The organism is Brachyspira intermedia PWS/A, assembly GCF_000223215.1.
Taxonomy (GTDB): Bacteria; Spirochaetota; Brachyspiria; order Brachyspirales; family Brachyspiraceae; genus Brachyspira; species Brachyspira intermedia.
Genome location: NC_017243.1, coordinates 1,730,141 through 1,787,811, shown reverse-complemented (window position 1 = coordinate 1,787,811; position 57,671 = coordinate 1,730,141). Strand labels below are relative to the sequence as shown.

Annotated in this window: 64 protein-coding genes and 2 pseudogenes (2 of these 66 running past the window's edge); 56 read left to right on the top strand and 10 right to left on the bottom strand. The window is 26.7% G+C overall.

What is annotated here, in order from left to right; all coding sequences use genetic code 11:
• The 3 genes in view from BINT_RS07755 to BINT_RS07745 are tightly spaced (at most 30 nt apart) and all read left to right on the top strand, a layout consistent with a single transcriptional unit that may run on beyond the window.
• Positions 1-662, top strand: the 3' portion of a protein-coding gene (locus tag BINT_RS07755; RefSeq protein ID WP_014488018.1) for a class I SAM-dependent methyltransferase. The gene continues 142 nt to the left of window position 1, outside the view; only the last 662 of its 804 coding nucleotides appear in the window; the start codon falls outside the window, past its left edge; its stop codon occupies positions 660-662.
• 30 nt (positions 663-692) lie between these two features.
• Positions 693-2,429 (top strand): DUF342 domain-containing protein, encoded by a 1,737-nt coding sequence (locus tag BINT_RS07750; protein WP_014488017.1) that lies wholly within the window; start codon positions 693-695, stop codon positions 2,427-2,429.
• 21 nt (positions 2,430-2,450) lie between these two features.
• Complete coding sequence (locus BINT_RS07745) at positions 2,451-3,146, top strand: flavodoxin family protein (protein WP_014488016.1); 696 nt, start codon at positions 2,451-2,453, stop codon at positions 3,144-3,146.
• A gap of 90 nt (positions 3,147-3,236) precedes the next feature.
• Here BINT_RS07745 and BINT_RS07740 read toward each other — a convergent pair whose 3' ends face one another.
• Positions 3,237-4,520 carry a galactokinase gene (locus tag BINT_RS07740; RefSeq protein WP_014488015.1) on the bottom strand — a complete coding sequence of 428 codons (1,284 nt, stop codon included), beginning with the start codon at positions 4,518-4,520 and terminating at the stop codon, positions 3,237-3,239.
• Between the two features lie 252 nt (positions 4,521-4,772).
• On the opposite strand from BINT_RS07740, the gene BINT_RS07735 reads away from it, so the two are divergent.
• Positions 4,773-6,626, top strand: coding sequence for a methyl-accepting chemotaxis protein (locus BINT_RS07735; protein ID WP_041177339.1), 1,854 nt, complete (start codon positions 4,773-4,775; stop codon positions 6,624-6,626).
• A 67-nt stretch (positions 6,627-6,693) separates the two neighbouring features.
• Here BINT_RS07735 and BINT_RS07730 read toward each other — a convergent pair whose 3' ends face one another.
• The 3 genes from BINT_RS07730 to cls are packed head-to-tail and all read right to left on the bottom strand — an operon-like array spanning position 6,694 to position 9,946.
• Positions 6,694-7,485, bottom strand: a complete 792-nt coding sequence (locus BINT_RS07730; protein ID WP_014488013.1) for a carbon-nitrogen hydrolase family protein — start codon at positions 7,483-7,485, stop codon at positions 6,694-6,696.
• Entirely contained in the window at positions 7,475-8,428 is a 954-nt protein-coding gene (locus tag BINT_RS07725) for a leucine-rich repeat domain-containing protein (RefSeq protein WP_014488012.1), read from the bottom strand. Before BINT_RS07725 ends, BINT_RS07730 begins: the two co-directional genes overlap by 11 nt.
• A gap of 30 nt (positions 8,429-8,458) precedes the next feature.
• Positions 8,459-9,946, bottom strand: coding sequence for a cardiolipin synthase (cls, locus tag BINT_RS07720; protein ID WP_014488011.1), 1,488 nt, complete (start codon positions 9,944-9,946; stop codon positions 8,459-8,461).
• A gap of 285 nt (positions 9,947-10,231) precedes the next feature.
• Between cls and BINT_RS07715 the strand changes: the two genes are divergently transcribed.
• The 4 genes from BINT_RS07715 (at position 10,232) to BINT_RS07700 (ending at position 15,177) form a co-directional block, all read left to right on the top strand.
• A complete protein-coding gene (locus tag BINT_RS07715; protein WP_234944304.1) occupies positions 10,232-10,780 on the top strand; it encodes a ribosome assembly cofactor RimP in 549 nt (182 codons plus the stop codon).
• Between the two features lie 73 nt (positions 10,781-10,853).
• Positions 10,854-12,344, top strand: a complete 1,491-nt coding sequence (nusA, locus tag BINT_RS07710; RefSeq protein WP_014488009.1) for a transcription termination factor NusA — start codon at positions 10,854-10,856, stop codon at positions 12,342-12,344.
• Positions 12,345-12,367: 23 nt separating this feature from the next.
• The gene (locus tag BINT_RS07705) at positions 12,368-13,264 is read left to right on the top strand and encodes a class I SAM-dependent methyltransferase (RefSeq protein ID WP_014488008.1); all 897 of its coding nucleotides are present in this window, start codon (positions 12,368-12,370) and stop codon (positions 13,262-13,264) included.
• Between the two features lie 95 nt (positions 13,265-13,359).
• Entirely contained in the window at positions 13,360-15,177 is a 1,818-nt protein-coding gene (locus BINT_RS07700; protein WP_014488007.1) for a methyl-accepting chemotaxis protein, read from the top strand.
• Positions 15,178-15,300: 123 nt separating this feature from the next.
• Here the strand turns inward: BINT_RS07700 and BINT_RS07695 are convergent, their stop codons facing one another.
• Positions 15,301-16,323 carry a threonine aldolase family protein gene (locus BINT_RS07695; protein WP_014488006.1) on the bottom strand — a complete coding sequence of 341 codons (1,023 nt, stop codon included), beginning with the start codon at positions 16,321-16,323 and terminating at the stop codon, positions 15,301-15,303.
• 146 nt (positions 16,324-16,469) lie between these two features.
• Between BINT_RS07695 and purB the strand changes: the two genes are divergently transcribed.
• Entirely contained in the window at positions 16,470-17,762 is a 1,293-nt protein-coding gene (purB, locus tag BINT_RS07690; RefSeq protein WP_014488005.1) for an adenylosuccinate lyase, read from the top strand.
• Between the two features lie 715 nt (positions 17,763-18,477).
• On the opposite strand, the gene tsaD is transcribed toward purB, so the two are convergent.
• Positions 18,478-19,476 (bottom strand): tRNA (adenosine(37)-N6)-threonylcarbamoyltransferase complex transferase subunit TsaD, encoded by a 999-nt coding sequence (gene tsaD / locus BINT_RS07685; protein WP_014488004.1) that lies wholly within the window; start codon positions 19,474-19,476, stop codon positions 18,478-18,480.
• 133 nt (positions 19,477-19,609) lie between these two features.
• On the opposite strand from tsaD, the gene BINT_RS07680 reads away from it, so the two are divergent.
• The 21 genes and pseudogenes from BINT_RS07680 (at position 19,610) to BINT_RS07585 (ending at position 34,708) form a co-directional block, all read left to right on the top strand.
• The gene (locus BINT_RS07680; protein WP_014488003.1) at positions 19,610-20,482 is read left to right on the top strand and encodes an SAVED domain-containing protein; all 873 of its coding nucleotides are present in this window, start codon (positions 19,610-19,612) and stop codon (positions 20,480-20,482) included.
• Between the two features lie 562 nt (positions 20,483-21,044).
• Positions 21,045-21,953 (top strand): hypothetical protein, encoded by a 909-nt coding sequence (locus BINT_RS07675; protein ID WP_014488002.1) that lies wholly within the window; start codon positions 21,045-21,047, stop codon positions 21,951-21,953.
• Positions 21,919-22,779, top strand: a complete 861-nt coding sequence (locus tag BINT_RS07670) for an AAA family ATPase (RefSeq protein WP_041177338.1) — start codon at positions 21,919-21,921, stop codon at positions 22,777-22,779. Before BINT_RS07675 ends, BINT_RS07670 begins: the two co-directional genes overlap by 35 nt.
• Before the next feature lie 16 nt (positions 22,780-22,795).
• Positions 22,796-23,242 (top strand): hypothetical protein, encoded by a 447-nt coding sequence (locus tag BINT_RS07665; RefSeq protein ID WP_148258785.1) that lies wholly within the window; start codon positions 22,796-22,798, stop codon positions 23,240-23,242.
• A 50-nt stretch (positions 23,243-23,292) separates the two neighbouring features.
• Positions 23,293-23,463 carry a hypothetical protein gene (locus BINT_RS15130; protein ID WP_014487999.1) on the top strand — a complete coding sequence of 57 codons (171 nt, stop codon included), beginning with the start codon at positions 23,293-23,295 and terminating at the stop codon, positions 23,461-23,463.
• Positions 23,464-23,765: 302 nt separating this feature from the next.
• Entirely contained in the window at positions 23,766-24,173 is a 408-nt protein-coding gene (locus BINT_RS15125; RefSeq protein WP_014487998.1) for a hypothetical protein, read from the top strand.
• A 9-nt stretch (positions 24,174-24,182) separates the two neighbouring features.
• Complete coding sequence (locus BINT_RS07655) at positions 24,183-24,914, top strand: N-6 DNA methylase (protein ID WP_014487997.1); 732 nt, start codon at positions 24,183-24,185, stop codon at positions 24,912-24,914.
• 18 nt (positions 24,915-24,932) lie between these two features.
• Positions 24,933-25,159: pseudogene (locus BINT_RS07650) on the top strand (hypothetical protein).
• Positions 25,160-25,327, top strand: a complete 168-nt coding sequence (locus BINT_RS07645; protein WP_041177336.1) for a hypothetical protein — start codon at positions 25,160-25,162, stop codon at positions 25,325-25,327.
• An 8-nt stretch (positions 25,328-25,335) separates the two neighbouring features.
• Positions 25,336-25,781, top strand: a pseudogene (locus tag BINT_RS07640) (single-stranded DNA-binding protein).
• Between the two features lie 39 nt (positions 25,782-25,820).
• Complete coding sequence (locus BINT_RS07635) at positions 25,821-26,048, top strand: hypothetical protein (protein ID WP_014487994.1); 228 nt, start codon at positions 25,821-25,823, stop codon at positions 26,046-26,048.
• An 11-nt stretch (positions 26,049-26,059) separates the two neighbouring features.
• Positions 26,060-26,341, top strand: a complete 282-nt coding sequence (locus BINT_RS07630; RefSeq protein ID WP_014487993.1) for a hypothetical protein — start codon at positions 26,060-26,062, stop codon at positions 26,339-26,341.
• Between the two features lie 278 nt (positions 26,342-26,619).
• Positions 26,620-27,549 (top strand): tyrosine-type recombinase/integrase, encoded by a 930-nt coding sequence (locus tag BINT_RS07625; RefSeq protein WP_014487992.1) that lies wholly within the window; start codon positions 26,620-26,622, stop codon positions 27,547-27,549.
• Between the two features lie 190 nt (positions 27,550-27,739).
• Positions 27,740-28,126, top strand: coding sequence for a type II toxin-antitoxin system RelE/ParE family toxin (locus BINT_RS07620; RefSeq protein ID WP_041177335.1), 387 nt, complete (start codon positions 27,740-27,742; stop codon positions 28,124-28,126).
• 28 nt (positions 28,127-28,154) lie between these two features.
• On the top strand, positions 28,155-28,499 hold the full coding sequence (locus BINT_RS07615; RefSeq protein WP_014487990.1) for a helix-turn-helix domain-containing protein: 345 nt from the start codon (positions 28,155-28,157) through the stop codon (positions 28,497-28,499).
• A gap of 37 nt (positions 28,500-28,536) precedes the next feature.
• Entirely contained in the window at positions 28,537-30,033 is a 1,497-nt protein-coding gene (locus BINT_RS07610; RefSeq protein ID WP_014487989.1) for a hypothetical protein, read from the top strand.
• Positions 30,034-30,089: 56 nt separating this feature from the next.
• On the top strand, positions 30,090-31,700 hold the full coding sequence (locus BINT_RS07605; protein WP_014487988.1) for an N-6 DNA methylase: 1,611 nt from the start codon (positions 30,090-30,092) through the stop codon (positions 31,698-31,700).
• A gap of 252 nt (positions 31,701-31,952) precedes the next feature.
• Complete coding sequence (locus BINT_RS07600; protein ID WP_148258784.1) at positions 31,953-32,927, top strand: hypothetical protein; 975 nt, start codon at positions 31,953-31,955, stop codon at positions 32,925-32,927.
• 4 nt (positions 32,928-32,931) lie between these two features.
• The gene (locus BINT_RS07595) at positions 32,932-33,597 is read left to right on the top strand and encodes a hypothetical protein (RefSeq protein ID WP_014487986.1); all 666 of its coding nucleotides are present in this window, start codon (positions 32,932-32,934) and stop codon (positions 33,595-33,597) included.
• Positions 33,598-33,680: 83 nt separating this feature from the next.
• Positions 33,681-34,007, top strand: coding sequence for a hypothetical protein (locus tag BINT_RS07590; protein ID WP_014487985.1), 327 nt, complete (start codon positions 33,681-33,683; stop codon positions 34,005-34,007).
• A gap of 5 nt (positions 34,008-34,012) precedes the next feature.
• On the top strand, positions 34,013-34,708 hold the full coding sequence (locus BINT_RS07585; RefSeq protein WP_014487984.1) for a hypothetical protein: 696 nt from the start codon (positions 34,013-34,015) through the stop codon (positions 34,706-34,708).
• Here the strand turns inward: BINT_RS07585 and BINT_RS07580 are convergent, their stop codons facing one another.
• Positions 34,709-35,044, bottom strand: a complete 336-nt coding sequence (locus tag BINT_RS07580; protein WP_014487983.1) for a hypothetical protein — start codon at positions 35,042-35,044, stop codon at positions 34,709-34,711.
• On the bottom strand, positions 35,037-35,627 hold the full coding sequence (locus BINT_RS07575; protein WP_014487982.1) for a glycoside hydrolase family 19 protein: 591 nt from the start codon (positions 35,625-35,627) through the stop codon (positions 35,037-35,039). Before BINT_RS07575 ends, BINT_RS07580 begins: the two co-directional genes overlap by 8 nt.
• Before the next feature lie 169 nt (positions 35,628-35,796).
• Here BINT_RS07575 and BINT_RS07570 point away from each other — a divergent pair, with 169 nt between their 5' ends.
• From BINT_RS07570 to BINT_RS14875, 26 genes are all read left to right on the top strand, one after another.
• Positions 35,797-36,519 (top strand): hypothetical protein, encoded by a 723-nt coding sequence (locus tag BINT_RS07570; protein ID WP_014487981.1) that lies wholly within the window; start codon positions 35,797-35,799, stop codon positions 36,517-36,519.
• Positions 36,512-38,473 (top strand): terminase gpA endonuclease subunit, encoded by a 1,962-nt coding sequence (locus tag BINT_RS07565; RefSeq protein ID WP_041177334.1) that lies wholly within the window; start codon positions 36,512-36,514, stop codon positions 38,471-38,473. The genes BINT_RS07570 and BINT_RS07565 overlap by 8 nt, the downstream gene beginning before the upstream one ends.
• Before the next feature lie 82 nt (positions 38,474-38,555).
• Entirely contained in the window at positions 38,556-38,852 is a 297-nt protein-coding gene (locus tag BINT_RS07560; RefSeq protein ID WP_014487979.1) for a hypothetical protein, read from the top strand.
• Positions 38,853-38,875: 23 nt separating this feature from the next.
• Positions 38,876-40,495 carry a phage portal protein gene (locus BINT_RS07555; protein ID WP_014487978.1) on the top strand — a complete coding sequence of 540 codons (1,620 nt, stop codon included), beginning with the start codon at positions 38,876-38,878 and terminating at the stop codon, positions 40,493-40,495.
• 59 nt (positions 40,496-40,554) lie between these two features.
• Entirely contained in the window at positions 40,555-40,809 is a 255-nt protein-coding gene (locus tag BINT_RS07550; protein WP_014487977.1) for a hypothetical protein, read from the top strand.
• Positions 40,810-40,850: 41 nt separating this feature from the next.
• On the top strand, positions 40,851-41,048 hold the full coding sequence (locus BINT_RS07545; RefSeq protein WP_014487976.1) for a hypothetical protein: 198 nt from the start codon (positions 40,851-40,853) through the stop codon (positions 41,046-41,048).
• A gap of 512 nt (positions 41,049-41,560) precedes the next feature.
• Entirely contained in the window at positions 41,561-42,043 is a 483-nt protein-coding gene (locus BINT_RS07540) for a glycoside hydrolase family 19 protein (RefSeq protein ID WP_014487975.1), read from the top strand.
• A gap of 13 nt (positions 42,044-42,056) precedes the next feature.
• Entirely contained in the window at positions 42,057-42,467 is a 411-nt protein-coding gene (locus BINT_RS07535; protein WP_014487974.1) for a hypothetical protein, read from the top strand.
• A 1-nt stretch (position 42,468) separates the two neighbouring features.
• Complete coding sequence (locus BINT_RS07530) at positions 42,469-42,762, top strand: hypothetical protein (RefSeq protein ID WP_014487973.1); 294 nt, start codon at positions 42,469-42,471, stop codon at positions 42,760-42,762.
• A gap of 91 nt (positions 42,763-42,853) precedes the next feature.
• The gene (locus BINT_RS07525; protein ID WP_234944303.1) at positions 42,854-43,114 is read left to right on the top strand and encodes a hypothetical protein; all 261 of its coding nucleotides are present in this window, start codon (positions 42,854-42,856) and stop codon (positions 43,112-43,114) included.
• A 16-nt stretch (positions 43,115-43,130) separates the two neighbouring features.
• A complete protein-coding gene (locus BINT_RS07520) occupies positions 43,131-43,358 on the top strand; it encodes a hypothetical protein (RefSeq protein ID WP_049783499.1) in 228 nt (75 codons plus the stop codon).
• Between the two features lie 208 nt (positions 43,359-43,566).
• Positions 43,567-44,643: a head maturation protease, ClpP-related gene (locus BINT_RS07515; protein ID WP_014487970.1), complete on the top strand. Its 1,077-nt coding sequence runs from the start codon at positions 43,567-43,569 to the stop codon at positions 44,641-44,643.
• An 11-nt stretch (positions 44,644-44,654) separates the two neighbouring features.
• Positions 44,655-45,023, top strand: a complete 369-nt coding sequence (locus BINT_RS07510; protein ID WP_014487969.1) for a hypothetical protein — start codon at positions 44,655-44,657, stop codon at positions 45,021-45,023.
• Positions 45,024-45,115: 92 nt separating this feature from the next.
• On the top strand, positions 45,116-46,204 hold the full coding sequence (locus tag BINT_RS07505; protein WP_014487968.1) for a major capsid protein: 1,089 nt from the start codon (positions 45,116-45,118) through the stop codon (positions 46,202-46,204).
• Positions 46,205-46,228: 24 nt separating this feature from the next.
• On the top strand, positions 46,229-46,471 hold the full coding sequence (locus tag BINT_RS07500) for a hypothetical protein (protein WP_014487967.1): 243 nt from the start codon (positions 46,229-46,231) through the stop codon (positions 46,469-46,471).
• Positions 46,468-46,611, top strand: a complete 144-nt coding sequence (locus tag BINT_RS14800) for a hypothetical protein (protein WP_014487966.1) — start codon at positions 46,468-46,470, stop codon at positions 46,609-46,611. The genes BINT_RS07500 and BINT_RS14800 overlap by 4 nt, the downstream gene beginning before the upstream one ends.
• Positions 46,612-46,622: 11 nt before the next feature.
• Complete coding sequence (locus BINT_RS07495; protein WP_014487965.1) at positions 46,623-46,847, top strand: hypothetical protein; 225 nt, start codon at positions 46,623-46,625, stop codon at positions 46,845-46,847.
• Between the two features lie 19 nt (positions 46,848-46,866).
• Positions 46,867-47,550 carry a hypothetical protein gene (locus BINT_RS07490; protein WP_014487964.1) on the top strand — a complete coding sequence of 228 codons (684 nt, stop codon included), beginning with the start codon at positions 46,867-46,869 and terminating at the stop codon, positions 47,548-47,550.
• A 269-nt stretch (positions 47,551-47,819) separates the two neighbouring features.
• Positions 47,820-49,292 (top strand): tail protein, encoded by a 1,473-nt coding sequence (locus BINT_RS07485; protein ID WP_014487963.1) that lies wholly within the window; start codon positions 47,820-47,822, stop codon positions 49,290-49,292.
• Between the two features lie 241 nt (positions 49,293-49,533).
• Positions 49,534-49,914 (top strand): hypothetical protein, encoded by a 381-nt coding sequence (locus BINT_RS07480; protein WP_014487962.1) that lies wholly within the window; start codon positions 49,534-49,536, stop codon positions 49,912-49,914.
• A 3-nt stretch (positions 49,915-49,917) separates the two neighbouring features.
• Positions 49,918-50,205 (top strand): hypothetical protein, encoded by a 288-nt coding sequence (locus BINT_RS07475; protein ID WP_014487961.1) that lies wholly within the window; start codon positions 49,918-49,920, stop codon positions 50,203-50,205.
• A gap of 194 nt (positions 50,206-50,399) precedes the next feature.
• On the top strand, positions 50,400-50,540 hold the full coding sequence (locus BINT_RS14880) for a hypothetical protein (protein ID WP_014487959.1): 141 nt from the start codon (positions 50,400-50,402) through the stop codon (positions 50,538-50,540).
• Positions 50,541-50,550: 10 nt separating this feature from the next.
• Positions 50,551-50,976 carry a hypothetical protein gene (locus BINT_RS07470; RefSeq protein ID WP_014487958.1) on the top strand — a complete coding sequence of 142 codons (426 nt, stop codon included), beginning with the start codon at positions 50,551-50,553 and terminating at the stop codon, positions 50,974-50,976.
• Between the two features lie 5 nt (positions 50,977-50,981).
• Positions 50,982-52,382: a hypothetical protein gene (locus BINT_RS07465; RefSeq protein WP_014487957.1), complete on the top strand. Its 1,401-nt coding sequence runs from the start codon at positions 50,982-50,984 to the stop codon at positions 52,380-52,382.
• On the top strand, positions 52,383-53,633 hold the full coding sequence (locus BINT_RS07460; RefSeq protein WP_014487956.1) for a DNA circularization N-terminal domain-containing protein: 1,251 nt from the start codon (positions 52,383-52,385) through the stop codon (positions 53,631-53,633).
• A 27-nt stretch (positions 53,634-53,660) separates the two neighbouring features.
• Positions 53,661-53,837 (top strand): hypothetical protein, encoded by a 177-nt coding sequence (locus BINT_RS14875; protein WP_014487955.1) that lies wholly within the window; start codon positions 53,661-53,663, stop codon positions 53,835-53,837.
• A 61-nt stretch (positions 53,838-53,898) separates the two neighbouring features.
• Here the strand turns inward: BINT_RS14875 and BINT_RS07455 are convergent, their stop codons facing one another.
• Entirely contained in the window at positions 53,899-57,069 is a 3,171-nt protein-coding gene (locus BINT_RS07455; protein ID WP_014487954.1) for an efflux RND transporter permease subunit, read from the bottom strand.
• Between the two features lie 20 nt (positions 57,070-57,089).
• A protein-coding gene (locus tag BINT_RS07450; RefSeq protein WP_041177604.1) for a TolC family protein crosses the window boundary here: on the bottom strand, positions 57,090-57,671 show its 3' end. It continues 819 nt past the right edge of the window; only the last 582 of its 1,401 coding nucleotides appear in the window; its start codon lies off the right edge, out of view; the stop codon is at positions 57,090-57,092.

The following is a 57,671-nucleotide window of genomic DNA, read 5'->3' as shown; positions in this document are numbered from 1 at the left end:
TATATAGTGATAATTATTTTGAATATGAGGTAGCCAATCAGGAAAATTTTTTTGGTCTTATGAAGCTCGCTATGAAAGATATAGGCTTTGACAAAATAGAAAGCGAACTTCCTAATAAAAATGTTCTTGATATAGGCTGTGCTACAGGTATGATGTTAAATTATTTGAAGACTAAAGGTTATAATGCACAAGGTATTGAAATATGCTCATCATCTGCTGAGTATGCTAGAAAAAATTATGGTATAACAGTGCATGAAAAACCTTTGCTTGATGTAGGATTTGAAAGTGATTATTTTTCTTTCATACATTTTTCACATGTTATAGAACATGTTCCTAATCCAGCAGACACTCTTAAAGAAATTTACAGAATACTTGCAAAAGGCGGATATTTAGCAATCACAACACCAAATGCTGATGGTATGTTTGCTAAAAAATATGGAGGAGCTTGGAGAGCTGTAATGCCGCAGCATCTATGGCTATTTTCAAAGACTACATTGTCTAAATATATGAAAAGTATAGGTTTTAATATAATCAGTGATTTTTCTTGGGGGTCTATACCTATAGAGAAGAAACCCAATAAAATTATTAAAACTTTTTTTGATAAATATGTTAAATTATTTAATAGAGGAGATGTTATGCTCTTCTTATGTAAAAAAGTTTGAATATGCTGATTCGTTTTGTAAGGAGAATATATGGCTAAAGAAGTTACAACACAAACATTATCAATTGATCCTAATAATTATGAATTTTATTATGATAATCTTGTAAATACAAGAGAAATTTACGATCAAATTGTTGATGTTGATAGCAATGATCAAAATTTATATGAGGAACTTTTAAAAAATTATGTTCGTCCTGGAGATGCCGTATTAAAATCAATTTCAAAACGAGAAGGTGTAAAAGCTAGTAAAAATGTAAAATTTGATAAAATGACAGGACTTTATAAAAGTACTGTTTATGGATATGTATTTTATGATGAGCTTAAATCTGTTTCTGTTATACCTGTTATCAATGTAGCTGATAAATGGAGAGGGGTAATGGTTCTTCCTCCTCAAAAGCGTCAGAAAAAACAGCTTGTACTTGAGGAAATACAAACTATTATATCTCAAATACCTATCAAATTAATGGTTAATTATGATAAAATAACTGAACTTGTAGAGTATAATTTGAAATATGATGAAGGCGTTATGTGTGTCTTTGTTGAGGGCAGAAAACCTATAGATGGTAATGTTCAGAAAGTAATACTTGATTATGATTTTACTTTAGATAGCGGAAAAGAATCAGAAACAGGAGCTATAGACTTTAAAGAGAGAGGTTTTATCCATAATATAGAAGCAGGAGTTCAAATAGCTCACTTTATGGAAGAAAAACCTTCTATTGATGGACTTGATATATATGATGTTTTAATGGAAGCTCATCATGATGATGATCCTTGTTATAAATTAGGCAAAAACGTTGTTGTCGATTCTGATGGTATTACTATTAGAAGCGGTATAAGAGGAATATTAAGCAATCATAATAATACTTTATCAGTAAGTACTGTAGCAGAAATAGATAAGGTAGATTTATCAACTGGTAATATAGAAGTTAATGGTTCTCTTATTATTAAAGATAATGTTGCTCCGGGATTCTCTATAAAAACAGAGGGTGATATATATGTACATGGCAATATTGAGGATGCATATATAGAATGTGCCGGTAATTTAATAGTTTCCGGAGGTATAATAGGAGGTCCTAACAGTACAATTCATGTTAATGGAAAGATGTATTCTCAATTCATTAGGAATGCCAATATAATATGTAAAGGTGATTTATTATCTCAGCAGCTTGTTAATGCTGAAATAGCTGGAAATGATAGAGTTATAGTATTGGAAGGTAAGGGCGTTATTATCGGTGGTAATGTAAAGGCTTTGAATGGTGTTTGGGCTAAAAGTATTGGCTCTATGAGTGAATCAAAAACTACAATTACAGTTGGCAGAGATGCTGAGGCTGATGCAGAGTTTAAAAATATTGTTTCAACAGTTAAAACAAATAAAGAAGAAATGAGTAAGATTAAATCCCTTTTAGGTACAGAGTATTTCAAAAATCCAAAAGCATTTATTCAAAGAATACCGCCTAATAAAAGAGAAGGAATAAAAGATATACTTAGAAGAATTACAAATCTTGTAAGAGAAACAGCTCAATTAGAGGCTAGAAGAGATGAAATGAGTGCTGAATTTGAAAAATTATCTCATAGCAGCATTACTTCTATGGAAGGATTTTTCCCTGGAGTTACAATATATATTTCAAGTATGAGAAAATATATATCTAAAAAGATTTCAGGAACAGAGTATTTCTATTCAAAAGAACTTAGAGATATTTCAGAGAAAGCTCCTAAATTATTACCTTTAGAAGAATATGATTTCCCTAGAGAAATAAAAAGAGATTAATCTTTTAGGTAAATATAAAAAATGAAAATAACAGTCATACATGGACAGAATCATAAAGGTTCAACATACAATGTAGCAAAAATGCTTTATGATAGATTAGGAGGAGAAGTTACAGAGTTTTTTCTTCCTAGAGACTTTAATTCTTTTTGTGTAGGCTGTAATAATTGTTTTATAAAATCTGAAACTTTATGTCCTCATTATGATAAATTAAAACCTATTACAGATGCTATGGATGATGCTGATATAATAATATTAGCAAGTCCTGTGTATGTGTACCATGTAACAGGTGCTATGAAGGCTTTTTTAGATCATTATGGTTATAGATGGATAGTTCACAGACCAAATGAATCTATGTTTAAAAAACAGGTTGTATGTATCTCTACTGCTGCAGGTGGAGGAATGAAAAATACTTGTAAGGATATGGCAGACAGTACTTTCTTTTGGGGTGTAGCGAAAACATATAGCTATGGATTTGCGGTAAGAGAAGTTACTTGGAATAATGTTAAAGATGAAATAAAAGATTCTATTGCAAGAAAGATGGATTTAGCTGCAGAAAAAATAAAAAGGGAATATGGTAAAGTTAAGCCATCTATAAAAACAAAGATATTTTTTAAAATAATAAAATCATTGCATAAAAAGAAAAATTTCACTGAGAATGACTTTAATTATTGGAATGAGAGAGGCTGGCTAAAAAATACTGTGCCTTGGAAAAATTAATTTTGAAACAAGTCTAATAGTATAAAAAAGACAAGACTATAGAATTAGCCTTGTCTTTTATTTTTAGTTATAATTATCAATTATGATTTTTTAGATTTCACAAACAGGAGATTGTCTTACTCTTATTTTTACAGCACTTCCTTCACCAAATATTGAATTCATGTATTTTTTATATTCTTCAACTTTATTTACAGGTATTAAAGCCTGTATAGTTCCAGCAAATCCGCCTCCATGTACACGGCAAGCACCTTCTCCTTTTAAGAAGTCTTTTGTTAGAGTAAGTCCTAAAGCTACTCCCATATTTTTTGAACTTGTAACAGAATAGCAGTTTTGTAAATACATGAAGCTTGAAAGCCCTGATTCATTCATAAGTTTTATGTATGTATTTATATCATCTTTTTTAAGTGCATTTATTTGATTGATTACTCTTTCATTTTCCTCTAAAAAGTGATAAGCTCTCATTATAGCTCTGTCACCAACTTCTGCTCTTAATTTAGAAGCATTATCAATCAATTCTTTTTTAGTTATTTCTCTGCATACTTTTTTCCCGAAATAATTTGCAACAGCATTCATTTCTTCTCTTATAGCAGCATATTCATTTGTAAGTCCGCTATGATCTCCTTTAGCATCAACTATCATAAGAGCATAACCTTTACTTTCAAAATCGTATTCAACTTTTTCTATTATAGGGTTATCATTATCTTTGAAGTCTATAGACATAATACCGCCTACAGAACAACCCATTTGATCCATAAGTCCGCAAGGCTTTCCAAAATAAACATTTTCAGCATACTGCCCAATTTTTGCTATATCAACTTTGCTTATTTTATCTTCATTGTATAGAGCATTCTGTATTTCACCAATCAAAGATTCAAAGCTTGCTGAACTACTTAATCCACTTCCTATAAGTACTTTATTATTTAAAGTTACTGTACATCCGCCTATATTGTATCCTTTGTTTTTAATTCCTGCACAAACGCCTCTTGTTAGAGCATTAGATTTTCCGTACTCATCTTTATTTATATTCAAGTCATTAATATCTATAATGTCAGGAGTATTAGAATAATCAGTATAAACAACTATTTTATTATCATCTCTTTTTGCCACTACTGCCAACTTATCTAAATTTATAGAAGCTGTTAATACGCATCCATTATTATGGTCTGTATGATTACCTGAAAGTTCAGTTCTTCCTGAAGCACTAAAAACATATATTTCCTGAGTTTTTTCTATACTTTCAAAATGTTTTATAGTATCGCTTAATCTGTTATATGCTTCAGATATACTATATGCATCACCTCCGTAAATAGAAGAAAATTTTTCATCCATCTTTTTTTCTTTTAAAAAGTCTTTTAATTGGCTGATATTATACATATTGAATCCTTAATTTTTATAATACTCTTATGATATACAATTATATTAATTTTGTCAAAGAAAAATATAAAAAATAAAAACAAAAAATATTTACATTTATAATATAAATTTACTAAATATTTACTTAATATGTAAAAAAATAGAAGATTTTTAAAGATTTTAGTAAAAATTATTTACAAATATATAGACTTTTTCAAAAAAATATCATATACTATTATCATAATAATTGAGTTATATATGGGGGTATTATTTATGAAATTTATGCAAACTTTAAAATTTAAAATGCCTTTTACTATTATATCATCGGTAGCTATAATGCTTTTGGTTCTTATGATAGTAATAATATCTGCTTCTGCAATATTTATGGAGAGAACTGCCATAAGCGGATTTATGGAAACTGCTGACGGATATAGAGATTTAGTTTCTATATGGATTGAAGATCAGTCAGATTTGACTTCCGTCATATCTAAAGAATCTGAATTTTTAGATTATTTTGAAAATCCTAATCAGTATACTTTATCTATAGCAAGCGGTGAATTTACAGAGCTTCTTAAAGAATTAGAATCTCATTTTTCAGCTTTTGCTTTAATAGATTTAAATGGAAGAGTTGTTTTAGATACGGCATCTAATGAACATTTGAATACTGTAAGTCAAAAAACTATATGGAAAGAGCTTCAAAACAATAATTATAAATATGCCATTGAAGATGAGATTTATTTATCATCAGTTACAGGAAACTATGTGATAGGTGTTTTGGCCGGAGTATTTGATACTAATGCAAGACCTGCCGGAGTGTTATATGCTGAATTAAGATGGGATTCTTTTGTTCAAAAATATTTTTCTGAAATTACTATAGGAAAAACAGGTAATATATATATTGTTAATGAAGAAGGAAGAAGAGTGGCACATAAAGAAGTTAAAAAAGTTAACACTATATCCATAGGTTCTAAAAATGCTTTATCTGCTGCAGCCTCACAAAGAAAAGGTGCTTTACATTATGAAGATGAAGGTAAAAAAATAATGGCTTTCTCAAGACTTGAAAATATAGATTGGATAATGTGCGTTACTATGCTTGACAGTGAATTTTTTGCTAATAAAAATACTCTAATAAAAATAACTATAGTTTTAAGTTTATTACTTCTTATTGTTACATCATTTATAGTTATAGTATATGTTAATAAAAATATATCAAGAGTATTATCAAGAATAGCAAGCGATTTAAACAGACTTGGAAACGGAGATTTAACTGTATCAGCACCAAGTAAATTTTTGACTAACAAATATCAAAATCATGAATTTGGAATAATAGCTAATGGATTTAATAATACTATAGAAAAATTAAAAAATATAGTAAGCAATATAATTGATTCTTCTAATAATATAGAATTGACATCAAAAGAATTAGCAAGCGGAAATAACGATTTAGCTTTAAGAACTCAATCTCAATCATCATCATTAGAGCAAACTGCTAGTTCTATGGAGCAAATGGCTTCTACAATAAAAAATTCTGCAGAAAAATCCGTCATAGGAAATAATATGATGAATGATTCTAAAAAATCTGTAGAAGAAGCAGGACTTATAATAGACAGTACAACAAGAAGTATGGAAGATGTTTATGAAGCAAGCAGAAAAATAACTAATATAACAAAATTGATAGAAGATATTGCTTTTCAAACTAATATATTAGCACTTAATGCATCAGTTGAAGCAGCACGTGCAGGAGAGCAGGGCAGAGGTTTCTCTGTAGTAGCTTCAGAAGTTAGAACTTTAGCACAGAATACTCAAACATCTGTAAAAGATATTACTTCCTTAATAGCAGATTCAGATGAGAAAATAAGAGTAGCAACAGAAGCAGCTAGAAAATCTCAGGAAATATTTGTTGATATTAAAGATAAAATAGAAAATACAGCCAATATAATGAGAGATATTTCTACAACAGCAGTAGAACAGCAAAGCGGAGTTGATCAGGTTAATCAGGCAGTATTAAAAATGGATGCAAGCACACAGGAAAATGCTAGTTTAGTAGAGCAGTCAAAAGAAGCAAGTATAACTTTAAGCAGCGAAGCTCAGAAATTAATAGATGTTGTAAGTTATTTCAAATTGTAAAACTTGATAATATTAAAATTATATTTAGAATGGGCTTGATTATATAAATTAGGCTCATTCTTTTTTATTAATAATGTCTTTTAATCTCTTTCATAAAGTCAGAACATATTATATTTTGTCTTTTGTTTTTTATTTCTATTTCAGCATTGATTATTTTGTTATTTTGATTATTATCAATATCTGTAAGTAATTTTCCTGTTTCATCGCATATAAAACTTTTGCCAATAAAAGAAGCTTCCATAATTGAATTTTTTTCTATACCTATGCGATTGCATAATACTAGAGGAGTTAAATTTTCTATGGCTCTTATCCTAGCTATTTCAAAAGTGGTATTTGAACCGAAATTAGCAAGCACGCATATTAAATTACTTCCATTTAATATTTGCTTTCTTGATATTTCATTGAACCATAAATCAAAGCATATTTGTACCGATATATTAATGCCGTTTATATTGAAAACTAAATCCGCGTTATTTATTTCTCCAATATCAAAAAATTTCTTTTCAAAATCGGATAAATGTATTTTCCTATATATGCCTTTTATATTTCCTTTTTCTATTATTGCAGCAGAATTATAAATTTTATTTTCAAACTTTTCAGCAAATCCTGCAATTATAGATATATCATATTTTTTTGACATTTCAGATAGGCTATTTATAAATATACCGTCTTTTATATCTTCAGCAGTATTTATTAATTCTTCTCTGTTTTCAAATAAATAACCATTAGAAGATAATTCAGGAAGTACTATTAAATCAGATTTTTCTTTATCACTTATATTTTTTAAATGATTATTTATTATATCTAAATTTTTATACTTATCTTTTTGTATATCAAATTCAAAGGCACTAATCTTCATTATAGTCCTTGTATCCTTTTTCTTCTAACAACTTCTTTGTCCTTTTATCCCAATTTTTATCATCGCTTATAACGGATACATATTTTAATCTAGGAGCTGTTTCCTTTGAAAGCATATCTATATTAAAGCATTTTATATTTTCTAATATTAAAATTCTTATTCTAGGATGATTTAATATAGCATCCATATTTTCAAGATTTCTAAGATTAGTTAAAATAACCTTTTTTAAATCTTCTAAATTACTTAAATCAGGAATTTCTTTTAATGTAGGTATATTATTTAATTCCAAAGTTTTAAGTGTTTTCATTTCTGATATAAAATTAAATGATCTTATATTCTTTCCTTTTTCAATATAAAGCTCTTCTAATTCAGGAAGTTTTTTAGGCATTTCTTCCTCATGAGAAACTCCTGTAAGAATGGCTATTTTTTTCAAATTAGGATTCTTATCAAAAGACTCCATTCTGAATGTTCCGGCACCTATTTCTCTTATTGTGCTTCTCATAGATAAATAAACATCTTGTCTTAATGTAAGTCCATTTTCTATATAAACACTTTCTAAATTTTCTATATTATCAAGAGGCTTTAATTCCATATCTTTAGGTAAATCACCATATAGATGCAAACTCCTCAAATTGATAAGTCTAGCAAATATAGAAATATTTTTTAAAGGATACTTTAGTGATGCATGATATATAAGATTTCTAATTTCAGACAAAGCTGTAAGCAGATCATTACCGCTTATATAATTTTTATTACTTTCATCTTTCTCTGATGAGATATTAATAAAGAAATCTTCTCTAGTTCTTAGGAGTTCATTTAGAGTTGGTATATTATCTTTTTTTATACCTATATCATCTACAAAAAGAATATACCTTTCTTTTGAAAGCCCTAAATCGAAAAGGGCTTGATTATCTAATTCTGATATTTTTATTTTCTTCATCATAATTATTTACCATATAAAAAATATGCCATATTATAAAACAGGGGCTATAATTCTGCAAGCCGAATTTCTAAGTCTTACAAGCATAGGCTGTTTAGAATATTCCTCTATAGTTATTTTATGAGAATCAAGCATATCTTTTTTAAATATATCTTCAAATTTTTTAGCTATATCAATATCATATATAACAGCATTCATTTCGTAATGTAAATAAAAGCTTCTTATGTCCATGTTGCAAGTACCACATGATACTATTCTTCCATCCATTACACAGAATTTACTGTGCAAGAAACCTTTTTCATATAAATATATATTTACACCAGCATTGAGTAAAGTTTCAAAATATGTTTGAGCTACCCACCAAGCAACCAATTTATCAGGGTTTCCTGTTATCATAAGATTTACATTCACTTCTGATAATGCAGCATTTTCTAAAGTTCTCAAAAAACCGTCATCAGGTACAAAATAAGGACTTTCTATATAAATACTTTCTTTGGCTTCTTCTATCATTTTAGAATATACTTTTTGTATGCTGTCCCATTTAGAGTCTGCCCCTGAAGTTATTATCTGAACAGGAAGAAATTTATCTGTGAAAGATTGTGGAAATAAATCTTTTCTTATGATTGAAACTTTTTCTTCGTTTAATTCTTTATTAACATATTTTATTTTTTTGAAATGTTTATGTTTATTTTCTTCAATATTAAAAATTTCTAAATCTCTTCCTCCGGCATTGTACCAATCGCATACAAAAACATTCTGTATAAGATTGCATGAATCTCCAACTATTCTCATATGCACATCTTTCCAAGAATTAAATCGTTTTCCTCCGTCTATATATTCTTGCCCCATATTCATTCCACCCATATATGCTACAACACCATCAACTACAACTATTTTTCTGTGATTTCTGTAGTTTACAAATCTAGTCCATAATATAGAAAAAGGGTCATGATAATATAAAAATTTTATTCCATTTGCCTTTAATTCTTTTCTGTATTTTCTGCTTATTCTTTTCAATGAACCTACACCATCAAAAATAAGCCTTATTTCAACGCCTTGTTTTGCTTTATTTATAAGTACATCTTTTATTCTATTTCCAAGCTTATCACTTCTCCATATAAAATATTCCATATGTATGGTTTTTTCTGCTAATTTTAAATCCTGAATTATAGCATCAAATAGTTTGTCGCCTTCATCAAAAACATAAACTTCATTTTGAACTGTAATAGGTGAGTATCCGCTTTTTATTGCAAGCTTAACCAAATTTATATGCTTTCCGTAATTACCCTGCATATTATCAAGTATTTTTATTTGTTCTTTAAGCAATGAAGAAAAATAATTTTTTATCATATCCTCTGGAAGTTTAGCAGAAATTTTCTTTTTTGATTTCTTCCAATCCATTCCAAGAAATATATAAAATATTACACCAATATAAGGCAAAAATACTAAAACTGTAAGCCAGGCTATAAATGAATATGGAGGTCTGTTTTCAAGCAGCATTTTTATAGCTATAGATACCACATATAAAAAAATATAATTGTTAATATATAAAATACCATCTTCTACCAATCATTTAATAAATACTATTCATAGTTTATTTTCTTATGATAAAATATAAAATAATAAAAGTCAATTAATTAATATTAACATAATAATAAATTTTATTAAAATACTTGACAAAAATCATTAGTAGGGTAAAATAAGATTACTTCCGAAAATATTTGTAATGAAGGGCGTTGGTTTTTGGCAGCAAAAACTGACACTCTTTTTTTATATTATAGGAAAATAATAAAAAACAGCATTTGTATGAATAATAATAAAACTAAACCTCAAAAACAAAAAGAATACGGCAGAGAGCCTAAGAGAAAGAAATTAAAAAATAAAGAAAAGTTAAATAAAAAAATAGATAATAATATAATAGACGAAGCTTTATTGTTTAATGGTATAAAAGATGTTTTAGAGGAAAATAATATATATTTACTTGATTTGAAAGTAAGAGCTATTTCTGATAATAAAAAGGTATATGCTGTTATTTTCAAGAAAAAGGAAAGTGTATCTCATACTCATTGTATAGAGACTACTAGAAAGATTCAGGATTGTATAAAGGCTAATGGTTATGATGAGGGTGATTATACTATAACAGTTTCTTCTGCGGGATTTAGATGGAAATTCAATGATAGATATGAATTATTTGAGGATATGCCTATAAAAATAAAATATAGGAGCGGTGAGGAATTTATTACTGCTTATGCAATGTTGAAAAAGTCTGAAGATGACTGCATTATAATAAGTATAACCGATGAAAATAATGTTATTAATGAAAAAAATATAAAAATATTAAAAAAGATATTATAAAAGCAAGATTAAATTGTTAATATTTATATACTATAAACATGTTTAATAAAAAATAAAAAAATGGAGAGTCAAAATGTTTGAAAATGTTGGAACTTATTTACAGCTAGTTTCTGATGAAAAAGATATCAGTGTAGATCTTTTAAAAGAGGTTATAGCATCTACTATGGAATTAGCTTTGAAAAAGAAATATGGTGATGATATAAAATTTCATATTCATTTTGACAATAAGAATAATCCTACTGTATATAAGGGTGCTAGTGTTGTAGAAGAAGTTAGAAATAAAAATAAAGAAATATCTTTAGAAGAGGCTAAGAAATTAGATCAGGATATTAATTTGGGCGATGAAGTTTTAATACTTGTTGATCAGGTTGAAGCATTCGGAAGAATAGAAAGTACAGTAGCTAGAACAGCATTTTTCCAAAAAATTTCTGAATTAGAAAAAAATCTTATATACAATGAGTTTAAAAGAAGAGAAAATCAGCTTGTAAACGGATATTTCCAGAGAGAACATAGAGGAACTATCTACATAAACTTAGGAAAAACAGAAGGAGAATTACAGAAAAAAGACCAATCTCCTAGAGAACATTATACTGTTGGTGATAGAATAAGAGCATATATATATAAAGTTCAGGGCGGTAAAGATGAGAAGGGTAAAGAGGTTCATACAAAAATATTGCTTACTAGAACTAAGCCTGACTTTATAAAGAAACTTTTTGAATTAGAAATACCTGAAATTGCTGACGGTACTATAGAAATTAAAAATGTGGTAAGACAGCCAGGATTAAAAATAAAAGTTGCAGTTGCATCTAATAAGCCTGAAGTTGATCCTATAGGTGCTTGCATCGGTCAAAAAGGTATTCGTATACAGTCTATAATCAAGGAAATAGAAGGCGAAAAAATAGATGTTGTAAAATGGTCTAAAGATATAAGAGAATATATTGCTGAGGCTATAACTCCAGCTAAGCCTATAAGAATTATCATTACAGACCCTGAAAAGAAAGAAGCTATGATTATTATACCTGATGAACAGCTTTCTCTTGCTTTGGGTAAAAGCGGTTATAATGTAAAATTAGCTTCTCAGCTTACAGGATATTATTTTGATATAAAAACAGAAACAGATATTAAAGAAAATCCTGAATTATTAAAAGATATAGTTCCTTTGAATCAAATATTCTCAGATACTACAGAAGAAGTTCAAGCTGCTGATGAAGAATTAGAAACAGCAGAAGTATTTGAAAGTAACTTATATTCTTTACAGGGTATTGATGAAGCTATTATAAAAACTCTCATAGATAATAATATCAATTCTATAGAAGAATTATATAATATGTCTGTAGAAGATATAATGGAAAAAACTAATCTCGAAAAAGATGTTGTTGATAATTTAATGCTTGTAATGAAAGATGTTGTTGAGGTTGTAGAAGCTTCTGATGATGAATACGAAACTACTTCTGAAGAAGTTGTTGAAGAGATAGAAGTGTATGAATGTCCTAACTGCGGATCTAGCATTACAGAAGATATGACTAAATGTCCTAAATGTGGAATTGAGCTTTCTTTTGAATAATACTAATAATAGAGTATGTTTTTATGATATGTGAGGTTTGCGGAAGTAATAATTATACTGAAATCGGTATTATTAAAAATATATGGAAGAATGATAAAAAAGTTTATCAATGCAGTAATTGCAGGCTTTATTTTATAGATCAGCCCACTGATGAAGAAATATATCTTCTGTATAAGAATGAATATCATAATAATATAAAAAATAAATTATTTGAAAAAGCTAAAAGCAAAATGCGTTATGCTAGAAGCTTATCGCAGTTTAATTTCTTAAACAAGTATATTGAGTGTAAAAATAAAAAAGTATGTGAAATAGGTGCTTTTGATGGTTTATTATTGAGTATATTTAAAAAATATGGATGTGATGTTTACGGTTATGAACTCAATGATAATGCCAGAGATTATGCCAAAGCTAAATATAACATTGATTTAGAACCTAACTTTTTAGAAAGTGAAGAAAAATATGATATAATAATGCTTTCGCATGTTATAGAACATTTTAAAAATCCATTTGAAATATTATTAAAAATTAAAAATATGCTTAAACCTAATGGATATTTATATATTGAAGTGCCTAATTCTCCTATGAAAGATCAATGCAGTTATGATATGCTTATGAGATATTTATCTACTGAGCATATTGTAAATTTTAATAAGGACAATCTTATAAAATTTATAGAAAAATCAGGATTAAATATAATAGAATGCAATTACAGTAATTATAAAGTTCCTGTAAATAATGAATTACTTAGAGCAAATATATTAGAGGGTAGTTTGCCTAATATGAATAATATGTTTTCTTTTTCTATTTTCGCATTAAAAATGCTTATTTCTCCAAAATCTATATTTATAGATTATAGTGATAATAATAACATATGGTCTTATGGAGAAAATATAAGAGTCATATCAAATCTTAAAAATTAAAGAATTTTGTACAAAAATTTATCATTATTTTTGACTTTAGGCACATAATTTAGTATATTTAAAATATATACTAAATTTCTATAAAGGTTGTCATTATGAAAAATAAATTAATGATCAAATTTTTAGCTCCTTTCATAATATTTCTTCTGTTGTTATTCGTTGTTATATATATTTTTTATAAGCCTTTATATAAATCTAGATTTTTAAGAGAAAAGAATCTTCAAGCATTAGAGGCAAAAACTAGAACAGAAGGATATGTTGAAGAATTAAAAAATACTATTTATGTTATGGATGCATATTTATCATCTAATCCTAATTGGGAGGAATTTGGTAATTTTATTACTAATGTTCAGAAACTTAATGAAGGTTATTTGAATGTATATTTTGGAAATAGCACTCCATATCCTCAAGGTGGAGTTTTTATGAATACTTTGGAAGTTTATCCCCGTACTTATGATCAAACTTCTAGAGATTGGTATAAAGATTCTGTAGCCACTAATAATATAATGATTAGTGATCCTTATATAGATTTTGCTGTTAATAAACTTACTATTACATTTGGAAAGGCTGTTTATACCAATGGAAGTTTAAAAGGCGTATGTGCAATAGATTTTGCGAATATAAATACCATAACTGAAAGTTTAAAGAAAAATTTTGAAGATGAAATTTATATAGTTTCTGATAAGGGTATTTTTATGACTCATGATAATAAAGATTATATCCTAGATGAAACTAATAATTTATTTACATATCCTATATTCGCTGATTTTAAAAATAATTTATCATCTCATATAGGTGATTTAGATATAATAGGTAATGAATGGTATTCTATTAAAAAAACTGATAATGCTCCTTGGATACTAGTATTTAAAGGAAGTGCCGATATATTTTATTCTCAATTCAGATTTTTAATGCTAAGCTTCTTTTTATGTATATTTTTACTTATAGTATTAGAATTTCTTTTAGTTGCTAGAATAGTAATACCATTATCAAATAATTTATATCATGCTATTACAATAATGACATTGATGCAGGATGGAAGATTTGACAGTCAATTTGAAGAAAGAGATTTAAAAAGAAAAGATGTTTCAGGTACTTTAGCTAATTCTATTAATGATATGCAGCATATAATGTATACCATTGTTTCTGAATTGAAGGATAATATATCATTAATTAATGATTCTTCTGAAAAGATATCAAGAGGTATAGATAATTTATCAGATAGAACTTCTTCTCAGGCTGCAGCTGTTGAAGAGATAACTAGTTCTATAGAAAATTTACTTACTGCTATTTCAAGTACTTCCAAAAATTCTTATAATGCTAAGAATATGAGTTCTAAAGTTACAGAGTCTACACAGAATGGGGTAGCTGCTGTTAATGAAATATCACATAATATGATTGAAATTTCAGAGTCTAGTAAAGAAATATCAAATATCACAAAGTTAATACAATCAATAGCTTTTCAAACTAATATATTAGCATTAAATGCGGCAGTTGAAGCTGCACGTGCTGGTGATCAAGGAAGAGGATTTGCTGTTGTTGCTTCAGAAATAAGAAGTTTAGCACAAAATGTTAATGAAGCTGCTGGAAATATTACAAGCATTATAGAAAATACTGTTTCAAAAATAGAGGTTGGAGACGAATCTGTAAGAAAATCTTTGGATATACTTGTAGAAATAGAAAATTCTGCTAAAGAAGTTGCTGATATATTGATTCATATATACGAGGCTACATCTGAAGAGGAGGAAAGTGTAAAACAGATTAATACAGCTATGAATGAATTAAATAAAATCACTCAGGAAAATGCTGAATTAGTTAATGATAGTTCCTTACTTGGAAAAGATGTTGTTAATGGAACAACTAATTTGTCATCTGAATTAGAGTATTTCAAATTGGATAAAAATTTCAAATAAATAAAATAAAAAGAGTATGCCGAATGTGAAAGCATACTCTTTTTATTATTACTACTAATATAAACTCAATTAAAAATATAACAATTTTATTAATTAGTTATGAGCCTATAATTTATTTACTAATTATATTTTTAAACCTTTTATTATTTCGCAAACTTTATCTACTTTATCCATACTTATATCTCTATGAGTTACAAATCTTATTTTATAATCTCCGAAAGAACTTGCTTTAATACCTTTTTCTGAAAGTTTTGATAATATTTCTGATGATAATTTTTTAGTATCGGCTATAACTATATTAGTTTCTACATTTGCTAAATTAAGAGTTCCTATTCCTGACTCAATTATTGCATTTGCTATTTTTTTTGCTTTTTGATGATCTTCTTCTAATGAAGGTATATTATTTTCTAAAGCATATATTCCTGCAGCAGCCATAAGTCCTATTTGTCTCATTCCTCCGCCTATTAATTTTCTTATTCTAAATGCTTCGTCGATGAAATCTTTATTAGAACATATCATAGCACCCATCGGAGAGCCTAAGCCTTTAGATAAACAGAAAGTTATTGAATCAGTATTTGAAGCTATTTCTTTAACAGATACTTTATTAGCTATAGAGGCATTAAAAATTCTTGCACCATCCATATGAAGATGAACATTTTTTGATTTAGTGAAGTCATGTAATTCTTTCAATACTTCTATAGGATAAACAGAACCGCCATGTCTATTATGAGTATTTTCTACTTCCACTATATTAACAGATGACATATAATAAGGCTGTTCATTTAAATAATTTTTTATAATATCTTTAGTTAATATTCCTCTTTCAGCTTTAACAGGTAATGGTATTATTCCGGCCAAAGATGAAACACCGCCAAGTTCATAATGTATTATATGTGATTCTTCTTCTAAAAGTACCTGTCTTGTTTTTCTTCCTAATATCATCATAGGTATTAAATTACCCATAGTACCGCTTGAAACAAATATTGCTTTTTCTTTTCCTGTTATATCTGCTGCCATTTCCTGAAGTTTATTTACTGTAGGGTCTTCCATATACACATCATCACCGCATTCTGCATTATATATTGCTTTACGCATTTCTTCGCTTGGTTTTGTTATTGTGTCGCTTCTTAAATCATAAATTTCCATTTTTAATTGCTCCGTATATTAAAAATATATTTTTAATGCAATAATTTTAATTCTTTTTTTATAAATTACAACTATTAAAAAATAATTGAAATAATTTATAATTCTGTCTATAATAATTCAATATTTTATATTAAGGATAATAATCTATGATAAAGAGATATACTAGAAAAGAGATGGGAGAACTTTGGAGCTTGCAAAATGAGTTTCAGGTTATGCTTGATGTTGAGATTGCTGCTTGTGAGGCTATGGCTGAAATAGGAGAGATTCCTGCAGAGGCAGTAAAGAATATTAAAGAAAAAGCAACTTTTACAGTAGAGAGAATTGCTGAAATAGAAAAAGAAACTAATCATGATATTATATCATTTGTAACTGCTGTTCAAGAGAATGTAGGTGAGGGCGGACAATATATACATAAAGGCTTAACTTCAAGTGATGTTAAAGATACTGCATTAGCTGTTATGATGAAAAGATCTGCTGAAATTATATTAGATGATTTAAAAAGATTATCAGAAGTATTATTAAGAAGAGCCAAAGAACATAAATATACTCCTTGCATAGGACGTACTCATGGTATACATGCTGAGCCTATGACATTAGGTTTAAAATTTATTTTATGGTATGATGAGAATGAAAGAAATATAAAAAGGGTAGAGGAGGCTAAAAAACAGGTTTCTGTTGGTAAGCTTTCAGGTGCAGTTGGTACTTATAGTAATATTGACCCTAGAATAGAAGAAATAGTTTGTAAAAAATTAGGTATAGAAGCTGATAAAGTTTCTACTCAAATAATACAAAGAGACAGACATGCACAGTATCTTACAACTTTAGCTATTGTTGCTAGTTCATTAGAGAAATTTGCTACAGAGATTAGAAACCTTCAAAGAACAGATATAAGAGAAGCAGAAGAATATTTCAGTGAAAAGCAAAAAGGTTCATCTGCTATGCCTCATAAAAGAAACCCTATCACTTGTGAAAGAATATCAGGTTTAGCAAGAATAGTAAGAGGTAATGCTTTGGCTTCTATGGAAGATATTACACTTTGGCATGAAAGAGATATAAGCCATTCATCAGTAGAGAGAGTTATACTTCCAGATTCTACTATTGCAGTTGATTATGCTATTAACAAATTCATTGATATAGTAGATAAGCTTTTAATTTATCCTGAAGCTATGAAAGCAAATATTGAAAAGACAGGCGGTTTAATTTTCAGCCAAAGAATTTTGATAAGCTTAGTTAATAAAGGCATTGACAGAGATAATGCTTACAGATGGGTACAAAGAAATGCAATGAAAAGATGGCTCAATAATGAAGACTTTAGAGAGAATGTTCATAAAGATGAGGACATTACAAAATATTTAAGCTCTCAGGAAATTGACGACTGTTTTGACTATGCATACTATCTAAGAAATATTGATGTTATAATGAAAAGATTCGGAATATAATTTTAATTAAATAAAATAAAAGAATGATAATTGATTATATAATAATTAGTTATCATTCTTCTTTATTGCATAAATTTTAATTATTAGACTTGTTTCAAAACTATTGATAAATAATTTTTTAAGTTTGTCAACTGATTCACTTTATGTAGAATTATCAACTTTTTTGCTGCACATTCTCTGCTAGCTTCGCCAAAGTTGCTGCCGCAGGCACGCTTTGTGAAACGCAATTACTATAACTTTATATTTTAATGATGTTTATTAAATGTATGATATATACTAAAAATTTTTAACTTTGTCAATTTTTATATTGTTCTTTTTCCCGCCGCAAAAAGAACCAAAAAGTGCAAGTATAAAATTAGTACTAAAGCATACTAAGATTGTATTACATGTAATATAGTTTATTAAATTAAGCTTAAATATAGCCTTTTTTGCTTCTTTGGGGCACCACCGAGTAGGTGCCTTCCTATGGCACGCAGAGCGTCGGCAAAAGAAGTGGTGGTGTGGCACGACTGTGTGCTTCGCAGCAAAGCCCTGCAAATATTTTAAATTTAAAAAAATATTTTTGACAAAATATAGTTGTTTAGTTATACACTGATTATACTAATAATTATATAACTAATTTTATAAATAGTTTTGAAACAAGTCTATTTTATAATAAAGCTAGTAAATAAATTCTAGTTAATTATAATTTTATTTTGCACTTTTGTTTTTATTATTATTTTTTATTCAAAACTCTTGAGAAACAATCTAAATTATAATCAGCAAAATCCTGTTTATCTTTCATATGATAAGCAAGCCCTGCAACCATAGCAGCATTATCTGTCGTGTATTTTAAAGCAGGTAGATAACATTCAAAGTCTTTAGAGTTTCCAAATCTATCTCTCAAATAACTATTGCATGCCACTCCGCCGGATAATGTAACTCTTTTAATACCGCTTTTTTCAGCATATTTCAAAGTTTTGATATATAAAGGCTCTATTGCACTTATTTGAAATGCAGCAGCTATATTTTCATTAGTTGCTTCGTATCCTTCTTTAAGATATTTTTTTGTAGAATAAACGCATGCAGTTTTAAGTCCGCTGTATGAGAAATTAAATTCATCTATTCCGTTTAATAATACAATAGGATATTTTATTGCTTCTTTGTTTCCTTCTTTAGCTAATCTGTCTATTATAGGACCGCCCGGATATCCTAGATTTAAAAACTTTGAAACTTTATCATAAGCTTCACCTACAGCATCATCTAAAGTAGTACCTACAACTTTATATTCACCGTAATCATGCACTTCGGTTATTATAGTATGTCCTCCAGATACAACTAATGCTATATAAGGAAACTCTATATCATTTGTAAGATGAGGCGAGTAAATATGTGCCGCTATATGATCCAAAGCTAATAATGGCTTGTTTAAAGAAAATGCCAATGATTTTGCACTTGCCACTCCAACAAGTAAAGATCCTAAAAGTCCGGGTCTGTTGGTAACTGCAAATAAATCTATATCATCTAAAGTGGTATTTGCATCTTTTAATGCTTTATCTATTACATAGAGTATGGCTTCCAAATGTTTTCTTGCAGCAATTTCAGGAACTACTCCTTGAAATTCTTTATGTGCATCTATTGATGAGCTTAATACTGAAGAAAGTACATTTTTTCCGTCCTCAACTATAGCAGCAGAAGTATCATCGCATGAAGTGTCTATACCTAATATTTTCATTTTATCTCCAATATCAATTTATTCTATTTTATGTTAAAATTATTACGAAAATGTTTCTATAATATATATTTTTTATATTATTTGTAAATAGTTTATTTTGATTAATTTATAAAACATGTATAGAGAGTAAAGCATGAAAGATAATAATAAAATTTTTGATTATATGACTGAAGATGATAATATTAAAAGAGTTAAAATATTTCATTCTATAAGAGGAAATGCTCAGAATTTTGGAGAAATGCCTCCTATTGATTTGCAAATAGATTTAGATAAAGAATATAAAGAATACAAAAATGAAAAAGAAAATAAAATAGATAATGTTATAAAGAAATTAAAAAATATCATATTATCAAAGTTTAAAGAAAAAAATATAACTAAAGATTATCCTATAGTACTTTATGCAATAGCTCCTAATAGCATACTTGTTTCTATTGCTTATATATTAGAGAAATACGGATATAATTTTGTTTTTCTCCCAAAGCCAAAAGATTCATTATCTTGGGGATTTAAAGATATAGAAATAGATGAGCCTGAATTAAAAAGTTTTGTAGAAAGCAAATCAAATGTTATGAGAATAGATAATATTAATCACCCAATAGGAATAATATTATCAGGACAATCAAATATTAATGATATAGAACAAGTTTATAAAGATGATAAAAATCTTATTCTTAATAAAGGATTCGATTATTCATACAGCAATATCATCACAATAACACATCAAGTAATATTAGAAGAGCATTCACATAAAAGTTTGGTAAATAAAAGATGCTATTATTTATTTACTAAAAAGATAGATGAAATTTTTGATGATATAGTAAAATATAGAAATTTAGAAGAAGTTCATATATTAAGTTCCATACCTGCTAATGGACTTTTATATGTAGGACAAAAAATGGCTGATTATAAATATGATTATTTAACATTTTATATATATAATTACAGCAGCGACAATAACAGATATGAACTCGGGGCAATACTTAATAGCAATTTATTAGAATACTAATTTATTTAATGTTTAGTATTTCTGATAGATATATTTATTAATTTATATTAATCTGAAAAAATTCATTTTTCAGATTAATATAAAAACTTTTTATAACTGCATAATATAGTAGGTATGCAATCATAAAAAGTTTAAAATATAATAATATATACTGAAAATTTTTAATTTTAACGAATTTTCTAAGACTTTTGAAAGCGGTACGAGTTTTAGAATTTTCTCTCGAAATACAAATCAATAAATTAAAAAATCTAGTATGCGTAAAAAGCATACTAGATTTAAAACAACAACAATTCTCAAAAATATCGACAATAATAGCAACTAAAAAGTTATGCTTGACTTTTTTAGATAAAGAACAGAGTTTATTTCATCAATTAGCGTTCCTGCTAAAAAATATCAAAAACAAATGCAGTAAAAATTTATTTAAATCATTTAGGCAGTTCTTTGCTTTAATAATTTTTATCACTGCAGAAGGAGGAATATTTTTTTAAAAATACAATCACAGAGGCGGTTTAATGTTAGTACGAAAATTGACTTATAAAAATATATCAGGCGGAGTAAAGTAATGGCAGAGTTAGAAAAGTTTTCGGCACTTTACGGAAAAATAGATTATCCTGCAGATCTGTTGGCAATACCTTTTGAAATTATGGAATACAGAAACAGATTAGGATTATCATTAAGTGAGTTTGAATTTATATGCTGGATATTTCATTTAACAAACAAAAATATACAATACATAAAAGACAAATATATAACTAATAAAAAAACTAATTTTACAAGACAAAGAAAAAGTTTAAAAGCAAAAGGCTATTTAAAAATAAAAATAGCTACAGAGTATAAAGACAAAAAAGTTATAAGAAAAGCTCTTGTATATGATTTTACTAGTCTGAAAAATAAAATTGAAGAGCTGAAAGAGGAAGATAAAAAACTTCAGAATCTCGAAGCTCCTGTTACTGTAATATATGATGAACCTAGTTTGTTTAATGAAGATGTAGAGGAAAATCCAATATATCCTGTCAAACTTTTAACTGATGATAAAGAAATAAAAGAGCTTCAGCTTCAATGTGATTTTTTAGAAAAGTTTAAAAAATTGTATGAAGAATTATTGCTTGAAAAATTAGACTACTCGACAAGAGCTCCTTATAAAATGCATTTAATAAAAATCTTTAAAAACAGAGTAAATAACAATATTGATGATGTTTTAGAAATTACAAAAAATGCATTTTATAAATTACCAGTAGAAAAAAGATATGCTATGAAACTGCAGGATTTATTGAAAATGGCTTTATGCCAAAAAAATGAAAGTACAAAAAATAATGATAACAAAGAAAATAAAACTCAAAGCGAAGAAACACAGGAAACAAAAAAGATATCAATACCAAGCGGAATTGATAAACTTAATTATTTATTAAAAATTATAGAAGAGGGGGGAAACTTCGATGAGGCGTATTCACAAATTGCAAATTGCGGATAACAGTTATTGTCTGCAAAGCTACAAAAAATATTTGGAAGAATTAAAAGAAACAGCAAGGGACGGAAAAGACCCAAATTGTACTAAATGCGATGAGTACCGATTTGTAAAATCTCCAGATGATTTAAGTTTTTCAGGAAGAAGCTACAAACTGCCTACTATGTGCGACTGTGTCAGCGATGAAAAAAGTAAAATATCAGAAAAGATAGAAAGAATTGAGAGCATTATCAAAACATATAATTTATTATTTGGTACATTAGACAATGAAATGACTTTGGATCTTTTTGCAGAAAGATTTAATCAAACTGAGCTGATTAATTCTATAAAAAAATATTTGAATGTAGGAAGTACAATGTCCTTATATTTCAGAGGTAAAAGTGGAACAGGCAAAACTACAATGCTTAAAATGTTATGGCAGATATACGCTATTAATAATATAAAAGTAATGTATATGAAAGCAAGCCATTTTGAAGATTTACATAAAAACTTATTTAATCAAAATGCTAAGGATAAAGATATGAAAGCTACTATTGATAAAAAAATAGATAATGCCAAAAATGCAGATATTATTATGATAGATGATATTGATAGCGTTGGCTTTCATTACGCTATCGATGGATACTATAAAATATTTGATAATATAAGAAGCGGAGAAAAAACAGTTATTCTCACATCAAATAAAAGTTATGATGATTTATTAAAAGGTTTGAATAAAAAAACTGATGCTGAATATATCAAAGGAAGACTTACAAGCCGTCTTCTAAACTTAAAAGTAGTAGATATAGAAATGCAGAAGTTTAAAATCAAATCTAATAAATTAGCATCATAGGAATAAGGAGTTTATTATGCAGCTATGCAGAAAAATGAGAAATACTGAAATTGCTATATTTTGGGATGGAAATATAACAAAAGATATAGAGTTATTTGAAAGTCTAGGATTAATAAAAATCATAGATAACTACTCAAAAGGCATATATGAAAAGGACCTATATGTAAAGGTAGGAGAATATAAAGCTAAAGATGTTTATATAGAGGAAGAATTAAAAGAAAAATTAGAGATAAAAGATTGCGGTTATGCAAGAAGCTGTTATAAATGGCAGAATGTACAATTATTCAATTGGATTATATTCAGCGATATATATATTTTTAACGGAGCTATAGAAGATACAGAAAAAGCTAAAGCTAAAGTTGTAAGTCATCAATCTTATATAGAAAATTACAGAATGAAAAAAGTTGATTTGACTAAGCCTTTAGATTTATTTCATAAGCTAGAAGAATCAGAATTAAATTAGTTTTTATAATTAAAGTCTTTTTGATCAACAATAAATAAAGGATAAGAACAATGAGAGAATTAAACTTTATAGAAGATAATGGTCTTTTTGGTATAACATTCAAATCTGATGATAAAGCAGAAGCCAACACTGTTATGAATGCTATACAAAGATTTATTTCAAAAATTAGTAATAAAGAAACTAAAGAAAATATTGATTTTTCTATATGCCCTACTGGGTAATACGAAGGTACTATATGGATTTTTATAAATACTATTTCATTAAAAAAATATCTCTCGGATTATAATTTACCAGAAGGATATAGAAATAAAATTATTGAAGAATTAAAAAACGAGGTGAATATCTTGATGATACAAATATAGAAAAATTAAAAGAACAAGTAAAAGAAATATCAAAAGGTGAACAGTATACTATTTTAAGTGATGAGGCTTTAGAACAAATATCTTTATTAGAGAGTGAAATAAAAAAGATAGATAATAATTACAATGAAACTGCTAAACACATTTTACAAGGCAGAAAGTTTATGCGACAGCACGCCTGCGGCGACCGTAGCCGTGAACTTGAAAATAAAATAACAAAAGGAAGAAAGTTATCTGAACTTACTCTTGAAGAACTGAAAGAATTAAAAGAAATAACAATGCTTGATAATTATGACGACTGTCCGCCTGCGGCGAGAGAAGATATACAAAAAGAAATTGATAAAAGAAAAAATAAAACTATTGGTACTACATTTGAAGAACAAATAAAATCTAACAATGAAATAATTGATTTCTCAGAAGATGAAAATAATTCAAATTATAGAATAGATGAGGAAAATGAAGAAGATCCATTAAGTTCAGGTGTAGATGAAGATAATATAAACAGATGGGACTTTGATTCAGACGGAGATAAAGTGGATAGTGAAGGCAATAAAATGCTTTTTGCTGATTAGGAGTAAATCATGAAAAAATTAAAATCATCTAAATATAAAAACTTATATGACATATTACAAAGTGTTTCTTATAAACATACTATAGCTAAAGTATTCTATGATTTTATAGCTATGACAGCTTTAAATATTTCTATAGGAATAAGTCTTAATCCTGAAGAAATAAAAAACAGAATAGAACAGCTTAAAAAAATATCTGATCATTATGATAAAAATGAAATGGAGCTTTTTAATACCTTCAAATTAGAAATAGCAAATGAATATCAGAACAATAGATATCAAGATGTTTTAGGTACATTATTTCAGGAGCTAAATCTTACAAATGAATATAAAGGCCAGTTTTTTACACCTTATGAATTATCATATTGTATGAATAAAATCACTTTTGATAAATCTTTATTAAAAGAAAGAGATTTCATTCATTGTTATGAACCAGCAGTAGGAAGCGGAGGTTTTGTTATAGCCTCATGTCAGATAGCTGAAGAATTAGGATATAATTATGCTGAAAAATTAATATGGACCGTAAATGATGTTGATTTGATGTGTGTATATATGTCATTCATACAATTAAACTTAATAGGAGCTGCTGCTTTGATACAGCATTGTAATACATTGAGTATGAAAGTTTTTGATAGGTTCTATACACTTGGATATATTTTAAATAGATGCAGTCAAAGACTTCAAATAGAAGAACATTGTAATAAAATGTTAAAGATAATAAAAGATGTACAAAAAATAAGCTAGATAAAAAGATTAAATCAAATGATTAAAGCTATTATTAATTATAATGATATAAACGATGAGTTTAGAAGAATGAATGACATTCTTGGAGTATTGCAATATAAATATAAAAATATTGATGTCAGTTATAACAAAGTAAAAAATAAAATGAATTATTTGTAAGCATAAATGGTGAAAGATTAGAATGTAATCATAAATTAGATTTTTATATGAATACAGTAGAAAATATATTAAGCAAGGATATATAAATGATTGTTTATCAAATAGGTTCTATAAGTTTTGGAATATTTAGTGTTATATGTATTTTTATTAGTATTACATCTAAAAATGATATTGCTAAGGCGTTCTATTTGATTTGTTTCTTTTTATCAAATATAACAGCTTTACTTTGTGATATAGTAATCAAATTAAATTAGGAGTTATTATGACAGACCATAATAGTGTAACATTAATAGGAAGATTCGCCGCAGGCGGGCTTCGCCACTGCTGATCCTCAGAGAAAATATACACAAAATGGAATGGAAATTTCTGAGTTTTCGGCGGCTGCCCACCTTCGGTGTAGCAAATAATTATTATGTAAGTACAAAAAATACTACAGAAGTAAATTATTTCGATATAGTGGCATCGCCAAAGGCGGACAGCGTCTGATAAACTTGCAGAAACAGCAAATAAATATCTTACAAAAGGAAAGCAGGTTTTTACGCCAAAGGCGGGCAGTCGCCTAAGCGGAACATTAAGGCAGGAAAGGTGCAGGATAAAAACACCAATAGTACTAGATCTAAGGTGAGAATTATTATGCAGTCAATGCAAATGCTTGCAGATAAAAAAGAATCTAATAATACAGCAGAAAATAATAATCAGGAAAGATGACGCCGGTAGGCGCCTACTCGGCGAAGAGGTACCATTTTAATGAATATCACTAAATTAATTGATAGCTTACAATCATATAAAAACAAAGGGTGTAATAGAGTTTTAATATCAAATGATCATTTTACTTTAAATCAATACATAAAAAAAATTGAATTAGATAAAAATAATTCAAAGCAAATTAATTTTATAATAGACGAAGTTTTTATATGCGATGCTATAAATATAGCAAAAATACATAAAGATAACAATGAAACAATAACAATATAGGAATAATATTTATGATAGAAGATATTATTAATTCATATAATATTGATAGAGATTTAACAGATATAGATGTTTTATTAGAATTATTAATAAAATTAGAAAATCTAGGTGTTGAAGAAGTCTTTGTTAATAATGAATATTTTAATGAACCGAAACAAATTATCAGCATTCATAAAAAGAGGGCTGTATCCAGTGCTGTTTATTTATCAATTTTAGATATGAGTTTTAATGAATCTGTTAATTTGATAAAAGGAGAAAAAGAAAAGAATAATATCGATTATGTATATAGGATATGAAAATGAAAAAATATAAAGTAGATTAGTTTTCTAAAATACAGAATATTGTTAAAGAACTTGAAGTATGAGTATAGAAGCCCCAAAGGAATTAAAAAAGAAATTGATGAATTTACTGATAAATTAAATTTTTACAGTACTGATTGAAAATAATATAGTATAAAAGTCTAAAAATAAATAATAGCTATGTATATTTAAAAAGTTATAAAAGTTTATATTCTTTTCATATAAATAAAGAGTAAAAATAGTAATAAGTCTTTAATTTATGAAAAGGTATAAATATGGCTTCTAAAAAAAATAAAGAATTAATATTCCAAGGCAATAATAATATAATAACTGAACAGCAGGCTGCGATTTTAGTAAAGCAAGCTAACTACTTGAATATACTTGACTATATGAAAGAAGAACAGCTTATTAAACAGATAGATTATGAAACAGAAAAAGAAAACTTTTTTAAGCAATGTTCAAAAACAAAAAGCAATCACACAAAAAGACAGTATAAAAATGGACTTAATAAACTAGAAGAGTATTGCCGTATGAATAATAAGAATATTTTATTTATTAAAGCTAGAGAAGCTGATGATTTTATAACAGAAGTCAATTCTAGTGAGCTTTCTAATTTAAGTATACGTGCATTAGTTTCTTCCTGTTCTTCTTTCTTTTCATTTTTAGAGAGAAGATATCCGTTTATAAAGAATCCTTTCCGAGGCACAAAAACTCGTCCGCCTGTAAAAAATAAAAAACGTTTGGAAGTACCTACTAAAAAAGAAATTGAATTAATAATTAAAGATATATCAGATCCGCTTATAAAAGTGGCCATCATTTTTATAATGGAATGCGGTGTGCGTGTTGGTGCCTTACCTAAACTAGAAATAAGAAATAACAAATATTATTCATATTCAAAAGGAAAAGAAATAAGCTGGAAAGTTACTGACAAAGTTATTAAATTATTAAAACAGAATAATCTTTCTTTTAATAATCCTTTCAAAAACAAAAGCTCTGAAGTAATAAGGAACATCTTTTATAGAAGTTCAAAGCGTTTATATAATCAAGGTAAAATAAAAGCCGCCTACTCTATACATGATGTAAGGCATTATTTTGCTGTTACTTTATACAAACAAACTAAAGATATAGAGCTTATTAGACAGGCATTAAATCATAGCAGTATAGCTATAACAGGAATATACTTAAAAAGTTTGGAGGTAGAATAATATTCTATAGTTGCGATAATTACCGTTATCGCAATGATTATTATAAATATTAATTAAATATAATTAATTTAAAAATATAAAAAATATTTGACATTACATCTTTTATGATGTAAAATATAATGTATAGATTTATAGGAAAGGAGTTGTATATGGAAATTAATAATATTATTTTTATTTGTAAGGATTAAATATGACAATTATAATGAAAACAGATAAATTTGAAAAATCTATGTCTAAAATTGAAGATATTGAATTTAAAACAGCTATAGAGGCACTTTTAGATCAATTAGAGTTATATGGTAAAGAGCTTAAAGAACCAAAATGTAAGCATTTAGAAAATAATATTTGGGAACTTAAGTTGTATAATAAAAATCATAAGTCTAGAATATTATTTTTTTATGCATTTGATGAAAATAATGTGAATGATGAATACGCTATTATGGTTATCCTTATAAAAAAACAGAAAAATAATTATTCAAAAGAAATAAAATATGTAAAAAAAATTATGAAAATTTTTTATTTAACTTATAAGACTAAAGAAGAATTAGCCAAGGAATGGGTAAAAAAATTAGCATAAAAATATATTGTAAAAATGGAAACTTATTATGAAATTAACAAAAAGAAATAAAAATGAGTATTTAAAAGATATTGATACAAAAAGGTACTATGATATAAATTGTACTTTACAAAATTTATCTTCTGAAATTAATAAAATCAGATTAGAGAAGAACATTACACAAAAAGAATTAGCAAATAGAGCAGGAATTACTCAACAACAATTGTCTAAGGTAGAATTGGGAGCTAACTGTAATATGAGTACATTCATAAGTGTTGCACTTGCTTTAGGTGCTACAATAGGTCTAGTTGGAATTAATGTTATAAATAATAAACAAGATAATAAGGTATCTTTTAATGATAAAAATTTTGTATATAAAAACACAAATATTTAACTAAAATAATATATTAATTAATATGTCGAGGTTAAAGATGTTCAGCATTTGTTGTATAATATCAAATTTAGATGGAACTAAGGAAGAAAATTTTTGTTTATATCTTAATAAAGAAGAAATTATAGAGTTCTTTTCAATATTTAATGAATATTTTCAAATTGATATGGATACAAATGAACTTGATTATCCTAAATACATAAAAATTGGTATGGATAATGAATATATAGATAAGATTAAAGCTTTTTTTGAAAAATATTCTATTTATTTTGTATTTCGTTTTATAATTGAAAAAATGAAAAAAATGAAAGAAGAAAGGATTGTTGTTATGGGTTTTGATATTGAGAGAACAAATTATATTACAAAATCTCAGTTAATTGATATGGATAATAGTTATAAAAATTTTGAAAACATTATTAAAAAAAATGTTACAGATATTTTAAAGTCTAAAAAAAGATTTAGAAAATGTTACCATGAAATAGATAAAGCCAAATGTTCTAATGATATGACTAGTGCTCACTCAATATCTAAAAGTTCTTCATTAAGAAAAATATCTGAAAATAATTTTTTATATAATTTTGAAACTAATTTTTATAAATTTTTTGATGATAATAATAAGGATCCAAGTTGTATATTGCAACCAAAAAAAATAGGAGTAAATGAAGCTTCTACGTTTTATGGATTTTGTAGATATCATGATAATATTCTATTTAAAGATATCGATGAAGAAGATGTAGAAATAAATGAAAAAAATGCTTTCTTATTGGGGTATAGAGGTTTTATTAAGGAATACTATAATAAAGAATGGAGTATAGAATTTCAAAAAAATCTTATTAGTGATATATCTAATGTAATAACTACTCCTTTTATTGGAGAATGTAAGTCTGCTACTATCCCAAACTATTTAAAAGAATTCATTACTAAAGAATATGGAAATATAGACTCCTATATAAAAAATGTATTTTATAAGAATTTATTAAATGATAATACTTTTTTAAAAGAACTCGAAAAAGGTGCAGAAGATTGTAAAAAAATGCGAGATAGATATTTTCAAGTATTTATAAATAAAAACTACGATTCAATAAAATATTTAGTTTTTACATTCTCTAATATACCAGATATATTGTTTTCTGGAGCAGCTCCCATATTATATGATTTTGATGGTAATTGTTTACAAAATGATATTAATAATTTAGAAAATATCGCAATTAATTCTATATATTATAAAAATGGTGGTGCTGTAATTTTTCAGTGGTTTGCAGATGATAAAATAAATCCTAAATTTATAGATTCCATTATAAAAACATATAAAAAAGAAAAAAATAACATATGTAATATAATAATCCAATTAGTATTTAGTTATATAGAAAATATATTTATGAGAATTTCTTGGTGGGATAAATTAGAAAAAAAATTAAAAGAAGAACTATCTAATCGTAATTTAGATACTATTTATAATAAACCATATAAATCATTAATTCCAAATGGTAATCAATATTGTAATTGGGGAAATGTTAATATAATAAAAGGATTTTAGATTAATTTTTATTAATATAAATAATTAAAATATAGTATTATTAAAAGTAATAGATTATGGATATATTAGAATTAATAGGTTTTGACAAAAATGATCAAAATTTAAAAAGTTATATTATAAATCTTAATGAAGATTTATCACAGGAAACTGACGATGTAAAAGTATATGCTTATGAAGCAAGAAAATTAAGTAATAAAATTAATTATATATTATTACAAAATAATGTTAATTCGCTAAAACCAATAGCATATATTATAGACAATACTTATGACAAATTAATTGATACTTATTTTGAAGATATAAAATATTATTTATGGTTAAATGCATCTGTACCAATACTATATATAATTAATGATACTAAAATAGATATAATATTTACAAATAAAAAACCCACATATAAAGGAGATCATTTTGAATTTATAAATGATATCATAGACTTAAAAACTTCAATAAATAATAATAAACAATTTGAAAAATATTCAATTTATAGATTAATTGATGGTACATTTTGGGAAGATAGTTCAAATGAAGATAAAATAATAGAAGAAGAATTATCTCATAAGATATTAATAGATAAAATAAAAGATGCTGATAAATATATAATGAATAAATTTAAATATAATAAACAGAAACATATTATCGGCAGAAAATTATTAATAGTAACACTATTAATAAAATATTTAGAAGATAGAGAAGTATTAAAAAAAGAATTTTTTTATACAATAGGAGAAAAATATTCATCTTATATTGATATACTAAGAGATCAAAATATAGAATCTTTAAAAAAACTTTTATTGATTTTAGAAAATAAATTTAATGGAGATATTTTTGTATTAGACAATATAAAAGAATTAGATTTAGAAATTATCAATACTTTATATAAAGTAATAGAAGCTAAAAATTATAAAAATCAATGGTATCTTTGGAAACTATATAATTTTAAACATATTCCTGTAGAGGTATTAAGTTCAATATATCAATACTTTGCAAATGATAAATTAGGAGCTATATTTACTCCTATCCATCTTGTAAATCTTATATTAGATGAGGTTATGCCTTTAAATGAGATAAGAGGTAATGAGAAAATATTTGATCCTACTTGTGGTTCTGGTATATTTTTAGTATCGGCATTTAAAAGACTTGTACTAAAAAATATTATCAATAAAAATATATCTTCTCCATATGATAGTAATATGTTATCACCAGAACAATTGAAAAATATCTTAGTTAATTCTATATTTGGTATAGAAATACAAAAAGAGGCTGCACAATTAACATGTTTTAGTTTAGCTCTTGGAATATGCGATGCATTGACGCCTAATGTTATATGGGAAAAACTTAAATTTGATAAATTAATAAACTCAAATATATTTAATAATAATTTTTTTGATAGTAATGATGAAATAAAGAATAAGGTCAAAAATGGATTTGATATCATAATAGGAAATCCACCATTTGAAGTAGATACAGATAATAGGCAAAAAATAAAAAAGGGAGTAATATGTTACGATATACAAATAAAATGTATAAATGAATATTTATCTGATAATGGAAAATCTTTACTAATTCAGCCATATGGTATTTTATATAATAAAAAATTATCTAAGAGAAAAAGAGAAATTTTAATAATTTTTATGTATCTAAAATATATGATTTTACTTCTATAAATTTCCTATTTAATAATTATAATAAAAAAGTAAACACAAAGTGTGTTGCTCTATTAGTAGAAAAAAAATAAAAAAGTAGAAGATAATCATAAAATCAAACATTTAATATTTAGAAACACAATCATTTCAAAAAATAAAATATTTTTTGAAATGAATCATTATGATAATAATATAATTTATAATAATGATATACTACAATATAATTTTTCTTGTTTATCAAATATATTGGGTGGTGGTAGAATAATTTATTTAATGAAAAAATTATATAGTTTTCCTAAACTAAAAGATTTTTTAAAATCTAAAAATTTAGAATCTTATGAAGGATATATAATTGGTGGTGAAAATTCAGAATCTCAAAAAAAGAAGGCTGAATGGTTAGCAAATTATAAATATATATCAGAGAAACAATTAAAAAATGTAGAATTTGAAATAAATTCAAATATATTTGAAAATTTAAATTTTGTAAAAGAAAAGAAATTTGTAAGAGCTAGAAATGAAAAAATATATAAATCTCCTTTATTCTTGATATATGAAGGTGTAAATTTAGATTGTGCAATTTCTAAAAAATATGATATAGCATACAAAGATAGAATAGTTGGCATTATATCAAATAATAAAAATGATATAAATCTAATAGAATTAGCAAACAATTTTTATAGAAATAAAAAAATAATGTCTAGTTCTATAAAAATATTAAGCAATTATAGTATATCTCAAAGATATGTATTATCAAAAAATGATGTCATTTCTGTCCCTTTTGAGAAGGATATTGAAAAATCTTTATTAGAATGGGAAAAAGATATTATAAATGATATTGACTATATTATAGATTTTATAAAAAAAGGTAATGAGTCATATATTATGAAAAAAGTAACTAGTAAAGAAGATATTAATAAATATAATGATACATTTGTTCGTTTAATGCTTACTTCTTTTAATAATTTTAATTTCTTATATATGTTTGAAAAGAATGGTATAATTTTTAGTGTTTATTCATTTACAAAAAATACTAGTTTTAATATTATTAACGATGAAAAGTTAATGAATAACTTAGTAAAAGAAATATATTATAAATATGGAACTTCTCTATATATTAATAGAATTATACGTATTTTTTCAAATGATATATTAATAATTGTAAAACCTAATAAATTAAGATATTGGATTAAATCTATAGCTATAAGAGATGTAGATGATGTAATTAATGATATAATTACTCAAGGATAAATAAATGTTAGAAAATAATATTTTATCACACAATAACTGTACTAATCAAAAAATCGAATTAATTGATAATGCCATTGATTTTATATATAATAGATTAGACGAATGGAAACTATATCTTTATAAAGAAGAGCAAATGCAACCTTGTTCTGAAAATGAAAATAATTTAACTTCAAAATTAGTAAAATTTTTAACCACCTATAATAAAGTAGAACATAATTATTATTTTAATTCTGAAGAACCACAAAAAGGTCAATGTAAAATAGATATAGCATGCTATGGTATTGATAGAAAAACAATTCTTGTTATTGAAGCCAAAAGGTTACCAACTCCATCAAAAAAACGGGAAATGGAATATGTTACAGGTTTTGAAAATAAAAATGGTGGAATACAAAGATTTAAATTAGGAATTCATGGAGAAAATTATAATATATCTGCCATAATAGGATATGTGCAAAATAAAGATTATAAATATTTCTATGAACAAATAAATAAATGGATATTAGAATTAGTAAAATCAGGTAAAGATTCTACAGTAAAATGGTCTAATGATGATTGCATAAAAATAACAGTAGCAGAAGATAATGATAAAGCACATTATAAATCAAATAATACTAGAATTAGTTTAGAAAATATAGAATTACATCATTTATTTATTAATTTATGCATATAATTTTTTAATTATCTGTTGCGATAACACAAATTATCGCAACAGTTTATTGACTGTAATCTAATAGAAACATATAATTTATTTGTATGAAATATTTATATATATTATTTATTATTTTATCAATTAATACTTTATATTTAGAGGCTCAATTATATAGAAGATCTGGAATCTATATTGATAAAGAAAACAGAAAACTTATTATTTATAATGATGGTTCTGGAATATTTAAGGAAAATGGTATTAAATCTAAAACATTCAAAATAGGAAATAAAATGAGCCTACAAAATGAATATAGATTTATATTTAACTTCAAAAACAAACCATATTCTAATACGCATTTAATATTTATTGATGATGATAGTATTGTACTTATAATCAATAACTATATAAAATACTATTTTGAAAAAGAATAATATTTATGTATGAAATTAAAGTAGATACAAGTAAATTAAAATTCGGATTTGCAAATATTAAAAAAGCCGCTGAAATATCAATAAAAAACACTTTGAATACTGTTGTTTTTTTAAGCAGGAAAAATGCTTTACAAAATATAAACAATGATTTTAATTTGAGAAATAATTTCACAAAGAGAAATATACAAGTAGAAAAAGCAGAAAATACAAGTATATCTAATATGTTTTCATCTGTAGGTGCCAGAGATAAAATATCATATATGGCTTTGCATGAAGAAGGCGGAATAAAGAAAAGTAAAACAGGAAATAATATTTTAATGGCTCAAACAGCAGCTAGAAATGGAAGTAATTCTAACTTAGTTTCAAAAGAACTTTATTATAATAAAATAAAAAGAAATATAATTAAATACAATAAAGGAAAAGGAAGTAAAAAATCACGTCTTATAGCAGCAGCTTATGAAGCATATAAGAAAAATAAATTTTTAAGATATAAAGATAATATTTATAAAATAACAGGTTTCACTAAAGCAGGAGATAAAACTTATTTCACAAAAGAACATATATATAATTTATCTCAAAAAGAAGCTAGAATAGAAAAAAGAGAATGGTTAAAACCTGCTATAGAGAAACCTATTAAAGATTTTCAAAATATATTCAATTCTAATATAAATAAATTATTAAAATCTAAACATATAATATAATTATGCTTCCTTATCAGTCATTTTTATGTAACTGGAAACATCTATAACTTTTGCTGTTCCATTTAACACTTCTATTTTTTCCTGCTTTTTTCTATCTTCTATAAGAGCATCTATATTTTTTTGAATACCTGTAACCTCAGAAGAATAAGCATATTTATTTGTGTTTACTAAAGTTATATTTTTATGATTATACTCTATCTTTCCATCAGTATTATTTTTAAGATATCTAATGGCTGCTTTTTTCTTTTCATCTAATACAGCTTTTGCTTTTTCATTATCCTTATGAGCTTTAATATAATCATCTAATTCTTTAATAGAAGTTTTTTTGTTAGGCATTAATATCTCCTTTTTGGTTTGGACTTTTTATTATATTTATCATTTCTATAATTTTATCTATAGAATAAATATTTCCTTGAACAGTTCTTGTAAGTTCTTCCAAATTATTAATTTTTTCATTACATTTATTATGAAACCAATACTCTAAAGCAATTCTAGCAGCTATATAATCTCTTTTAGCATTATAAGGACTTTGTATTAAATCAATGCCTAATTTCTTACCATATAAAGCATAATTTTCTTTTCCTTTTAATCTAATTAAACCTCTTTCTCTGTAATTATATTTGTTATTATCATTTGCAGTTCCATACTTTTTGATGTACGCTGCTATAGATTTATCTCCTTTTTTAGATAATTTTTCAGCCTGCTTAATATTCATACATTCAAAAGAGTTTATAAGTTTATTTGTGCTACTGAAAGATTCCTCTGTGAAATAAAAATTTTCTGATTTTAATGCTATTTGTGTAATGAATGAAATTAACTGATGGTAATTATGAAACTGGTATTCAGAAAAAACTATTTCAAGAGGTTTAGCAAAAGCGGTATTGCATTGTAATTTGTTAAGTATATTGCTTATATTCATATATGTAGTGTAATAGCTATAAAAACATTTTCAAGATAGGTATACATTTTTAAGGTACTGTGAGCCATACCAGCGTACGCAATTATGCTCCAGCTGTGCGGCTTTTGAATAGTAAATGCATTTTTTTATACTTGAAAAGTTTTCAATTAATATATCATACAGGAAGTTTATGAAAGTAAGTTCAAAAGAGTTTGGACGATTAGCAAATGTAAGCATAGAAGCTCTAAGACAGGCAGTAAAAAATAAAAAATTAATTAGAGATAATCAGTACAGATATGACCTAACAAATGAAGTTAATATATCTTATCTTCTTAATAAAGGATTAACATTAGAGGATATAAATAATTTTGCCAAATCAATATCTGGACATAACTTAGAAAATATTGAAAAAATTACAGATAAAAGCAGTCAAAGTCTGAAAAATAAAGGAAATAATGAAGAAAAAGAAACTGAAATCTTAGATGAAAAGAAATTTACAGATATAACAGGACTTCCTGCATATTTAATGAACCTTACTATAAAAGAACTTGTTATAGAATATGATGAACCAGTAAAATTAAAGTTCTGGGCTGATGTACTATACAAATTATTACAGGCACAGGAAAGAGAACAAAAAATAAAAGAAAGAGACTTAGAACTTATAGAAAAAGACTTTGTTATGAAATATATATTTAAGTATATAGAACTTCTTAATTTAAGATTATTAGATTATCCGGATAGTGCAGTAGATAATTTAACAGCATTAATAAAAACTAATGAAAATAATGTAAGAATTAAAATTATAGAAGAAATGACAAAAGACTTTTCTATGATTCTAACAGAAACTAAAGAATCAATAAAAAGAGAAATAAATAAACTGCTCAATAAACATTTGGAAAATAATAATGAATAAAGAACATGAATTATCCTTTATAATAAAAATGTTCGACCGATTGACATACAAAAAAGAATATGAACTTCCTAGTCATTATATAGAAAGAGTTAGAGCATTAGATAAAGAAATATCTCCTATACCGGGATTTTATAAGTTTTCAAGAACTCCTTTCTGGAGAGAAATACTTGATAATATGTCGCCAAAATCTCCATATCAAAAAATAGTTGTAATGAAAGGCGTACAAATAGGAGCAACAACTGGCATTTTAGAAAATATTATAGCTTATAATATAGGCTGCGATCCTAAGCCTCAATTATATATTTCAGCTGATAAAGAACTTGTAAAAATGAATATGGAAATAAAAGTAGAAAGAATGATAGACAGCTGTAAATTAAGAGATAGGATTTTTTCACAAACTGGAGTAAATACAAAAAAGACTGGCGATACAAGTTTGCAAAAAGATTATATTGGAGGATTTTTAATAGCAATAGGAGCACAAAATCCGGGCAAATTAAGAAGTATGAGTTTTCCAGTAATTTTATTTGATGAATTGGACGGTATGCCTGATAAAATAGGAAAAGAAGGCGATCCAGTAAGTTTAGCAGATAATAGAACTAATGCTTATGCTTCAAAAAGAAAAATATTATATATATCTACACCATTAGTAGAACAAACAAGTAAAATATATAAATTATATAAAGAAGGTGATCAAAGAAAGTTTTTTGTTCCTTGCATAAAATGCAAGAAGAAACAGGAATTAATATTTCACGGCATAACAGAAACAGGACATACATACGGAATAGTATTCAGTCATAACAACGGAGAAATAGATTATAGTTCTGTAGGATATAAATGCAAATATTGCGGACATATAATGAAAAATCATGATAAATCTATAATACTTCAGGAAGGAGAATGGATTTCAACTTCAAAATCTAAAGATCCTAAATTAATAAGCTATCACATTTCTGCTTTATATTCAGCTGTAGGAATGTTTTCTTGGGAGGATATAGTTCAAAAATGGAGTAAATGCTGGGATATAAAAAATAATAGATTAAAAGATAAAGAGGAATATAGAGAATTTAGAAACCTTATGCAAGGACTTCCATTTGAAGAAAGAGGCGAAGCTATAAGAGCAGATAAAGTAAAACAAAACAGAAGTTATCATTATTTAAAAAATCAAATAAATAATAAAAATTTTATAGAAGAAACAGGAAGCGGTATTTTATTATTAACTTCAGCTGTAGATGTACAAAAAAACGGATTATGGGTAGATATACGAGGCTGGTGTGAAAGAGGAATAAGCTATTTGATAGATGCATTTTTTATAGAAGGAGAAACAGAAAATTATAATTCTATAGTTTGGAAACAGCTTGATGATATAGTAATGAATAAGAATTGGATTTCAGATGATGAAAAAATATACAGAATAAATAGTACATTTATAGACAGCGGAAAATATACGGATTATGTATATGAGTTTTGCAAACATTATAGTTACGGAGTCTATGCCATAAAAGGAAATGATTATATACAAGGCGGATTAACTTATAAGGCTTTCAATAGAGATACTATATTAAAAGCAGGTCTTTCTCTAGCACTTCATATAAACACTACAAAGCAAAAAGACTTTATAGCAAGAACTCTTAATTTACCAAGAGAAACTAATAAACTATTACCCGATTGGTATATTAATTTTCCTAATGATTTTGCAGATGATTATTTTGATCATTATTCAGCAGAAAATAGAATTGATGAATATGATAAAATAACAAATAAATATATACGCACACGCTGGAAATTAACAGCAGGACGGGAAAACCATTTATTCGATACACATTGCTATAATTTAGCTAATTTAGAATTTTTTGCATTTAATATTTGTAAATATGAATTAAATATAGAGTATCTTAATTGGAAAGATTTCTGGGAATATTCTAAGCAAGGTTATTTTTACGATGAAATTAAGTAGAAAAGTTACCTATATTGCATTTTTATTCCAAGCATTTAATATAATTTTATAATAATGCCCTACTCTAGGAACTTTAATAATAATGAGTAATAAACTTGATGATGATAATAATATAAGTTCTTTATCCAGTAAAGAATATTATAAAAATGAATATAACAATTTAAGAATACTGCTTTTTGAATATGATAAAGCTATATTATCTGTACAAAATCATAAAAGCTATACTCTTAATACAGGACAAACTACACAAACAGTTACAAGACATAATTTATCAGAATTAATAGAAGCTAAAAAAGATATACTTAATCAAATGAGAGAATTAGAAATGCATTTAGGTATAGGTAAGCCTTCTGTAATACATGTAAATCCTTCTTGGTAATTATTTTATTAAGGTAAAAATTAATGAAATTCAAAATATTTGGATTAGATATTAATATAAATAAATATAATGATAAGCCTTTATTAATAAATAATAATTCAGATAGATTGAATAATCCTTATAATTATTATTTAACTGATATAGTACAAACAATATTTAACGGCGATACATTTCCGGGCTCATTTGGAATTACTAAAGATTATACTTTTGTAGATTATTATACTTTAAGAAAAAGAAGCGTACAATTATTTAAAGAAAATCCCTATGCCAGAGGTATTTTAAGAAGAATATTAAGAAATGAAATAAATAAAGGGTTAACTTTAGAGGCTAATCCTTTAACTATGTATACAAAAATGACGGAAGAAGAAACCGTTTTATGGAGTCAGAAAGCTGAATTAGATTTTAATATATGGGCAGAAAATCCTAAATTATGCGATTATTATAATCAAAAAACTTTCGGACAATTACAGTTAGATGTAAGACAAACTGCATTAATAAGCGGAGATTGTTTGGTAATTTTGAGAATATCTCCTAAAACTAAAATGCCTTATATTCAATTAATAGATGGAAGTCATGTAAGAACACCTTTAGGATATACACCTAGAAAAGGAAATAAAATACTTCATGGCATAGAGTTTGATAACTTAGGAAGACAAGTAGCATATTATATTACAAATAATTATAATGACAATCTTTTAGAATATAAAAGAATACCAGCTTATGGAGAGAAATCTGGAAGAAGATTAGCATGGCTTGTATATGGTACAGATAAATTATTAGATGACTGCCGGGGCGAACCAATACTTTCTAATATTTTATATATGATGAAAGATTTAGACAGATATAAAGATTCAGAAATGCGTGCTGCTGTTATTAATGCTATGCTTCCATTATTCATAAAAAAAGGAGAAAAAGGATTAGGTTCAGCACCTTATCAGCATGGAGCTATAAAGAAAACAGATATTATAATAAATGATAAAGAAGAAAGCAGAAAGTTTAATATAACAGATAATTTGCCGGGTATGGTATTAGATGAATTAAAATACGGAGAAGAGCCCGTTAGTTTTAATACAGTTAGACCAAATGTTAACTTTGGAATATTTCAGGAAACTATATTAAATACTATTTCTTGGAGTTTGGAAATACCGCCGGAAATAGTAAGATTATATTTTCAGAATAATTTTTCAGCTTCAAGACAGGCCAATAATGAATTTAATGTTTATCTTCAGGCAAGAAATTATCAATTTTCAAAAGAGTTTTTACAGCCAATATATAATGAAAAAGTAATATCAAGCATATTAAATGGAAAATTGGAAGCTAAAAATTTATCAAAAGCAATAATGGAAAATGATATAGAAACTATTTATTCTTGGACCAATGCAAGCTGGAGCAGTATATCAAGACCAAGCGTAGATATACAAAAAGATGTATCAGCAGCAGCAACTGCTATAGAATACGGTATAGGTTCAAGAGATTTTTGGAATAAAAGAATAGTAGGAAAATCTTTCCAAGAAGTTATGAGAATATTAAAAAAAGAAAAAGATGTGATGGATAAAATGGGACTTAGTTTTAAAGATATAGAAGATTCTTCAGGCAAACCTATAAATAATATAGATAATGAAGAATATAAAGAACTAGAATAAAAAAGGAGCAAACTGACAAATATATCTTTTTAATATGTTTAGTCAGTTTTAATTATTATATGAAAGATTACAGTCAAGCATTTATAAATACTAATGGAGAAGAATTTCCAAATACAAAAGCAGTAGATGCTGGAAGTCCGGGCAATACAAACGGTACAGAAATAATAGCAGATTTACTTAATGATAATTGGGGATTTTCTCAGTCATTATTAAAAGCAGCATCTATCAGTCCAAATGGAGAAGATGAAACTGCAGATAATTCTCAGAAATTAGAAGCCATAAAAAACTTTATAATGATGCAGATACGGCATTAAAAAATATTCTTACTCAAACAATAACACAAGCTGATAATGCTGTGAAAACAGAACTTAATCAGAAAATCAGTAAAGAAATAACAGACAGAACAAATGCCGACAAAAATCTTCAGAATCAAATAAATAGCATAATGTCTTTAATACCTAAAGATATAAAAACTAATGTAGAATTTGATACAGGAAAAACATTAGATGGTAAAAGAATGTATGGTATGTATGTAAAAAAAGTTTTTCTGTAAAATCTGAAGGTAAATACTATAATCCGAGTGGAAACATAAATATAGCTAATAATGTAACAGATTTAATATATAGTGAGATAAAATGCTATAAAGATACTATTGTATCAAATATAATGAATGATAGATTTATATACGATTATAAAATGAGAAATGTAGATACTTTTAACATTCCTCTAGATATAGGATTGTGTACAAATGTTAATAGGTTAAAAAACAATTATTTGTTACCGTTATTATTCAACACCTTACTCAACATGGTACTGTAATTCCAGCAGGTGAATTAGGTTTTAATGTAATAGGCTTTGTTTTTTATACAAAATAATAATTATATAGGAGGTTTATATGTTTATTGCTTTATTAATAGTTTTTATATTGTTTACATTATTCATTATTTTATATTATGTCAAAATCAAAAAAGTAAGAACTGTCGGAAAGATAAAGTATTGCTATAATTCTGTACTTTAAATTTAGAAAAATATTTTAGTAAATACTCTATTACTGATGAATATGATATGAAAATGTTTTTAGCACAGACAAGTCATGAAAGTAAGAATTTTACTGTATTAAAAGAAAGTTTTAAATATTCTCCTAAAAGACTTTTAGAAGTTTTTCCGTCTAAAGTAAAAACATTAGAAAATGCTGAAAATATATGCTCTCAGGGCTGGAAATCTATAGCAGAATTAGTTTACGGCAATAGAAAAGATTTAGGCAATATAAATGCAGGAGACGGATATAAATTCATAGGCAGAGGTATAATTCAGCTTACAGGAAGAAACAATTATAGTAAATATTCAAAATTGACAGGTTTAGATTTAATAAATAATCCTGATTTATTATTAGAAAAAGATGTAGCTTCAGAAGTTGCATGCTGCTATTATAAAAATAGAGGCTTAATTGGAATAAGAGATATTAAAGAAATTACTAAAAAGATTAACGGCGGATATAACGGGCTTCATGATAGGATAAGACGTTTTGAATTAATCAAAGATATTTAAGGATTTTTATTATATGCCAAGAACAACCATAAGCGATTTAGATAAACGAATAGCTAGTATATGTCATAGAATAGGAATAAATGAAGACGGCAGTTCAAACGGTAATGGTTTAATTAATACTATGAAAGAAATTAAAGAACGATTAGATTCTCATGAAAAATATTTAGATAATCTATCAGAGGATATGGTAAAAATAGATTATAGATTAGAAAAATTAGAAAGTTTGGCTAAAGTAATTAGTGAAGAACAGCAAAAAATTATTAATGAAATGAAAGAGATTAAAAAAAATATAGATGATAGTATTACAAGTACAAAAATAAAAAAAGCCGCAAATTTTATATTGCTTTTGGCAGGAGTGCTTACAGCATTGGGTACTATATTAGGCACAATATATTTTTTTACCAATCATTTCATAGGAAAGTAACATGAAAAAATTATTTGGTTTTTTAGATTCTAAAGGCTTGGGTAAAAAAACAAGCTGGTTTACAAGCATAGGAGCTTTTGCTTTTGGAATTATTATGACAAGTTTCATAATGATAACTCAAAAAAGATTTCCTAATTATAATGAATCTATTGCAATAGTTATAGTAATGTGGGGAGCAAGTTTAGTTACAGGAACAACTGATTTGAGCATTATTATAAATAATTTCTTTAAGGCAAAATATAATTACAAAGAAAATTATAAAGAAAATGACAGTAATAATCAGCATAATAATTAATTTTTTTAAGACAAAACTATTAAGTTTTTTGAAATCAAAATATTTTATATATTTTTTAATTACAGGCATTGTATTTGGATATATAAGTTTTTTGAATTATACAATAAAAACCAAAGATAAAAAAATAAAATATTTAGAAAAAGAAATATATACAGCAAAAATAGAAATATCAAATATAACTGCTTTAAAAAATATAAACTTTGAAAAAAGACAGATATACATAGATGAAACTTTTAAAAACAGCAGTAATTTAATAAATGAAATAGAAAATAAAAATCTTACAAAAAATGAATTAAGAGCTTTGAATACAAGCATAGAAAATTATTATAAAATAGCAAGCAATAAAAAATAATATAAGGCTGTTAATTATGAATAAAATATTTATATTTATTTTAACTTTATTCCTGATGGGCTGCCAATCTACAAAATATATAACCATACCGTTATCTAATCCACCTGCCTTCTATTACCCTAACACAAATATGCTCACACAAAAAGATTTAATAAAAGAATATCAAAACAACTTGAAAAAAATATCAGAATGGCAGGAATGGTATAAAATAAATACATCTTCAAATTATTTTTATAATAAATAAAAATGCCTAAAAATGCTATCTATATTGCAATCTTTTTACACCGTTTTATATTATAAACATACTTCAATAAACTAGATATGACTTTATTTATACCTAGTTAACAAAGTAGTAAGCATTAAGTATTTAACAACAATAAAGGAATAAGAACTTGGCAAACTGACAAATTTATTTGACAGCTGATAATTAGCCAAGTTCGAGCATAACAACAATGAACAAAATATCTATATCTGGAATAATAGGCTGGTATTTTACTTCAAGAGATTTTAGAAATCTTACTCAAAATATGAATGGCGATTTAGAAATAGAAATTACATCTCCGGGCGGATTTGTATTTTCAGGTATAGAAATACATAATCTAATAAAGGAATACTCAAATAATAAAGGTAAAGTTACTATTAAAATAATAGGCTTATGTGCTTCTATAGCTTCATATATAGCTATGGCAGGCGATAAAATCATAAGTTATGATAATGCTGTATTTATGATTCATAATGTAAGCATTTCTACAAGCGGAGATTACAGAGAACTTAATAAGCAAGCAAAAGAAATAGAAGCATTAACAAATATAATAGCAAAAGCATATTCTAAAAAATTAAATATAGATATCAATGAAATAAGAAAACTGATGGACAATGAAACATTTTATTATGGTGAGGAAATATTAGGCTTTTCAGATGAAGTTGTCAGTAATGGAAATGGAGAAGTTTCTAACAAAGAAGAAGCATATATATTGGCCAAAAATAGAATATATTCCTGCATAAATAAAATGTCAGAAAGCAATAAGGCTAAAGATGACTTGAAAAAAGCGGTTGCTTTTCTAGCTCTTGCAGTAAATACAGATGATGAAAATAATGATTTAAATAACAGCAGTAATAATATCACAAAAACAGCAGAGTTCATTAATACATCAGAAAATAATAACACAAAAAAAGAGGATAAGGAAATTATGGATTTACAGGAATTAAAAGAACAGCAGCCAGAATTATATAAAACAGTGTTCAATCTTGGAATAGAACATGAAAGGAAAAGAGTTATGGCTCATATAAAATTAGGAAAGGCAAGCAATCTTATAGATAAATCCATTTCCTATATAGAAAACGGAGCCTCTATTAGTGATGATGAAGTTTTAGCAGAGTATCATAGTGCTCAGCTTAGTAAAAATATACTTAATATGCATATAGAGGAAAATCCTGAAAATACTAATATGCTTTCAGAAGAAGATAAAGATAAAGCATTAGAAGAACAATACTTGAATGAGTTAAACAAATATAATCCTAAAAGATAAGGAGTATATGAATGAGTAATATCAAAGAAGAAAAAATATCATACGATGGAGTAATAAGAAATGTATTAAAAAGCGAAACACCTTTAGTTACTCTTGAAGCTTCAAGCCCTATTAAAAAAGGCACTATATTAATGAGAAACGGCGATAAATACAAACCTTATGAAACAGGTTCAAGCGATCCAGTAGGCATAGCTTTAAATGATGTAGAAGAAACAGAAGCAGGCGATTATCCTGTAGGAGTAATGCTTTCTGGAAGTGCTGATATAAACAGAGTAATTTTAAAAGGTCAAGAAGCAGGAACTGGAATCACAACAGAAATAAAATACAAATTAAGAATGTATTCTATATATTTAGAAAGTTACATAGAAATAGGAAAGTGATAATTTTTAATTATTTATAGAAGTGAATATAAAAAGTGAGCTAAAGCCAACAGTTATAATCTGAGGCGAGTATAGCAGCAATAGGAGTTTACATGCCAAATATTAGAGAGGCTTTTTTAAAGTCATATAAAGAAAGACAAGTTCTTAATCCTTTTTTAAGTAAATGGTTTAAGACAACACCAAGAGATATAGTAAGTGCTGGAAAAGTAAAAATAGATATAATGAGAAGTTCTTCAAAAGTAGCACCAGTTGTTACTGCTTTATCAGAACATTCTCCAAAACTAATAAGAACAGAATATACAGAAAAAGAGTTCACTCCGCCTAAAGTTGCCATAGGATTTGATATAACAGCAGAAGATATAGATACAAAAGTATTTGGTTTAGATCCTTATGCATCTGCAAATGTTCCATATATAGCAGATTTGCAGTCAAGAATAATGGATAAAATGCGTGAAGGCGAATTGGCAATAGCAAGAAATATAGAATATCAGGCTTCTCAAATATTTCAAACTGGAAAATTAACATTGCAAGATGATAAAGGCAACAATGTTTATGAGATAGATTATAAGCCTAAAGCAAGCCATATAGTTACAGTATCAACTGCTTGGTCTGATTATACTAATTCAGATCCTGACAAAGATATATCTAATCTTTATAAAGAAATATTAAAAGATGGAAAAACAAGAGCTGTAAATATTATATTCGGATCTAATGCTTGGGAGAATTATTGCAATAACTCCAAAGTAAAAGACAAATTGAATCTTAGAAATGCTAATGTAGGAATAGTAGATCCTAAATATTTATATGATGATGCTGATTATTTAGGCGAGCTTCTTATAGGTACTAATAGATTCAGATGTTACTGTTATGAAGGATATTATACTAATGCAAGCGGAAAAGATGTTAATTTCCTTGATCCTGATAAAGTTATAATGATACCTGATTCAGAAAGTATTAATTGTGATTTCAGAAAAATATACTGCACATCATCTACTATAACTGGAGTAGATCCTCGCTTAGAAAGTATAATACCTAGTTATATGAATCTTGAAAACAGAGCATACACAATAAGAGCTTGGCTTAATGAACCAGCTGATAGTTTATCTGCTGAAATATCTACAAGACCGCTTTTAATTCCTGTTTCACTAGATAGTTTCGGATGCATAAAAACAACAGTATGATTTTATTGAAGTAAGGAGAGTCAAATGAAATATAGGATATGTAAAGGTAAAGCAATTTCTACTAGGAAAGGTATTATAAATGAGCTTGAAGAAATAGATGAAAGTTTATTAGATAGAAATGCAGAAAAATTGCTGAATGTAAAAATTATAGAGAAAATAGAAGAAGATAATACAGAAACAAGCAGTCAGCAAGAAAATAATACTATTTCAGAAGAAGAAAATAAAGAAAAGAAATACTCTAAAAATATGGGAGCCAAAAAAAATTGAATCTGCTAGAGCAAGCTAAAAAAGATTTAAGATTCACATTAGAAGATATTAATAATGGTTTTGGTACAGAGTTCCAATTTAATGACGGTACAAAAATAGAACCTATTATATGCAATGTTTCTGATATAGGATTTTTTTAGATACTAATACTATGGTTGGAGTATCTTCAAGACAGGTAGAAATTACATGCTGTATAGAAACTTTGAAAAATAAAGGTTTTGCCTATCCTTCTAAAAATTGGATTCTAAGCTATATAAATACTAATAATGAAGAATTTTATTTCTCAATAAAGCAGATAAGACCAGACAGAACTTTAGGTATATATAATTTAGTTCTTGAAATTATGAAAATTGATAAAATACCTATAAAAGAATAAATAAAGCATAATAATTAATATGAATGCAATAATAAATAAACTAATTGATAAGAAAGATACTTTTGAAATTATACGTTTAAAGATAGCTAGTATATTAAAATATGAGCTTGAAAATCAAAAGAAACTAGCCAAAGAACAAGGAAAAGATGATAACAAATATAATATAGATATTTATGTAGAAAGAATAAATCCTTGGCTAATTTATTCTAATGAAATAAACGGCGATGAAAAAGGTGCTTTGCCATTAGTTAATATTACATTTGAAAGCGATAATCTTACACAGTCAGGAAGTATGAATATTGTAAGACAAAAATCGCAGGGTACTTTTTATATAGATTGTTATGCTTTAAAAAATAAGAGTTTTGATGAAAATGCAGATGAGGCTTCAAGCAAAGAGGCTGATAGAATATCTACTATAATAAGAAATATATTAATGTATAGCGGATATTTATGTTTAGGTTTAGAAGGTTTAGTAGTAAGACGTTATATCACAAAAAGAGAAAAATTGACTCAAAATAGTGATTCTAATTCTTCAGAAAGCGTATCAGTTTGCAGATTAACATTAATTGTTGATTATGCTGAATATTCTTTTGAAGAAGATCCTGTAGTATTAGAAAGCATAATAGGTGAATGTTTATTAAATGATACAGGCAAAGTGATATTTAATGCAGACTATATAAGTGAGCCGAAACCATCAGCATAATTTATTATGCTGATATTAATAGGTGTAGGCGAACATAACAATATAATAGAAGTTAAATAATATTTAATGCAGATTATATAAGTGAGCCGAAACCATCAGCATAATTTATTATGCTGATATTAATAGGTGTAGGCGAACATAACAATATAATAGAAGTTAAATAATATTTAATGCAGATTATATAAGTGAGCCGAAACCATCAGCATAATTTATTATGCTGATATTAATAGGTGTAGGCGAACATAACAATAATAGGAGATATTAATTATATGAGTGTAGATGTTAGTGCTTTATCCAGAGTTTTAGGTATAGATGTAACACCTCGTAATTTTAATGTAGGAAGTGCTATGTTTTTACCTCAAAGAATAGCAATTATAGGACAGGGAAATTCAAATGCTCAATATACATTAGATAAATATTCAGTAACAACTTTAGGAGATGTAGCAGAAAAATACGGATACGGTTCTCCTATACATCTTGCATGCAGAATGCTTTTTCCTACAAATAATGACGGTATAGGCGGTATACCAGTAACTATATATCCTCTTACAGATAAAGAAAGTTCAGTAGCTGCTAATGGAGAAATAACAGTAACAGGAAATGCAACAGAACAAAAATCTGTAAAAATATATATAGGAGGAATAGCCTGTCAATTTTTAGTATCTAAAGGAGATAATGCAGATTCTGTATTAACAAAGATAAAAACTTCTATAGATAGTATATTAGAAATGCCTGTAACTACTGGAGAAATATCTGAGTCTAAACTTCCTATTACTGCTAAATGGAAAGGAGAAAGCGGTAATCAAATAAGTATAGATATAAGCGAAGCAATAGTTAAAGGACTTACTTTTTCAATTACTAAATTTTCTAATGGTGCTTTAAATCCTGATGTAGATACTGCATTAAATAAAATAGGAGAAGTATGGGAAACATTCATATTAAATCTTTTAAATTATGATGATGAAGATACATTATCTAAATATAGAAACTTTGGTGAAGGAAGATGGAATAATTTAATTAGAAAGCCTTGTTTAGTAGCAAATGGCTGTACAGATGATTTCAATACTAGAACAGCTATTACTAATGGAGATGCTCAAATAACAGATAGAATAAACTTTTTAATTACAAGTGTAGGAAGCAGGGAATTGCCTTTCTGCATAGCTGCAAGAGGATTAGCAAAAGATATTGTTAGTACGGCAAATAATAATCCTCCTCAAAATTACAAAGGATATTTAACTCAGCTTGAAGCTGGAAAAGATGAAGAACAGGAAGATTATACAGTAAGAAATAATGCAGTTAAATTAGGAAGTTCTACAAATATTAAAGTAGGAAATACAGCTGTATTAAATGATATAGTTACATTTTATCACCCTGCTAATGATGATATAGGAGTTTATAAATATGTTTGTGATTTAGTAAAAATTATGAATGTATTATTTAACTGTGAATTAATATTTGCAAGTGATGAATGGAAAGGTGCTCCACTATTGCCTGATTCAGCTGTAACAGAAAATCCTACAGCCAAACAGCCTAAGAATGCTAAAGCGGCTTTAATGACATTGGCTGACAGTTTAGAGAAAAATGCAATTATTAGTGATAAAGAGTTCACAAAAGCAAATATAACAGCATCTATAGATAAACAAAATCCTAAAAGAATTAATTGGACATTCCCAGTAAAAATATCTGGTAATGTTGAAATAATAAGCGGAGATATATATGTAGGAGTATATTTAGAAAAATAATAATAGATAGAACAATTTTTATTAGCAACAATAAAAGCGAGCCGCCCGAGTAGGTACCCTTTGGGTAAGCCAGAAATAAATTTATTTATTTGATGATTATATGTTGAGGCGAGTATAACAATAATAAAAAATAATATTTTTAATATTAAAAAGATAATGATAAAAATTGTGAGCGTCTGGCAAGTTTACTTGACAGACTAGTTAAAGCGAACAATTTTTATTAGCAAAAATAGGAGGAAATATGGCAGGAGTTGGCGGACCTATTAAAGGAATATATATTGATGGCAGAAACTTCGTAGTAGATGGAGAAGTTGATGCTCAATTCTTTCCGGGAGGTTTTACTAATGAAGTTAAACCTAATGGAGATGGTACTCAAAGACTTGTAAAATCAATAAAACCTTCTGAATTGAATGATATACCTATAGTTATAGATGATAGCAGAGGCGATGAAGAATTTTTACAAAATGTAATGAACAAACATGAGTTTGTACAAATATCATTTACTACTATAAACGGAGATGTATTCAGCGGTTTAGGACAAATAGTCGGAGATGCTTATACTTCTAAAAAAGAACAAACAAAAACAGTAAGTTTTCAGGGAACATTTGAAAAACAAGGATAATTTATGGAAATAAAAATAGAAAGAAAAACTGCAGAAATAGAGTTTAATGACTTTTGCGAAATGTGGGACATAGATAATGATGTTTCTATAATGAGCGAAGAAGATAAAGAAGGCTTTGAGAAACAAAAAAATACAATTATTAAAGCTATTATGCAGGGAAGACTCACTATCAATAAAGAAGATAGAACTTTAAAGTATATTGTATCAGAGTTTTCAGAGAAATCAGGAGAAGAATTAAAAATAAGACGTTTGAAAGGTGCTGATTATATGTCTATGGATAATTATAAATAAAAAGAAAATGTCCATAAGATGTATTCTGTAATAGGAAATATGATAGGAAGAGATCCTAAATTTATATCCAATTTAGACGGAGCAGACAGTAAATTATTACAAGCTGTTATGATACTTTTTATACAAGGGTAAGTTCTATAATAGCTAAAAACGGAAGAGAAACAAAAGTATTAGGAATATCAGGAATATGCTCTATGCTTTTGCAAATATGTTCAGATTATAGTTCATTACCCAATATAGAAAATATGACTATAGAACAGATAAAATTTTTTTATAATCCATTAATAAGCAGTTTGATAGAAACACAAAAAGAAATATCTAAACTAAAAAAATGAAAGGTTTTTTATGGCAAGCAAATATAGTATAGAAGCAGTATTTAAAGCTATAGATCAATTTACAGCCCCTATTAGGAATATGCAAAAATCAAGCAATAAATTATCAGCTTCTATACAAACAGACTTTGCCAAAGCACAAAGAGAAGCATTAAAGTTCAAAGATAATTTTAGTAAAAATGTTTCAAAAGCAGTATCAAGTATAGGAAAAATTACAGCTAAAATAGGCATAGCTTCATCAGTAGCAGCAGGTGTAGCAGGTGCTGCTTTTATAAAAATAAGCAAAGATGCCATAGATTTAGCAAGCGATTTAACAGAAGTTCAAAACGTAGTTGTTGTTACATTTGGAAAAAATGCTGATAAAATAAATGGTCCAAAACTGCTTTACAGTCTTTCGGACTTTCAGAGCTTCAAGCTAAAAAGTTTACAAGTACATTAGGTGCTATGATGAAAAGCAGCGGACTTGCAGGCGATAAATTAGTTACTATGAGTCAAAATATGTCGGCATTGGCTGGAGATATGGCCAGTTTTTATAGTTTAGATATTGAAGATGCTTTTGAGAAAATAAAATCTGGAATAAGCGGAGAAACAGAGCCTTTAAAAGCATTGGGTATAGATATGAGTGTTGGAAATCTTGAAGAAGCATTTGATATTGATTGGAAATCTCTTACATCAGCAGAAAAAACTATGTACAGATATAAATATTTAATGAAAGCCAGTAAAGATGCTCAGGGAGATTTTTTAAGAACTATGGATAATTCTTTGGCAAATCAAAGAAGAGTTATAGGAACTACTATAAGTCAAATACTGGCAAGACTAGGAAGTGTATTTTTACCGGGATTAATAAAAATAAGTTCTTCTATTTTAAAAGCTATACAAAGTATAGATGTAGAAGATATTGCTTCAAAACTAGAAACATTTGTATCTTCAATAGATTTTGACTATATAATCAATAATATTAAAAATACTATATCTGATATTATTAGTTTTATAAAACAGATAGATTTCAATTCAATATTTAATAAGGTAAAAGATATAGTTTCCCGTATATTTTATTTTGTAAAACAAATTGATTTTAAAACTATACTTAATTTCATGTTTAATTTAATAAAAACTTCTATTACAATAATTAGTATATTAAAACCTTTTATTCCTATTATACTAGCTATAGTTGCTGCATTTAAATCATATCAAACTATTATGCTTGCTGCTGCGATTGCTCAAATGGCTTTTAATATAATAATGGCTGCTAATCCAATTAGTATAATAATTATAGCAGTAGGTATATTAATAGGATTAATATATATTTTAATAAAGAACTGGGACACTGTTAAAAATGCTGTTATTAATTTTGTAAATACGGCACTCAATTTTTTAGACAATCTTTTTAATAAAATATATGAGTTTATAGATTCGGCTCCTTGGTTTCTGCAGGCTTTTATAATGCCTTTTAAAATCGGTATAGATTTAGTTAGAACTTTGCTTGCTGTATGGAAAAATGTTGTTAATGCTTTCAAAGAAAATGGAATAAAAAGTGCTTTAATAGAAATTGGAAAAGGAATCATAGCTTTATTAATAACTCCTTTACAAAATGTATTAGGTTTAATTTCCAAAATACCATTAGTTGGAAATATAACAAGCAGATTATCTGAAAAAATGAATGATATTAAAAGCTCTCTTGTAGCACCTACAACAAAAGAAGAAAGAGCAAATGTAACTAAAACTATAGAAAATACAACTAAAGGAATTGTAGAAATAAGAGATACTACAGGAAAAGCAAAAATGACAAGACCTATTAATACAAAAAATCCTAATATCACTTTTAAGCCTTCAGGAGCTTTTTAAATGTCTTGGGAAGATAGATTATTAGAAGCAAGTTATATATCTCCAAGCGGCATACCTTTTAATTTTCTTTATGAAGATGTTTCTTATGAATTTGATAAGAAAACAACATCTTTTATTTTTCCTGATATAGATGGTGCTTATGTTCAGGATATGGGAGTCGGAGAAAACAGATACCCTCTCAATATAATATTTTGCGGTGAAAACTATGACTTGGAAGCTGACAGATTTGTTAAAGCATTAAAAGAAAAAGGCAGAGGAACATTAATTCACCCTAAATATGGTATAAAAAAAGTAGTACCTTTTGGAACTATAAAAAGAAATGATGGTATAGTCAATAATGCTAATCAATGCATATTTGAAATAATATTTATAGAAGATAATATACGTACTGATAATTCTTTATTAGAAAGTATATCTAATATAATTGATAAAATACAAAATTGTGTTGATGTATATGCTCAATATGCTTCATTTAATTTTGTTAAAACTTTTGCAGTTACATCTGTTGGAGAACTTATAACAATCAGAGATATAGCAACACAGTCTTTTACAGATGTATTTAATCAAATATCTTATATAGCAGGCATAAATGATGATTATGACAGTATATTAAAACTTTTAAATGATTCATTTATAGATACAATAAATGAAATAGGAAATAAGCCAATTAATGCAATAAATATGCTTATGAGTGCTATGCTTATTCCTGCTCAAATACCTAATTATGATGTAAGCAGTAAACTTGATATATTTGAAAACTTAATTAATCCAAAATTAAAAACTAAATATAATAAATCTATATATGATGCCAATATAGCAAATACAAATTTTGCTATAGATAAAGTTTTTATGTATACAGCCGCTGCTGGAATGTGTCAGTCTGTTATATATTCTGAAATAAAAACAAGAGATAAAGCATTAGAAATTAATGATAGAATAAATAATAATTATAATAATATTCAGAAATGGTTAGATGATAATATAAAATCTTTATCTTTCACAGATGATGAATCAGACTATAATAATATATTAGAGTTAATATCACAAACTAAAAATTACCTTGTTAATAATGCTTTCAATCTATCTTCTGCAAATAAAATAATATTAGATGAAGATAGAAATATATTTGAATTAGTAAGCGAGCTTTATGGAAGTTTAGAAAATATAGATGATTTTATATCATTGAATAAATTAAATATACAGGAAATAGGAATACTGCCAAAAGGAAAAGAAATAGTATATTATTTATAAATTGAAAAGGAGTAAAACTTTATATTTATGCCTTCCAAACATTTAGTAAAACAGAATGAAGATTTAAAACAAATAGCAATACAATATTATGGCACCACTCAAAAAATTAATTTAATTATTAAGTCAAATTCATTTTTAGCAGTTAGAGAAATAATTAACAGTTTACCTCAAATAATAGAAGGCGACATTTTATTTATTCCATAATATATAAAAAACTGTTCGCTTGTAGTCTGTGTATACTAAAAATTTTTAAGTTTGTATAGTTTTAATTCTTATAATTTATTTTTATAAGTTTCAAATCTGCTGATATCATAAATAAACATGGTAAAAGTATCAATGTTAAAAGTGCAGCAAATAAAAGTCCATAAGCCATAGCCATAACCATAGGTACTATCAAATCAGCACGTCCTCCTATACCATAAACAGTTGGAAGAAGTCCGAATATTGTAGTAACTGTTGTTAGAAATATTGCTCTGAATCTGTCTCCTGCACCTTCAACTACTGCATTAAGTACATCTTCTTTTGTATGTATGTTTCCTTGTTCAAGTATTCTGTTTATTAAGTCCACCATTATAATACCATTATTTACAACTACACCAGCAAGCCCAACTATACCAACAGCACCAACAAATGACATAGGCATTCTATGTGCTGCAAATCCTAGTATAACTCCTATTATTCCGAATGGTATTATACCCAAAATCATGAAAGGCTGAACGAATTTATTAAATTGAAGAAGAAGTATTACATATATAGCAATTATAGCAATAACATATCCCCAAGCAATACCGATTATAGAGCCTCTAGTTTCTTTTACCTCTCCTGCAAACTCTACACTTATGTTAGGATAATCTTTTGATATAGAATTAAAATAATCCTGCATTGCATAAGTTGCTTGTATAGCAGTATTTTTTCCCTGTTCAATATCTGCGGTCATGGTTATTGATTTTTTTCCATTATAGTGCTTTATGCTTGATTGATTATTTGTAATATATATGTCTGCTATATCTTTTAATTGTATAAGTCTGTTATATGTATTTGGTATATAAAGATTATTAAGTACATTTGTATCATAAGTATATTTTTTATCTAATCTTACTCTGAAGTCTAATTTATTTTCAAACTGCTGAATTGAAGTAGCGACTATTCCAGCATAAGCCGCTCTCAATTCTCTTGCAGCATAAGCAACATTCACTCCGAGTTCTCCCATTCTGTCATAATCAAATATTACTCTTAATTCTTCCTGTCCGATTTTATCATCATCATCATAGTTTATTATTCCATTTAAACTTAAAAGATGTTCTTTCATTTTATCTTTTACTTCTTTAACCATAGCAGTATCATTTCCTATTATTTTTATATCAACTGCTTTACCCGGGTTTATTGGAAGTTTAGTATTTACTGTGATTAATGCTAATTCCTTTTTTATACCGCTTTTTTCTATTGCTAAATTTAAATCATCTACTATATCATAAGCTATTTTTTTTCTGTTATTTGCAGGAACTAAATATATCATAATACCGGCAAGATTATCCATTTCTTCAGATACTTCTACAGTATTTTTATCTAATTGTTTTCCTAATAGGCTATATACTGCTATTATATCATTAGTGTTTACAGTTTCATAAATAATATTTTCTACCTGCTGAAGATATTTTTCTGTTTTATATAAAGAACTTCCAACTCCTGTATCCATATTAACAACTATAACATCAGCACTAGTATCATAAACTAAAGTAAACTTTGCAAATATTACTCTTGCTATTACTAAAGTGATAAGCAATGTAATTACAAAAAATATTAATACAATATATCTAAATTTTAATGTAAATCTTAAAAATTTAACAAAAGGTATTTTTAATTTATCAAATAATTTATCTTTATCAAAATCAAGAGGATTTTTGAAATTAAATCTTTTTCTTTTATGTTCTCCTGTAAGTTCTTCTTTAGTAATTAAGTTATTAGGTAAAAGAAGCACAGCCTGAAATATACTTACAACTAATGCCACTATAACAACTCTAGGATATTGATTTATTAATCTTCCCATAGTTCCAGTAACAAATATTATAGGTGCAAAAGATGCAACGGTTGTGAGAGTAGAAACAAGCATAGGCATAAATACTTCTCCTACAGCACTTTTTGTGGCGTCAAGTCCTCTTATTCCTCTTTGATGATAATTAAAAATATTTTCTGAAACTACTATTGAGTTGTCAACTATCATACCTAAAACCGTTATAATACCGCCTAGAGAAATTATATTGAATGTTATTCCAGAGTATGTCATATAAATAAGAGAAACAGAAATAACTATAAGCATTCCAAGAGAAGTAAATATTGCACTTTTGAAATCCAAAAATATTATAAGTATTACAAATATGATTATGAATCCTGTTATAATATTTGAAGAAACTGCATTAAGCAAATCATTAATTGTTCTTGAGTTATCAGCCATAGGTACTATTTCTATATTATTTGGTATAGTATCTTTATTTTTTTCAAAATATGCATTAACATTATATATAGTTTTTAATATATCAGCATCTTCTTTTTTTATTATATTTATTGAATATCCACTCTGACTATTAACTCTCATGTATACGCTTTTATCAACAAATAATTCTTCAACTCTTGCCACATCTCCGATTCTTATCGGCTGACCATTAAATATAGAACGTATAATAACATTTGTAATAGATAATGGATCTTGAAATTGTCCTGTAGTTACAAGAAGTTTATTCTTTTCTTCTAAATCAGCATTTTCATCAGGCTTCATGCTTCCGCTTGTAGAGCGTATATTTCTTAAAGACAATGCCTGTACTATTTCTGATAACGAAGTATAATACTCATTTAATTTATTAGGGTCTGCTAGTATTTGAATTTCTGGGTCTGTTCTTCCATATACTTCAATATTTGCAACTCCGTCTACATACTTTAATTCTTTTTCAAATTTTTTAGATATATCATAAAGTTCTTTTTCACTTCCTTCCATTCCTTTCTTGAATCTTAAACCTAAATTGTATATAGGAAGTCTGTTTGCATTAGCTTCAAAGATTTTTATCTCCGAAACATCTTTAGATACATTAGGAGCATTTTGAAGACGTCTGAATATTTCATCTTTCACAGGTCTTGAGTCTTTAAGATTCATGTCTATTCTTATAGTAAGAATTCCTGCATTTTCTATTATTATAGAATAAAACTCGTCAATGCCTGCTATAGTTTGCAGTTCATCTTCTAATGGAATCATTGCATATTGCTCAACGTCTTCCGGAGAAGCTCCCGGATATATAACCTGAACTATCATAACATCAAAGTTAGTTGATGGGAAAGCTTCTTTCTTTATATTAAGATAAGAGTATATTCCAACAGCTAGAGTAACCAAAATAATAACATTAACTAATAATCTGTTTTTTGCAAATAGTTCAATTATTTTATCCATATCTAATTCCAATAAAAATATTAATTATTAAGTAACACCAGAGAATTATAATCCATAACAGTAGTTATTATTAAATACTGCAAATTAAGAAGTTCTGCTCTTGCCTGTGCTAAATCAAGTCTTGCATTTATTATTTCATCTATAGGGAGTCGTCCTTGTCTGAATTTAGCATTTTGCGTATTTATTCTTGATACTATAGCATTAACTTCCAATTTTTTATTTTCAAGCATTTTTTTGTATGCTTCAAACTCATCATAATAAGTACCTATCTGCACATCGAAATCTCTATTAACTCTGTCAAAATCGGCAGTAACAGCATTCAAAGCAGCATAAGCATCTTCCATTTTAGCTTTGGCATCTCTTCCGCCTATAGGGTAGGAGAACATAAGACCTACAAAATAATCAACATTTGTCATAGTAGAAAAAGACTTAAAATATCCGCTGTCATCTAAACTAGATAATGATACGCTTCCTACTATAGATAAATCAGGCAATGCATTATTCTTCATTACTGAAATAGCATATTCGCTTCTTAATTTTAATTGATAAGCCATTTGACCTTGAGCACTTTCTAAAAATGGTACTATATCTATTTTGGCATT

What these genes read in the sequence shown, in the direction of transcription:
- BINT_RS07750 (WP_014488017.1), top strand. Translation starts at nt 693, where the DNA reads ATGGCTAAAGAAGTTACAACACAAACATTATCAATTGATCCTAATAAT.
- BINT_RS07745 (WP_014488016.1), top strand. Translation starts at nt 2,451, where the DNA reads ATGAAAATAACAGTCATACATGGACAGAATCATAAAGGTTCAACATAC.
- BINT_RS07740 (WP_014488015.1), bottom strand. Translation starts at nt 4,520, where the DNA reads ATGTATAATATCAGCCAATTAAAAGACTTTTTAAAAGAAAAAAAGATG.
- BINT_RS07735 (WP_041177339.1), top strand. Translation starts at nt 4,773, where the DNA reads ATGAAATTTATGCAAACTTTAAAATTTAAAATGCCTTTTACTATTATA.
- BINT_RS07730 (WP_014488013.1), bottom strand. Translation starts at nt 7,485, where the DNA reads ATGAAGATTAGTGCCTTTGAATTTGATATACAAAAAGATAAGTATAAA.
- BINT_RS07725 (WP_014488012.1), bottom strand. Translation starts at nt 8,428, where the DNA reads ATGATGAAGAAAATAAAAATATCAGAATTAGATAATCAAGCCCTTTTC.
- BINT_RS07715 (WP_234944304.1), top strand. Translation starts at nt 10,232, where the DNA reads ATGAATAATAATAAAACTAAACCTCAAAAACAAAAAGAATACGGCAGA.
- nusA (WP_014488009.1), top strand. Translation starts at nt 10,854, where the DNA reads ATGTTTGAAAATGTTGGAACTTATTTACAGCTAGTTTCTGATGAAAAA.
- BINT_RS07705 (WP_014488008.1), top strand. Translation starts at nt 12,368, where the DNA reads ATGATATGTGAGGTTTGCGGAAGTAATAATTATACTGAAATCGGTATT.
- BINT_RS07700 (WP_014488007.1), top strand. Translation starts at nt 13,360, where the DNA reads ATGAAAAATAAATTAATGATCAAATTTTTAGCTCCTTTCATAATATTT.
- BINT_RS07695 (WP_014488006.1), bottom strand. Translation starts at nt 16,323, where the DNA reads ATGGAAATTTATGATTTAAGAAGCGACACAATAACAAAACCAAGCGAA.
- purB (WP_014488005.1), top strand. Translation starts at nt 16,470, where the DNA reads ATGATAAAGAGATATACTAGAAAAGAGATGGGAGAACTTTGGAGCTTG.
- tsaD (WP_014488004.1), bottom strand. Translation starts at nt 19,476, where the DNA reads ATGAAAATATTAGGTATAGACACTTCATGCGATGATACTTCTGCTGCT.
- BINT_RS07680 (WP_014488003.1), top strand. Translation starts at nt 19,610, where the DNA reads ATGAAAGATAATAATAAAATTTTTGATTATATGACTGAAGATGATAAT.
- BINT_RS07675 (WP_014488002.1), top strand. Translation starts at nt 21,045, where the DNA reads ATGGCAGAGTTAGAAAAGTTTTCGGCACTTTACGGAAAAATAGATTAT.
- BINT_RS07670 (WP_041177338.1), top strand. Translation starts at nt 21,919, where the DNA reads ATGAGGCGTATTCACAAATTGCAAATTGCGGATAACAGTTATTGTCTG.
- BINT_RS07665 (WP_148258785.1), top strand. Translation starts at nt 22,796, where the DNA reads ATGCAGCTATGCAGAAAAATGAGAAATACTGAAATTGCTATATTTTGG.
- BINT_RS15130 (WP_014487999.1), top strand. Translation starts at nt 23,293, where the DNA reads ATGAGAGAATTAAACTTTATAGAAGATAATGGTCTTTTTGGTATAACA.
- BINT_RS15125 (WP_014487998.1), top strand. Translation starts at nt 23,766, where the DNA reads ATGCGACAGCACGCCTGCGGCGACCGTAGCCGTGAACTTGAAAATAAA.
- BINT_RS07655 (WP_014487997.1), top strand. Translation starts at nt 24,183, where the DNA reads ATGAAAAAATTAAAATCATCTAAATATAAAAACTTATATGACATATTA.
- BINT_RS07645 (WP_041177336.1), top strand. Translation starts at nt 25,160, where the DNA reads ATGATTGTTTATCAAATAGGTTCTATAAGTTTTGGAATATTTAGTGTT.
- BINT_RS07635 (WP_014487994.1), top strand. Translation starts at nt 25,821, where the DNA reads ATGAATATCACTAAATTAATTGATAGCTTACAATCATATAAAAACAAA.
- BINT_RS07630 (WP_014487993.1), top strand. Translation starts at nt 26,060, where the DNA reads ATGATAGAAGATATTATTAATTCATATAATATTGATAGAGATTTAACA.
- BINT_RS07625 (WP_014487992.1), top strand. Translation starts at nt 26,620, where the DNA reads ATGGCTTCTAAAAAAAATAAAGAATTAATATTCCAAGGCAATAATAAT.
- BINT_RS07620 (WP_041177335.1), top strand. Translation starts at nt 27,740, where the DNA reads ATGACAATTATAATGAAAACAGATAAATTTGAAAAATCTATGTCTAAA.
- BINT_RS07615 (WP_014487990.1), top strand. Translation starts at nt 28,155, where the DNA reads ATGAAATTAACAAAAAGAAATAAAAATGAGTATTTAAAAGATATTGAT.
- BINT_RS07610 (WP_014487989.1), top strand. Translation starts at nt 28,537, where the DNA reads ATGTTCAGCATTTGTTGTATAATATCAAATTTAGATGGAACTAAGGAA.
- BINT_RS07605 (WP_014487988.1), top strand. Translation starts at nt 30,090, where the DNA reads ATGGATATATTAGAATTAATAGGTTTTGACAAAAATGATCAAAATTTA.
- BINT_RS07600 (WP_148258784.1), top strand. Translation starts at nt 31,953, where the DNA reads ATGAAAAAATTATATAGTTTTCCTAAACTAAAAGATTTTTTAAAATCT.
- BINT_RS07595 (WP_014487986.1), top strand. Translation starts at nt 32,932, where the DNA reads ATGTTAGAAAATAATATTTTATCACACAATAACTGTACTAATCAAAAA.
- BINT_RS07590 (WP_014487985.1), top strand. Translation starts at nt 33,681, where the DNA reads ATGAAATATTTATATATATTATTTATTATTTTATCAATTAATACTTTA.
- BINT_RS07585 (WP_014487984.1), top strand. Translation starts at nt 34,013, where the DNA reads ATGTATGAAATTAAAGTAGATACAAGTAAATTAAAATTCGGATTTGCA.
- BINT_RS07580 (WP_014487983.1), bottom strand. Translation starts at nt 35,044, where the DNA reads ATGCCTAACAAAAAAACTTCTATTAAAGAATTAGATGATTATATTAAA.
- BINT_RS07575 (WP_014487982.1), bottom strand. Translation starts at nt 35,627, where the DNA reads ATGAATATAAGCAATATACTTAACAAATTACAATGCAATACCGCTTTT.
- BINT_RS07570 (WP_014487981.1), top strand. Translation starts at nt 35,797, where the DNA reads ATGAAAGTAAGTTCAAAAGAGTTTGGACGATTAGCAAATGTAAGCATA.
- BINT_RS07565 (WP_041177334.1), top strand. Translation starts at nt 36,512, where the DNA reads ATGAATAAAGAACATGAATTATCCTTTATAATAAAAATGTTCGACCGA.
- BINT_RS07560 (WP_014487979.1), top strand. Translation starts at nt 38,556, where the DNA reads ATGAGTAATAAACTTGATGATGATAATAATATAAGTTCTTTATCCAGT.
- BINT_RS07555 (WP_014487978.1), top strand. Translation starts at nt 38,876, where the DNA reads ATGAAATTCAAAATATTTGGATTAGATATTAATATAAATAAATATAAT.
- BINT_RS07550 (WP_014487977.1), top strand. Translation starts at nt 40,555, where the DNA reads ATGAAAGATTACAGTCAAGCATTTATAAATACTAATGGAGAAGAATTT.
- BINT_RS07540 (WP_014487975.1), top strand. Translation starts at nt 41,561, where the DNA reads ATGAAAATGTTTTTAGCACAGACAAGTCATGAAAGTAAGAATTTTACT.
- BINT_RS07535 (WP_014487974.1), top strand. Translation starts at nt 42,057, where the DNA reads ATGCCAAGAACAACCATAAGCGATTTAGATAAACGAATAGCTAGTATA.
- BINT_RS07530 (WP_014487973.1), top strand. Translation starts at nt 42,469, where the DNA reads ATGAAAAAATTATTTGGTTTTTTAGATTCTAAAGGCTTGGGTAAAAAA.
- BINT_RS07520 (WP_049783499.1), top strand. Translation starts at nt 43,131, where the DNA reads ATGAATAAAATATTTATATTTATTTTAACTTTATTCCTGATGGGCTGC.
- BINT_RS07515 (WP_014487970.1), top strand. Translation starts at nt 43,567, where the DNA reads ATGAACAAAATATCTATATCTGGAATAATAGGCTGGTATTTTACTTCA.
- BINT_RS07510 (WP_014487969.1), top strand. Translation starts at nt 44,655, where the DNA reads ATGAGTAATATCAAAGAAGAAAAAATATCATACGATGGAGTAATAAGA.
- BINT_RS07505 (WP_014487968.1), top strand. Translation starts at nt 45,116, where the DNA reads ATGCCAAATATTAGAGAGGCTTTTTTAAAGTCATATAAAGAAAGACAA.
- BINT_RS07500 (WP_014487967.1), top strand. Translation starts at nt 46,229, where the DNA reads ATGAAATATAGGATATGTAAAGGTAAAGCAATTTCTACTAGGAAAGGT.
- BINT_RS07495 (WP_014487965.1), top strand. Translation starts at nt 46,623, where the DNA reads ATGGTTGGAGTATCTTCAAGACAGGTAGAAATTACATGCTGTATAGAA.
- BINT_RS07490 (WP_014487964.1), top strand. Translation starts at nt 46,867, where the DNA reads ATGAATGCAATAATAAATAAACTAATTGATAAGAAAGATACTTTTGAA.
- BINT_RS07485 (WP_014487963.1), top strand. Translation starts at nt 47,820, where the DNA reads ATGAGTGTAGATGTTAGTGCTTTATCCAGAGTTTTAGGTATAGATGTA.
- BINT_RS07480 (WP_014487962.1), top strand. Translation starts at nt 49,534, where the DNA reads ATGGCAGGAGTTGGCGGACCTATTAAAGGAATATATATTGATGGCAGA.
- BINT_RS07475 (WP_014487961.1), top strand. Translation starts at nt 49,918, where the DNA reads ATGGAAATAAAAATAGAAAGAAAAACTGCAGAAATAGAGTTTAATGAC.
- BINT_RS14880 (WP_014487959.1), top strand. Translation starts at nt 50,400, where the DNA reads ATGCTTTTGCAAATATGTTCAGATTATAGTTCATTACCCAATATAGAA.
- BINT_RS07470 (WP_014487958.1), top strand. Translation starts at nt 50,551, where the DNA reads ATGGCAAGCAAATATAGTATAGAAGCAGTATTTAAAGCTATAGATCAA.
- BINT_RS07465 (WP_014487957.1), top strand. Translation starts at nt 50,982, where the DNA reads ATGATGAAAAGCAGCGGACTTGCAGGCGATAAATTAGTTACTATGAGT.
- BINT_RS07460 (WP_014487956.1), top strand. Translation starts at nt 52,383, where the DNA reads ATGTCTTGGGAAGATAGATTATTAGAAGCAAGTTATATATCTCCAAGC.
- BINT_RS14875 (WP_014487955.1), top strand. Translation starts at nt 53,661, where the DNA reads ATGCCTTCCAAACATTTAGTAAAACAGAATGAAGATTTAAAACAAATA.
- BINT_RS07455 (WP_014487954.1), bottom strand. Translation starts at nt 57,069, where the DNA reads ATGGATAAAATAATTGAACTATTTGCAAAAAACAGATTATTAGTTAAT.